The sequence below is a fragment of the Rhizobium sp. 01T417 genome, from assembly GCF_056398905.1.
Genome location: NZ_JBFTQH010000030.1, coordinates 1 through 53,760, shown reverse-complemented (window position 1 = coordinate 53,760; position 53,760 = coordinate 1). Strand labels below are relative to the sequence as shown.

The 53,760-nt window shown below is 61.5% G+C and carries 57 protein-coding genes and 3 pseudogenes (1 of these 60 only partly in view); 34 read left to right on the top strand and 26 right to left on the bottom strand.

What is annotated here, in order from left to right; genetic code table 11:
• Both AC1DPR_RS23920 and AC1DPR_RS23915 read left to right on the top strand, forming a co-directional pair.
• Positions 1-458, top strand: the 3' portion of a protein-coding gene (locus tag AC1DPR_RS23920) for a branched-chain amino acid aminotransferase (RefSeq protein ID WP_113471785.1). The gene continues 430 nt to the left of window position 1, outside the view; only the last 458 of its 888 coding nucleotides appear in the window; its start codon lies beyond the left edge, outside the window; the stop codon is at positions 456-458.
• 110 nt (positions 459-568) lie between these two features.
• Entirely contained in the window at positions 569-1,495 is a 927-nt protein-coding gene (locus AC1DPR_RS23915) for a bestrophin family protein (RefSeq protein WP_113471784.1), read from the top strand.
• Positions 1,496-1,498: 3 nt separating this feature from the next.
• On the opposite strand, the gene AC1DPR_RS23910 is transcribed toward AC1DPR_RS23915, so the two are convergent.
• The 3 genes from AC1DPR_RS23910 to AC1DPR_RS23900 all read right to left on the bottom strand — a co-directional run bounded on the left by AC1DPR_RS23910 (position 1,499) and on the right by AC1DPR_RS23900 (position 4,320).
• Positions 1,499-2,728, bottom strand: coding sequence for a multidrug efflux MFS transporter (locus AC1DPR_RS23910; RefSeq protein WP_113471783.1), 1,230 nt, complete (start codon positions 2,726-2,728; stop codon positions 1,499-1,501).
• Positions 2,725-3,402 (bottom strand): YbhB/YbcL family Raf kinase inhibitor-like protein, encoded by a 678-nt coding sequence (locus AC1DPR_RS23905; RefSeq protein WP_113471782.1) that lies wholly within the window; start codon positions 3,400-3,402, stop codon positions 2,725-2,727. The genes AC1DPR_RS23910 and AC1DPR_RS23905 overlap by 4 nt, the downstream gene beginning before the upstream one ends.
• A gap of 87 nt (positions 3,403-3,489) precedes the next feature.
• Positions 3,490-4,320, bottom strand: coding sequence for a helix-turn-helix domain-containing protein (locus AC1DPR_RS23900; protein ID WP_113471788.1), 831 nt, complete (start codon positions 4,318-4,320; stop codon positions 3,490-3,492).
• 168 nt (positions 4,321-4,488) lie between these two features.
• On the opposite strand from AC1DPR_RS23900, the gene AC1DPR_RS23895 reads away from it, so the two are divergent.
• Positions 4,489-4,833, top strand: a complete 345-nt coding sequence (locus AC1DPR_RS23895) for a nuclear transport factor 2 family protein (protein WP_113471781.1) — start codon at positions 4,489-4,491, stop codon at positions 4,831-4,833.
• Between the two features lie 130 nt (positions 4,834-4,963).
• Here the strand turns inward: AC1DPR_RS23895 and eco are convergent, their stop codons facing one another.
• Positions 4,964-5,467, bottom strand: a complete 504-nt coding sequence (gene eco / locus AC1DPR_RS23890) for a serine protease inhibitor ecotin (RefSeq protein WP_477817248.1) — start codon at positions 5,465-5,467, stop codon at positions 4,964-4,966.
• Positions 5,468-5,635: 168 nt separating this feature from the next.
• Here eco and AC1DPR_RS23885 point away from each other — a divergent pair.
• A pseudogene (locus tag AC1DPR_RS23885) lies at positions 5,636-7,071 on the top strand (metal-dependent hydrolase family protein).
• A 170-nt stretch (positions 7,072-7,241) separates the two neighbouring features.
• Positions 7,242-7,922, top strand: a complete 681-nt coding sequence (locus AC1DPR_RS23880; RefSeq protein ID WP_113471779.1) for a redoxin domain-containing protein — start codon at positions 7,242-7,244, stop codon at positions 7,920-7,922.
• A 51-nt stretch (positions 7,923-7,973) separates the two neighbouring features.
• Here AC1DPR_RS23880 and AC1DPR_RS23875 read toward each other — a convergent pair.
• Positions 7,974-8,910: pseudogene (locus tag AC1DPR_RS23875) on the bottom strand (AraC family transcriptional regulator).
• Between the two features lie 78 nt (positions 8,911-8,988).
• Here AC1DPR_RS23875 and AC1DPR_RS23870 point away from each other — a divergent pair.
• Positions 8,989-9,815, top strand: a pseudogene (locus AC1DPR_RS23870) (oxidoreductase).
• A gap of 183 nt (positions 9,816-9,998) precedes the next feature.
• Here AC1DPR_RS23870 and AC1DPR_RS23865 read toward each other — a convergent pair.
• The 4 genes from AC1DPR_RS23865 to AC1DPR_RS23850 form a co-directional block, all read right to left on the bottom strand.
• The gene (locus tag AC1DPR_RS23865; protein ID WP_113471778.1) at positions 9,999-10,802 is read right to left on the bottom strand and encodes a COG3904 family protein; all 804 of its coding nucleotides are present in this window, start codon (positions 10,800-10,802) and stop codon (positions 9,999-10,001) included.
• Positions 10,799-12,100 (bottom strand): hypothetical protein, encoded by a 1,302-nt coding sequence (locus tag AC1DPR_RS23860; RefSeq protein ID WP_018116222.1) that lies wholly within the window; start codon positions 12,098-12,100, stop codon positions 10,799-10,801. The genes AC1DPR_RS23865 and AC1DPR_RS23860 overlap by 4 nt, the downstream gene beginning before the upstream one ends.
• A 193-nt stretch (positions 12,101-12,293) precedes the next feature.
• On the bottom strand, positions 12,294-13,784 hold the full coding sequence (locus tag AC1DPR_RS23855; RefSeq protein ID WP_113471777.1) for a coiled-coil domain-containing protein: 1,491 nt from the start codon (positions 13,782-13,784) through the stop codon (positions 12,294-12,296).
• 211 nt (positions 13,785-13,995) lie between these two features.
• Complete coding sequence (locus AC1DPR_RS23850) at positions 13,996-14,325, bottom strand: hypothetical protein (RefSeq protein WP_025661062.1); 330 nt, start codon at positions 14,323-14,325, stop codon at positions 13,996-13,998.
• 200 nt (positions 14,326-14,525) lie between these two features.
• Here AC1DPR_RS23850 and AC1DPR_RS23845 point away from each other — a divergent pair, with 200 nt between their 5' ends.
• Both AC1DPR_RS23845 and AC1DPR_RS23840 read left to right on the top strand, forming a co-directional pair.
• Positions 14,526-15,128, top strand: coding sequence for a superoxide dismutase (locus tag AC1DPR_RS23845; protein WP_018116360.1), 603 nt, complete (start codon positions 14,526-14,528; stop codon positions 15,126-15,128).
• A gap of 107 nt (positions 15,129-15,235) precedes the next feature.
• Positions 15,236-16,087, top strand: a complete 852-nt coding sequence (locus AC1DPR_RS23840) for a metallophosphoesterase (protein WP_113471776.1) — start codon at positions 15,236-15,238, stop codon at positions 16,085-16,087.
• Positions 16,088-16,134: 47 nt separating this feature from the next.
• On the opposite strand, the gene AC1DPR_RS23835 is transcribed toward AC1DPR_RS23840, so the two are convergent.
• Together AC1DPR_RS23835 and AC1DPR_RS23830 are read right to left on the bottom strand one after the other, a co-directional pair.
• Positions 16,135-16,371 (bottom strand): hypothetical protein, encoded by a 237-nt coding sequence (locus AC1DPR_RS23835; protein WP_018859485.1) that lies wholly within the window; start codon positions 16,369-16,371, stop codon positions 16,135-16,137.
• Positions 16,372-16,516: 145 nt separating this feature from the next.
• Entirely contained in the window at positions 16,517-17,071 is a 555-nt protein-coding gene (locus AC1DPR_RS23830; RefSeq protein ID WP_113471775.1) for a hypothetical protein, read from the bottom strand.
• 193 nt (positions 17,072-17,264) lie between these two features.
• On the opposite strand from AC1DPR_RS23830, the gene xth reads away from it, so the two are divergent.
• Together xth and AC1DPR_RS23820 are read left to right on the top strand one after the other, a co-directional pair.
• Positions 17,265-18,059: an exodeoxyribonuclease III gene (xth, locus tag AC1DPR_RS23825; RefSeq protein WP_018859483.1), complete on the top strand. Its 795-nt coding sequence runs from the start codon at positions 17,265-17,267 to the stop codon at positions 18,057-18,059.
• 31 nt (positions 18,060-18,090) lie between these two features.
• On the top strand, positions 18,091-18,360 hold the full coding sequence (locus AC1DPR_RS23820; protein ID WP_113471774.1) for a hypothetical protein: 270 nt from the start codon (positions 18,091-18,093) through the stop codon (positions 18,358-18,360).
• Positions 18,361-18,430: 70 nt separating this feature from the next.
• On the opposite strand, the gene AC1DPR_RS23815 is transcribed toward AC1DPR_RS23820, so the two are convergent.
• Positions 18,431-19,132: a helix-turn-helix transcriptional regulator gene (locus tag AC1DPR_RS23815; RefSeq protein ID WP_018859481.1), complete on the bottom strand. Its 702-nt coding sequence runs from the start codon at positions 19,130-19,132 to the stop codon at positions 18,431-18,433.
• Positions 19,133-19,261: 129 nt separating this feature from the next.
• Here AC1DPR_RS23815 and AC1DPR_RS23810 point away from each other — a divergent pair, with 129 nt between their 5' ends.
• From AC1DPR_RS23810 to AC1DPR_RS23795, 4 genes are all read left to right on the top strand, one after another.
• The gene (locus tag AC1DPR_RS23810; RefSeq protein ID WP_018859480.1) at positions 19,262-19,900 is read left to right on the top strand and encodes a LysE family translocator; all 639 of its coding nucleotides are present in this window, start codon (positions 19,262-19,264) and stop codon (positions 19,898-19,900) included.
• 144 nt (positions 19,901-20,044) lie between these two features.
• The gene (locus tag AC1DPR_RS23805; RefSeq protein WP_018116350.1) at positions 20,045-20,494 is read left to right on the top strand and encodes a c-type cytochrome; all 450 of its coding nucleotides are present in this window, start codon (positions 20,045-20,047) and stop codon (positions 20,492-20,494) included.
• A 97-nt stretch (positions 20,495-20,591) separates the two neighbouring features.
• Positions 20,592-21,509: a c-type cytochrome gene (locus AC1DPR_RS23800; protein WP_113471772.1), complete on the top strand. Its 918-nt coding sequence runs from the start codon at positions 20,592-20,594 to the stop codon at positions 21,507-21,509.
• Positions 21,510-21,637: 128 nt separating this feature from the next.
• Positions 21,638-22,603 carry a phytanoyl-CoA dioxygenase family protein gene (locus tag AC1DPR_RS23795; RefSeq protein WP_018859478.1) on the top strand — a complete coding sequence of 322 codons (966 nt, stop codon included), beginning with the start codon at positions 21,638-21,640 and terminating at the stop codon, positions 22,601-22,603.
• 18 nt (positions 22,604-22,621) lie between these two features.
• On the opposite strand, the gene AC1DPR_RS23790 is transcribed toward AC1DPR_RS23795, so the two are convergent.
• The 3 genes from AC1DPR_RS23790 to AC1DPR_RS23780 are packed head-to-tail and all read right to left on the bottom strand — an operon-like array spanning position 22,622 to position 24,093.
• On the bottom strand, positions 22,622-23,200 hold the full coding sequence (locus AC1DPR_RS23790) for a type 1 glutamine amidotransferase family protein (RefSeq protein WP_018859477.1): 579 nt from the start codon (positions 23,198-23,200) through the stop codon (positions 22,622-22,624).
• Between the two features lie 40 nt (positions 23,201-23,240).
• Entirely contained in the window at positions 23,241-23,735 is a 495-nt protein-coding gene (locus AC1DPR_RS23785) for a GNAT family N-acetyltransferase (protein ID WP_018116573.1), read from the bottom strand.
• Positions 23,736-23,766: 31 nt separating this feature from the next.
• Positions 23,767-24,093: a hypothetical protein gene (locus tag AC1DPR_RS23780; protein WP_113471771.1), complete on the bottom strand. Its 327-nt coding sequence runs from the start codon at positions 24,091-24,093 to the stop codon at positions 23,767-23,769.
• A 51-nt stretch (positions 24,094-24,144) separates the two neighbouring features.
• On the opposite strand from AC1DPR_RS23780, the gene dmeR reads away from it, so the two are divergent.
• The 3 genes from dmeR (at position 24,145) to bla (ending at position 26,377) form a co-directional block, all read left to right on the top strand.
• The gene (gene dmeR, locus AC1DPR_RS23775) at positions 24,145-24,417 is read left to right on the top strand and encodes a Ni(II)/Co(II)-sensing transcriptional repressor DmeR (RefSeq protein ID WP_018116571.1); all 273 of its coding nucleotides are present in this window, start codon (positions 24,145-24,147) and stop codon (positions 24,415-24,417) included.
• Between the two features lie 24 nt (positions 24,418-24,441).
• Positions 24,442-25,419: a CDF family Co(II)/Ni(II) efflux transporter DmeF gene (dmeF, locus tag AC1DPR_RS23770; protein ID WP_477817247.1), complete on the top strand. Its 978-nt coding sequence runs from the start codon at positions 24,442-24,444 to the stop codon at positions 25,417-25,419.
• Positions 25,420-25,486: 67 nt separating this feature from the next.
• Complete coding sequence (gene bla, locus AC1DPR_RS23765) at positions 25,487-26,377, top strand: class A beta-lactamase (protein WP_018859474.1); 891 nt, start codon at positions 25,487-25,489, stop codon at positions 26,375-26,377.
• A 197-nt stretch (positions 26,378-26,574) separates the two neighbouring features.
• Here bla and AC1DPR_RS23760 read toward each other — a convergent pair whose 3' ends face one another.
• From AC1DPR_RS23760 to AC1DPR_RS23745, 4 genes are all read right to left on the bottom strand, one after another.
• Positions 26,575-26,985, bottom strand: coding sequence for a PIN domain-containing protein (locus AC1DPR_RS23760; RefSeq protein ID WP_113471769.1), 411 nt, complete (start codon positions 26,983-26,985; stop codon positions 26,575-26,577).
• Between the two features lie 183 nt (positions 26,986-27,168).
• Positions 27,169-27,627, bottom strand: a complete 459-nt coding sequence (locus tag AC1DPR_RS23755; RefSeq protein WP_113471768.1) for a hypothetical protein — start codon at positions 27,625-27,627, stop codon at positions 27,169-27,171.
• Between the two features lie 115 nt (positions 27,628-27,742).
• The gene (locus AC1DPR_RS23750) at positions 27,743-30,082 is read right to left on the bottom strand and encodes a glucose/quinate/shikimate family membrane-bound PQQ-dependent dehydrogenase (RefSeq protein WP_113471767.1); all 2,340 of its coding nucleotides are present in this window, start codon (positions 30,080-30,082) and stop codon (positions 27,743-27,745) included.
• Between the two features lie 128 nt (positions 30,083-30,210).
• On the bottom strand, positions 30,211-31,713 hold the full coding sequence (locus AC1DPR_RS23745; protein ID WP_025661049.1) for a protein adenylyltransferase SelO: 1,503 nt from the start codon (positions 31,711-31,713) through the stop codon (positions 30,211-30,213).
• 247 nt (positions 31,714-31,960) lie between these two features.
• Between AC1DPR_RS23745 and AC1DPR_RS23740 the strand changes: the two genes are divergently transcribed.
• Positions 31,961-33,412, top strand: coding sequence for a DHA2 family efflux MFS transporter permease subunit (locus tag AC1DPR_RS23740; protein WP_113471766.1), 1,452 nt, complete (start codon positions 31,961-31,963; stop codon positions 33,410-33,412).
• 25 nt (positions 33,413-33,437) lie between these two features.
• On the opposite strand, the gene AC1DPR_RS23735 is transcribed toward AC1DPR_RS23740, so the two are convergent.
• A complete protein-coding gene (locus AC1DPR_RS23735; RefSeq protein ID WP_113471765.1) occupies positions 33,438-34,394 on the bottom strand; it encodes a homocysteine S-methyltransferase family protein in 957 nt (318 codons plus the stop codon).
• Between the two features lie 200 nt (positions 34,395-34,594).
• On the opposite strand from AC1DPR_RS23735, the gene AC1DPR_RS23730 reads away from it, so the two are divergent.
• Complete coding sequence (locus AC1DPR_RS23730; protein ID WP_026372089.1) at positions 34,595-35,218, top strand: TetR/AcrR family transcriptional regulator; 624 nt, start codon at positions 34,595-34,597, stop codon at positions 35,216-35,218.
• A 6-nt stretch (positions 35,219-35,224) separates the two neighbouring features.
• Here AC1DPR_RS23730 and AC1DPR_RS23725 read toward each other — a convergent pair whose 3' ends face one another.
• Together AC1DPR_RS23725 and AC1DPR_RS23720 are read right to left on the bottom strand one after the other, a co-directional pair.
• Positions 35,225-35,749: a DUF1697 domain-containing protein gene (locus AC1DPR_RS23725; protein WP_113471764.1), complete on the bottom strand. Its 525-nt coding sequence runs from the start codon at positions 35,747-35,749 to the stop codon at positions 35,225-35,227.
• A gap of 16 nt (positions 35,750-35,765) precedes the next feature.
• Positions 35,766-37,874: a S9 family peptidase gene (locus AC1DPR_RS23720; RefSeq protein WP_018859466.1), complete on the bottom strand. Its 2,109-nt coding sequence runs from the start codon at positions 37,872-37,874 to the stop codon at positions 35,766-35,768.
• 236 nt (positions 37,875-38,110) lie between these two features.
• Between AC1DPR_RS23720 and AC1DPR_RS23715 the strand changes: the two genes are divergently transcribed.
• Both AC1DPR_RS23715 and AC1DPR_RS23710 read left to right on the top strand, forming a co-directional pair.
• Positions 38,111-38,500, top strand: a complete 390-nt coding sequence (locus tag AC1DPR_RS23715; RefSeq protein WP_018116560.1) for a DUF930 domain-containing protein — start codon at positions 38,111-38,113, stop codon at positions 38,498-38,500.
• 172 nt (positions 38,501-38,672) lie between these two features.
• On the top strand, positions 38,673-39,485 hold the full coding sequence (locus AC1DPR_RS23710) for a polysaccharide deacetylase family protein (RefSeq protein ID WP_026372088.1): 813 nt from the start codon (positions 38,673-38,675) through the stop codon (positions 39,483-39,485).
• Position 39,486: 1 nt separating this feature from the next.
• Here the strand turns inward: AC1DPR_RS23710 and AC1DPR_RS23705 are convergent, their stop codons facing one another.
• The 3 genes from AC1DPR_RS23705 to AC1DPR_RS23695 all read right to left on the bottom strand — a co-directional run bounded on the left by AC1DPR_RS23705 (position 39,487) and on the right by AC1DPR_RS23695 (position 42,896).
• Positions 39,487-40,779, bottom strand: a complete 1,293-nt coding sequence (locus AC1DPR_RS23705) for an FAD-dependent oxidoreductase (protein ID WP_113471763.1) — start codon at positions 40,777-40,779, stop codon at positions 39,487-39,489.
• Between the two features lie 19 nt (positions 40,780-40,798).
• On the bottom strand, positions 40,799-41,965 hold the full coding sequence (locus AC1DPR_RS23700; protein ID WP_113471762.1) for an AI-2E family transporter: 1,167 nt from the start codon (positions 41,963-41,965) through the stop codon (positions 40,799-40,801).
• 70 nt (positions 41,966-42,035) lie between these two features.
• Positions 42,036-42,896: a VOC family protein gene (locus AC1DPR_RS23695; RefSeq protein WP_113471761.1), complete on the bottom strand. Its 861-nt coding sequence runs from the start codon at positions 42,894-42,896 to the stop codon at positions 42,036-42,038.
• 292 nt (positions 42,897-43,188) lie between these two features.
• Here AC1DPR_RS23695 and AC1DPR_RS23690 point away from each other — a divergent pair, with 292 nt between their 5' ends.
• From AC1DPR_RS23690 to AC1DPR_RS23670, 5 genes are all read left to right on the top strand, one after another.
• Complete coding sequence (locus tag AC1DPR_RS23690) at positions 43,189-43,605, top strand: universal stress protein (RefSeq protein ID WP_018116555.1); 417 nt, start codon at positions 43,189-43,191, stop codon at positions 43,603-43,605.
• A 36-nt stretch (positions 43,606-43,641) separates the two neighbouring features.
• Positions 43,642-43,959 (top strand): TraR/DksA family transcriptional regulator, encoded by a 318-nt coding sequence (locus AC1DPR_RS23685; RefSeq protein ID WP_018116554.1) that lies wholly within the window; start codon positions 43,642-43,644, stop codon positions 43,957-43,959.
• A gap of 200 nt (positions 43,960-44,159) precedes the next feature.
• Positions 44,160-44,828: a PAQR family membrane homeostasis protein TrhA gene (gene trhA / locus AC1DPR_RS23680; protein ID WP_018859461.1), complete on the top strand. Its 669-nt coding sequence runs from the start codon at positions 44,160-44,162 to the stop codon at positions 44,826-44,828.
• A 138-nt stretch (positions 44,829-44,966) separates the two neighbouring features.
• Positions 44,967-45,473, top strand: a complete 507-nt coding sequence (locus AC1DPR_RS23675; protein ID WP_018116552.1) for a GNAT family N-acetyltransferase — start codon at positions 44,967-44,969, stop codon at positions 45,471-45,473.
• Complete coding sequence (locus AC1DPR_RS23670) at positions 45,470-45,970, top strand: GTPase domain-containing protein (protein ID WP_113471760.1); 501 nt, start codon at positions 45,470-45,472, stop codon at positions 45,968-45,970. Before AC1DPR_RS23675 ends, AC1DPR_RS23670 begins: the two co-directional genes overlap by 4 nt.
• Positions 45,971-45,989: 19 nt before the next feature.
• Here the strand turns inward: AC1DPR_RS23670 and msrB are convergent, their stop codons facing one another.
• Positions 45,990-46,400, bottom strand: a complete 411-nt coding sequence (gene msrB / locus AC1DPR_RS23665; protein ID WP_018116550.1) for a peptide-methionine (R)-S-oxide reductase MsrB — start codon at positions 46,398-46,400, stop codon at positions 45,990-45,992.
• A 386-nt stretch (positions 46,401-46,786) separates the two neighbouring features.
• Here msrB and AC1DPR_RS23660 point away from each other — a divergent pair, with 386 nt between their 5' ends.
• From AC1DPR_RS23660 to AC1DPR_RS23625, 8 genes are all read left to right on the top strand, one after another.
• Positions 46,787-49,165 carry a putative monovalent cation/H+ antiporter subunit A gene (locus tag AC1DPR_RS23660; protein WP_113471759.1) on the top strand — a complete coding sequence of 793 codons (2,379 nt, stop codon included), beginning with the start codon at positions 46,787-46,789 and terminating at the stop codon, positions 49,163-49,165.
• On the top strand, positions 49,162-49,581 hold the full coding sequence (locus tag AC1DPR_RS23655) for a Na(+)/H(+) antiporter subunit B (RefSeq protein WP_018859458.1): 420 nt from the start codon (positions 49,162-49,164) through the stop codon (positions 49,579-49,581). The genes AC1DPR_RS23660 and AC1DPR_RS23655 overlap by 4 nt, the downstream gene beginning before the upstream one ends.
• Positions 49,581-49,958, top strand: coding sequence for a Na+/H+ antiporter subunit C (locus AC1DPR_RS23650; RefSeq protein WP_018859457.1), 378 nt, complete (start codon positions 49,581-49,583; stop codon positions 49,956-49,958). Before AC1DPR_RS23655 ends, AC1DPR_RS23650 begins: the two co-directional genes overlap by 1 nt.
• Complete coding sequence (locus tag AC1DPR_RS23645) at positions 49,959-51,515, top strand: Na+/H+ antiporter subunit D (protein ID WP_113471758.1); 1,557 nt, start codon at positions 49,959-49,961, stop codon at positions 51,513-51,515.
• Positions 51,512-51,985 (top strand): Na+/H+ antiporter subunit E, encoded by a 474-nt coding sequence (locus AC1DPR_RS23640; protein ID WP_025661036.1) that lies wholly within the window; start codon positions 51,512-51,514, stop codon positions 51,983-51,985. The genes AC1DPR_RS23645 and AC1DPR_RS23640 overlap by 4 nt, the downstream gene beginning before the upstream one ends.
• A complete protein-coding gene (locus AC1DPR_RS23635) occupies positions 51,982-52,359 on the top strand; it encodes a cation:proton antiporter (protein ID WP_113471757.1) in 378 nt (125 codons plus the stop codon). The genes AC1DPR_RS23640 and AC1DPR_RS23635 overlap by 4 nt, the downstream gene beginning before the upstream one ends.
• Positions 52,356-52,688, top strand: a complete 333-nt coding sequence (gene mnhG / locus AC1DPR_RS23630) for a monovalent cation/H(+) antiporter subunit G (RefSeq protein ID WP_192304235.1) — start codon at positions 52,356-52,358, stop codon at positions 52,686-52,688. The genes AC1DPR_RS23635 and mnhG overlap by 4 nt, the downstream gene beginning before the upstream one ends.
• Before the next feature lie 441 nt (positions 52,689-53,129).
• Complete coding sequence (locus tag AC1DPR_RS23625; protein WP_018859452.1) at positions 53,130-53,561, top strand: Ros/MucR family transcriptional regulator; 432 nt, start codon at positions 53,130-53,132, stop codon at positions 53,559-53,561.
• Positions 53,562-53,760 lie beyond the last annotated feature (199 nt).

Below are 53,760 nucleotides of genomic sequence, written 5' to 3'. Positions count from 1 at the left end.
ATCGCCGCCCGTCGCCGGAAACGGCGATGACGGATGCCAAGGCCGGCTCGCTCTATCCGAACAGCGGCCGTGCCATTGCCGAGGCCAAAAGCCGTGGTTTCGACAATGCCCTGATGCGCGACATGAACGGCAACGTTGCGGAGACGGCGTCCTCCAACATCTTCATGGTCAAGGACGGCATCGTCGCGACGCCGATCGCCAACCGCACCTTCCTTGCCGGCATCACCCGCGCCCGCGTCATCGGCCTGCTGCGCAAGGCGGGCTTCGAGGTTCGGGAAGTGACGCTCTCGGTCGAGGATTTCATGAACGCCGACGAGATCTTCACGACGGGCAATTACTCCAAGGTCGTTGGCGTCAATCGCCTCGATGGCCGCGACTTCCAGCAAGGGCCGGTCACGCGCAAGGCGCTCGAACTTTATATGGATTGGGCCTTCGGCCGCAGCGAAAGCGACAGCTAAGTCTGTTGCCTCGGATCTGAATACAATGGCCGCGCTTGCCGCGGCCATTCGCTCGGCTGTAGGGAGGAGAGCCGACATCTCTTTGTTCGAACGACCGAGAAGCCCGCGTCATGATCGTGCGCCCCCGTCCCAGCCTGCTTAAACTCTTCTTCATTCTCCGCGGTTCGATCATAAAGCAGGTTTTTCCGCAGATCCTGCTGACCGGTTTCCTGTCCTCGCTCGTGGTTCTCGTCCACAGCGTCTGGCCGGGTGTCCTGCCGATTTTCAGCGGTGCGCCTTTCGCGCTTCTCGGCATCGCGATCTCCATCTTCCTCGGCTTCCGCAACAACGCCTGCTATGACCGCTGGTGGGAGGCGCGCAAGCAGTGGGGACAGATGATCTTTTCGGCGCGTCACTTCGCGCGGCAGACGCTGATCCTCGAAACGGCGCATGGCGAGGCCGGGGCCGAAGCGCGCAGACGCCTGGTCACGCTCGTCATCGCCTTCATCCAGTCGCTGGTGCCGCATCTGCGTGCTGGCAGTGGCCGCGAAAAGGTCGAACGCCGGCTGTCGCCTGAGCTGAAAACCCGCTATCACGCGAGCCGCACGCCGCCGGAGGCGATTTCGCTGGAAATTTCCCGGGAGCTTGCCGATCTGCGTGCCAAGGACATGCTGTCAGACATCTCCTATCAGATACTCGACAAGACGCTCGGAGAGCTGACGCTGGCGCAGGCCTCCTGCGAACGCATCCGCTGGACACCGGTGCCGTTCGGCTACACGCTTCTGCTCCACCGCACGGCGCATCTCTTCTGCCTGCTGCTGCCGTTCGGCTTCGACGACGTTCTCGGCTGGTTCATGCCGTTTGCGACGGCGCTGGTCGCCTACACCTTCTTCGGCCTCGATGCGCTGGGCGACGAGCTGGAAGCGCCCTTCGGCAACCAGCCGAACGCGCTGCCGATCGGCGCCCTTGCCGACACGATCGAGATCAATCTGCGCGAAGCGCTGGGAGATACGGACCTGCCGCCGCTCCCGGTGCCGGTCGACTACCTGCTGATGTAGCGGCTACCTCGCCATCTGTTTTGGCCGCACGAGCCACGCGTAGGCAGCGCCGGCAATCAAAAGCACGCAGGTTCCGAGGAACACCGCCCGCATGCCGATATGGCCGCCGACGAAGCCGCCGAGCACCGGACCGGCGACCTGACCGACATATTGCGAGGAGACCGACAGCCCGAGGATGCTGCCGGCCGCACTGTCCGGGACATTATGGCGGATGACCGCGGAGATGCAGGGCAGAAGCCCGCCGAGCGCGATCCCCATCAGGAAGCGCAGGATGATCAGCTGCCAGGAGCTGGTCACGAATGCCTGCGGGATCAGCAGCAGGCCGGCGAAGGCAAGGGCACCCGCAATGACCGGCCAGTGGCCGATCCGGTCGGCAAGCTTGCCGAGACGCGAGGCCGACAGGATGCTCCCGAGCGCTGCCGCCGACATGACGATGCCTGCTATCATCGTCACCCTGCCGGGATCTTCCGCCAGCTGCGCGACGTAGACGGTGATGATCGGCTCGATCGACATGTTGGCGAGCATCAGCAGCATGCCGGTGGCGAGCATCGCAATGACGGGACCCTTGTCGGGGATCGAGGCCCAGCCGCCGCTTGCCTTCGCGGCCTGCTTGCGGGCAGGGGACTTCTCTTCCTTGATCAGGAAGGTGGTTGCAAGGAACGCCAGGAAAATCATCCCACCGGCGGCGAGGAAGGTGTTGCGGATGCCGATCAACGGCGGCAGCGCGCCGCCGATCAGCGGCCCGACGAGGTTGCCGGCCATGATGCCGGAAGCGAGTACACCGAGCGCCCATGCGGATCGATCCTTCGGCGTCTGCGTCGCAACCAGCACCATCGAGCCGGACGAATAGCCGCCCGCAAGGCCGACGAACAGGCGCAACGCCACCAGCTGCCAGACGTTGTCAGCCATGCCCATCAGCGAGATCGCGACCGTCATCCCGGCGCTGGCGCGCACCAGCATCAACTTGCGCCCGTAGATATCGCCAAGCCGGCCCCAGAGCGGCGCCACGAAGGCGGCGGCCAGAAAGGTCGCGCCATAGGCGATGCCCGACCACTGCACGATCGCCGCGTGGTTACTGACCCCAAGCTCCTCGACATAGAGGGGCAGGAAGGGCAGCAGCAGCGTCATCGCGACAATCGTCGTGAAGGAGCCGAGCAAGGAAATGACCAGATTGCGCTTCCAGTAGATCGAGCCGCTCTCGACAACGGCTGCGTCCCATTTGGTATCGGTCATTTCGTGGCCTTTGCATTGATCGTATACGTCAGTTCAGCCGCGCCGGAGGCAAGGACATGTCCCTTTGCGGCGGCAAGAAAATCGGCGCGGGTGAAGGCGTCGGGAAGCGTGAGCCTTTCGGTGTCGAGCGCATAGACCGTTACGCGGTAGCGATGGATGCGGAGATCGTTCCACGGTGGGCACGCGCCCATATAGCCGCCGTAGGGACCATCCTTCAAGAACCCAGCGAAGCCATTCTGGCCGCGGCGGCCATGATCGGTCATCTCCAGTGGCAATCCGCCCGGCGGCAAGCCGTCGCCATCGGCTCCTTCGGCGAGCTTTGTGACCGTGGCCGGGATGTCAGCAAGGATCCAGTGCGTGAATTCCGTCCGGGGCAGGTCGTGCGCGATCACCGTTCCGTCCTTGTTGAGCAGCGAGAGGTCTTGCGGCACATCCGGATCGGTCATGGCAAGCGCATAGGACCGCGTGCCTGCCGGTTCCTTCGACCAGGACAAGGCTGGGCTCTTGTTCTTGCCAGCCGCCGCCTTGCCGTCGGCCGCGATGCAGGAAGCGTTCTGCTCCGGCAAGGTGCCGCCCTTGCCGCTCTTTTCGAAGGTGACCGTCAAATCCGAGGCGAGGGTCGGCAACGCGCCGAGAGCAAGAATGAGGGTCGCTGCCGTTATCGTTTTACGCATGAGCGTGTCTCCTTTTCGATGAGACAGCTCTAACAATCGTGATGATCGCCTGATGCGCAGAAACGCTCAAAGAATTGTCGGAAAAGCTCAAACATTTGCCACGTGCTGCCTGGCTCGCATGCGCTCGGCGAAGCGTCGCGGCGAACGATAGCCGGCCGCAAGCGCCGCCTCGCGGAGCGAGATCCCTTCCTCCGAGAGCAGCGTTGCCGCAAGGTCCACACGCACCTCCGTCAGCAGGTCGCGCAAGGACGTCGATTCCGCCGTCAGCCGGCGCCGCAACGTCGCGTTGCTGGTGCCGAGCTCGGCGGCGATCGCATGGGCGGTCCAAGACTTGTCCGGCTGCCAGCGGATGAGCGAGCGCACCGCGTCGCTCGTTGTCTTCGGCTTGACCGGCAGGACGCCGCGCATGCCAAGCACCGTCAACACCTCCATCACGCGATGCTCGATCAGCAGGGCAGGCAGCGTCCCGCTCGTCAGGCCCTCGCCGGCATGGTGGATCGCGGCGGCAAGAACCGTGTCGAGCGGCAAATCGATCGGCCGAACCGCCCGCTGCGGCGGGAACGAACGCGCCGCCCGCGCGACAAGTTCGTCGGGGAAGCCGATGAAGATCGCCCGGTAGACGCCGCTGGCAGGATCAGGGTCATTGACGACATCGCCGCGCCAACCGCCGGGCAGGACCAGAACGGTGCCCGCGCCAAAGCGCATCTGCCGTCCCATGGTCACGAGTTCCTTCGAACCCTCGACGATGACCACGATCGAAGCGCGCGGAAAGGCGCAGCCGGCGATGCGTTCGCGCTCTCGGGTCACGAAGGTAAAGAGCGCGGAGAACTGCTCCGCCACCTCAGGCAACGCCCGCGGGCGATTGTCCTTGGCGGCAAGCTTCTGCAGCCGCTCCAACATGGTTTGCGCTTCCGACATGCGATCGTCCGTCATCGATGATGGCGATGATCTTGAACCATCGCCGCAGACTTTCCAAGCCGCCAGTGGTGCCGCAGTTGCCGCAATGGGCTTGAGATGCTATAAATCCGATTGCAAAATGCAATCGGATTTTGGGGCGAGGCCACTGACGCCGAAAGGATTTGTGCCATGGACACCCTGCAAACATCGCGCGAGCAGACCGTTCGCGGGCTCTACGATGCCTATCTTCAGGGCCGCAAGGAGATCGCGGCCGGGATGCTGACGGAGGACTTCACCTTCTCCAGCCCGCGCGACGATCACATTGATCGCGTAGCCTATTTCAGCCGTTGCTGGCCCGAGCCGCCGCCATTTCGCGAGATCGAGATCGAGCACCTTGAGATCGCGGACGACGAGGCCGTGGTACGCTACCGGGCCGAAAAGCATGACGGCGGGGCATTCCGCAACATGGAGGTCATGCGCTTCAGGGGCGACAGGATCGCCTCGGTGGACGTCTATTTCGGTCGCAACGCCTAGAACATGTCCCTCGAAACGGGAGCAGGCCCGAGACATAGGCGAAAGGGAAAACGGAACTCGGTAGCGGGCCCGCGCCAGGCGTCCCGGTCTTGCCGCCGAACACGATATTAGCGATGCGCGACGAGTTTCGTCAGTCTGTCGTTCTCTCTCGGCCCGCTCTCCAAATCCGGTACCGGATTTCCACGTCGACGGGTGCAAACACCACGAGGGGAAGCCTGCTGTTGTATCGCAAGAGCGGCTCGTCCGAGCTCCGCACGAACGTTTTCTTCTTGGTATTGTCCGGGCACGCCATCCGCGTACTCGCGACCGCGCCAACTCCGGTAACGACGTAGTAGTCATATCCCCAGCCATCGACCGTGCGCTTCTCCAGCTGGGAGCCGATGGTATGTCGATTGCAATCCACCAACTCGGTTCGACCGACGATCACGCCAACCCGGCGCTCATCTTCGTCGGAACGCTTCGGCAGGAAGATAACGTGTCGTTGCTGGCCCGCTGGCGCCTCGGGAAATGCCTTCAACTCGTCCCGCGCCTGACGGGACTCCGCCGCAGAAGCCCCACTCACCGCAAGCGACAGAAAAACCAGAACTGAAATTGAGTATTTCGCAGCTTTACCCGCCCAAAATGAAGTTGCCATTTTTCACCCTTTTACCCGCAATGGTGGTCGAGGTTGGGTCGCCGATACAGCTATCGCTTTCACGTGACGCCCGTCCAGCTTGCATGCCCAGACCAAGTGCCCGTAGATTATCCAGAAAGGCCATGTTAGCGTCGGGTTGTATTTCAGCGCCTTGAGATGGAAAAAGCAATGCTTCGTTTAGGCCGGAAGTATAATCGCTTAGCGTCAACGGCGAGCTGCGGATGTGCAAACCCGGAGCTCCACAGGGTCTCAAACCACCTCGCGGATTATTCTCGCAGAAGTTTTCTGAAGACTGTCGGGCCGCGATCGCGGCAGGCCTACCAGGTCTGGCAAGCGCGCAGTCTTCGCCCCCGCAAAAGCTGATGCTGCGACAGGCTCGTCTGTTTGACGGCAAGACAACTACCCTGCGAAACTCGGTCCAGATACTGATCGAAGGCAATGTGGTGTCGTCCATTGACGCGAACGGCAATCCTCCGCCCGCCGACGCGACGGTTATTGACTGCGCTGGCAGGGTCGTGATGCCGGGCCTGATCGATGCCCATTGGCATTCGATCTTTGCCGCGGTGCCATTGAACGTTCTTCTTGCAGGTGATCCCGGCATAATTTACGCCGCGTCGACTGCCGAAGCAGAGCGGACCCTCATGCGCGGGTTCACCACCGTGAGAGACCTGGGCGGGCCCGTCTTCACCTTCAAACAGGCAATCGACACCGGCATCATTCCGGGTCCCCGCATCTTTCCTGCGGGGGCAATGATCACCACGTCCGGGGGGCACGGCGACCTCAGGATGCCGTCGGAAATACCCGCGAAAGATGGCCAACTCAGTGTCGGCGAATTGCTTGGCGCCTCGGCGATCGTCGATGACATCGGCTCACTGAAGCGGCGCGTCCGCGAGCAACTCTTGCAGGGCGCGTCCCATATCAAACTGGTGGGAGGCGGCGGTGTCTCCTCGCCTCGCAGCCCTCTCGACATGACGACGTTCAGTGAAGATGAAATCCGGGCCGCCGTCGAGGTGGCCAGGGATTGGAACACCTATGTCACGATCCACGCTTACGCTCCCCATACCGTGCAGCGCGCTATCGCGGGGGGCGTCGCCTGCGTCGAGCATGCCCATTTGATGGATGAGGACACGGCAAGAATGTTCGCGGACAAGAACGTCTGGCTGAGCACCCAGCCGTTTCTGAGCATGGAAGACGCCGCGTCGCAAACGGGTCCGGGTGTCGAGCGCGTCAAGCAGCTGTTTGCCGGCACGCCGAAGGTGTACGACTACGCCAAGAAGTACGGCATCAAGCTTGCCTGGGGATCGGATGTCCTCTTCTCGCCGCAGCTGACGCCCCGTCAAAACATCATGCTGACCCATTTGTCCAACTGGTTCAGCAATGCCGACGCGCTGAAGATGGCAACCTCGGTTAATGCCGAGCTGCTCGCTCTTTCAAATTTGCGAACACCCTATACGGGGAAACTCGGGGTTATCGAAGAAGGGGCACTCGCGGATGTGCTGGTATGGAACGGAAATCCGCTTGACGATATTCGATTGATCGAAGCACCGGAAAAGAATTTGTTCGTCATCATCAAGGATGGCCGCGTCCACAAGAACGTGCTGTAGTCACGCCACGTCGGCGGCGGAAAGCTTGCGCGTTTCGCTGCCCTCTTATCCCAAGCCTCGCACTCCACCCGATTGCACCGTGAACATAGCGAGTGGTGCAGTGGCGTGATAGGTGTTGGACTTGGATCAAGCCCAGCATTCACCTGAACTCCTAGCAAAGGACAAATGCCATGGGAGACCAGAAGCGCCCGCTCCAACCAGGGGAATACGCTCCCGCCTTCGCACTTCCCTCGGCAAATCAAAAAGGAACGGTCTCACTCGCGAGCCTCCACGGTCAACCTTTTCTGATCGCCTTCTTCCGCGGGTTGCACTGCCCGTTCTGCCGGCGTCAGGTGGGGCAACTCGGTAGTCTACAGCCTGCCCTGCGCGCCGCGGGGGTGGAAACAGTTGCCGTGATCAACACGCCGGTAGAGCGCGCCCGCATTTATTTCGAGCACCGGCCGACGCCGGCCGTGCTCCTGTGTGACGAGGCTTGCTCCACGCACCGGGCCTTCGGCGTGCCGCACGGTGAGTTCCTGCCCGAGGACAGCGGCGAGAAACCAGTATGGCCCTATCGGGCAAGCATGGAGCAATTCGAGGCCGCTCGCATTAACCCGACGGGTGAATTGCCGGAAGCGTTACACCCGATGGCGGCCAACGCCTTACTCAACGCCAAAGACGACTTCGAGCTTACTGACGTCGATCATGCCATCTTCGCAAGCCACCCCACACAGCTTGTCGGGCACTTCCTCATCGACGGCGATGGCATCGTTCGCTGGGTGCAGATTGAAGCGCGCGACGGGCCTGACAGCCTCTGCATCTTTCCAAACGCGGCGGAAATGCTTGCCGCTGCCAGCAGCCTCCGACGCTGAAGGCGTTGCATCTCCGACATTCGTCACGCATTTGCGCCGCTACCGGACACCTCATGGTCGCAAGGCAAGCTCGCCGAGGTGACTGCGGACCCATTTCACCTCCTCTGAGGCGGTGCGGCGGAAGTGCCTTTTGAAGTCGCGGCTGAATTGGGCTGGGCTGAGGTAACCAACCGACAGCGCGGCCTCTGCGATCGTTTTTTCCTGGCGCGCCATGGTCAGCGTTGCTTCGTGAAGCCGCATCGCTTTGACGTATTGCATCGGGCTGCTGCCTGTCAGCGCCTTGAAATGTGCGTGATAGGAGGGGACGCTCATGCCCGCTTCCTGCGCGAGCGCAGTCACTGAAATTTCCGAGCTGTAGGTTTCGCGCAATCGGGCGAGGCTTTGGACGATCTTGCCGGAGGTGCCTTTCTGCTGTAGCGCCGCAATCATCTGTGCGCCCTGCGGGCCGACGAGGATGCGATAGTGCAACTCGCGCAAGATGCCTGCGCCCAGAACCACCATCTCCATGGGATCGTCGCAACAGGCGTAGCACGACATCCTCGATGTAGGGTTCCATTCTGCTGGACATAAGACTTCTCGCCGCGGTGCCCGCCGGTCCGGAACGCCGTGCCTCAACGTCCGAGGCGATCTCGGCCGCGAGCTGCATGTCGAATTCGAGATAGACCGCGAGCAGGGGGCACTCTGCGCTGGCGACGGATTCCATCCGGAACGGAACCGGGACCGAGACCGCCAGATAATGCTCCTCGTCGTAGAGATAGACCTCGCCTTCAAGCATTCCCTGCTTGCGACCCTGCAGCACGAAAACCGCACCAGGCTTGTAGAGGACGGGTATGTCGTGGAGGACCTCTTCGGTCCTGAGGATGCCGACGCCGTGAAGCCCCGTCGGATTGTAGCCGTGACGCGGGGCGAGGCGTCCGGCCAGTTCCACAAGCTCCCGGTGCCTTGATGGCGCGCCCTTCGCATTTATAGGATTTGGCAAGACACTCATAGTTTCCGCAATCGATGAACCTGTAGGGAAAGATTATCAGTCAAATAGTTATCACCAATCAAGAAGAGATTGTCCACCATGTCACAGAAGACTTTCTTCATCACAGGCGCGAATTCCGGGTTCGGCCTGGCTGTCGCGACGGCAGCCAGCGAACAGGGACATACCGTCATTGGCACCGTCCGCTCCGAAGCCTCGCAAGCAAGGCTTGCGGAACGCTTGCCGGCGGTCCGTTCCGTCCTTTGCGACGTGACCGAATTCGACAGGATACCGGACGTCGTCGAGCAGGCTGAGAAAGACCACGGCCCGGTCGACGTCCTGATCAACACTGCCGGTTACGGTCACGAAGGGCTCCTCGAGGAGTCGCCGCTCGACGAAATGCGTCGTCAGTTCGACGTGAACGTCTTCGGCGCCGTTGCGGTTGCCAAGGCTTTCCTGCCGCGTTTCGCGAGAGGCGCCGCGGGTTCATCGTCAATGTCACGTCGATGGGCGGCATGATCACCATGCCCGGCATCGCCTATTACTGCGGCAGCAAGTTCGCGCTTCAGGGGATATCGGAGGTGATGCGTGCGGAAATGGCGCCGTTCGGTGTCCACATCACCGCACTCTGCCCCGGCTCGTTCCGGACCGACTGGGCCGGCCGCTCGATGGCAAGGACTGAGCGGTCCATCGACGACTACGACGCGCTGTTCGATCCGATCCGAGAAGCGCGGCAAGCAAAAAGCGGCAAGCAGCTTGGCGATCCCAACAAACTCGCGGCAGCCGTGCTTAGCCTCATCGAGTCTGCCAATCCTCCACCGCAACTCCTGCTTGGAAGCGATGCGCTCAAACTCGTGTCGGACAGGATCGAGCGCCTGCAGCAGGAGATTGAGGCTTGGAAATCCGTCACGGTCTCGACCGACGGGTAATAGCGCAATGACAAAGGTGGCCGCGGTTCGGATTTCCGATCACGCGGTCTGCCGCTCTCCTCATACTGAGGAGCGTTTCGAGCCGTAAGCAGTCGTTGTTGGCACTCGTTGCGTGTTGCCGAGAACAAGGCGCGGCAAGAGAATCGGAAGATCGCCACGTGCTTTAGGGCATTGGCAGGCTGCCTATTTCGTCTTCCTGGACACCACCCCCACAGCCGGCGCTACCAGCGCGAATTCCTTCATCTCGTCGGGAGACAGGTAGTAGAGCCTGTCGGGGGGCGTTTCCATGGCGTGGATCCAGAGGTCCGGCTTGATTCCCATGTCGTCGAGATGTCGGGTGATATCGGCGGTGGTGCGTTGGGCTTCGGACATGGCGAGATCAGGCGACAGCTTCTCCCTGGTGGCGTTGAAGACCTGATGTACGCCGATGACAGCATCCTTGTCGGCCGTACGGACGACGCCGCCGGCCATGACGATCGGGCAGGAGGAAACACAAAGCGCGCCGCTGGCGACGCTGGTCGCGATCTTGCGTTCGCGGATAACCGTGGAGATGGCGATCGCGTCGCCAATCGATCCGCCTGGCGAATCGAGCGCGACTGTTTTGACGTACTCGCCACGGGCCCGGATTTCGGCGTCAAAGCGTGCGGCCGCGCCGGGTTCGATCGTGCCCTGCGCAAGGAGCACGCCGTCCGCCCGCAGTTCGAAGCGGATCGGCCTCATCAGGACCTCGGGGTCCGCGGTGATCTCGGCAGGTGCGTTTTGGGGTTTGCCCTGCGTGAGAGCCGGCGGAAGCATGGGTAGGGCACCCGGCGTAAGTGGATCGGAGGCCGGACTGTTGGGACTGGCGGAGCTGATCTCATGCCAGTCTATCACCACGAAGACGGCGGCTGCGGCGAGGAGAGCGTGGAAGGCATGCCGCATCAGCGTGCCGTCATCGGCGGAGAGCACGTAGTCCTTCAACCTTTGCCCCGCCGTTTCCAGTCTCATGCCGGCGGTCCTTTGCGTGGTCCTTTGCCTGACAGGTCGAAGCTTGCGACATTCGACTGGTCCGCCGCTTCACTGCGCTCTGCAGCATCCATGGCGGCCTCGACGTCGGCACCCTGCTGCTGGATCTCACGCCTCACTTCCAGCGCCTGCAACAGTTCGGCTGCGGTAATCCGTTCGGCGAAGGGCAGGCGCTGCTCCTGCTGGCGCAGCGTCGAGTGGACGATCGACAGCATGAAGATCAGCACCGCCGGCAAGATATCGATCGAGATGGCGCCGGCCCAGCTGGGGATGAAGTCGCCGGCGTAGCGCAGCACCGCTTCGGCCGAGGAGAGTGGAACGAACCGCCGTTCGGACACCGGCTTGCGCTCGAGGATCTGGTCGGCTGCCTGTGAGAGCACCTTCGATTGCGCCGCGACGGAGGATCGGATCGTTTCCATCACCTGGTCTTGCCGGGTGACAAGATCCGCCTCGCGTCCATCCGCCACCGGAGCGATGAAGCCGAGCGACAGGTCTTCCGCCGCGCGCTTGACCGACGGCGCGATCGAGGTCTGCTCCAGCGAGGTGATGACGCCGGAAAGCCCGACGACTTCGGCAGCGAACTGATCGGCGCGCGGATTGATCGCGCCCGGCGCCGACACCAGCGTCCGCATCGTCTCGAGATGCTTGCGGCCCGCGTCGAAGAGCGTCGTCACCCGTTCGCGCGAGGCGTTGATGCCGTTTTCGAGCTCGGTCAGCTGCGAGGCCATCTGCGACAGGAGCTGCACGACGCTGCCGGCCCCGGTCGTACCGGTCAGCGCGCCGGTCTCGCGTTCCTGGTCGGCGAGGCGCTGGAACCGTTCCTGCGTGCGCTGGATGTCGGGCAGCAGGCTCTGGGCAGCGAGGGCGTTCTGATGCGCCTGGTCGAGATCGGCCGTGTAGTCTTCCAGCGTTTCGGCCAGATGCTGTTCGAGCGCCGCGGAACCCGCCAGCGCGGCCGCGTTGAGCCAGCTCGACATGGCGATGATCATCGCGCAGCCGAGCGCCATGACACCAAGCATGGCCGTCCGCCCGCCTGTACTGGTCACGTGCGGATAAAAACGGGCCATGTAGGTCCAGAAGGCGTAGATCGCCACCGAGACGGCGCTGGAATAGATGAGCGCCGCGAAGAACACGGCGGTTGCCGATCCGTCGAGGATGCTCCGCACGCCGAGATAGGTGTAGACGCCGGAGGCGAGCGCCAGGATCGCGAACGCGAACCGGGTCATGGTCTCGACGGATTCGATGCCTTCCTGCAAGCGATGCGACGTGCCGAGCGCCATGGTCTCCTCCGGGCCAATGCATGCCTTCCGAAAGCGCGCAGCCGTTCGAGGCAAGGACATGCACATGAACAAAGACCTAAGGCAGGTCGCGTAAGTCTTTGTTCACGCGATCGGCCTTAGCTCCTTAAGAAACCAATATAATACCGGCAAAAGCAAGGCTTGGCATCAGGCCGAAGCCTGACGCCGTCAAGCCTTATTCGGCGGGCGTGCTGTCGGCCGATGGCGCACGCAACGACTTTTCGGAGATGTCGATCATCGGTGTGAAGCCTGCCGCCGGCATGCGGACTTCGTCGCGTTCCTCGAGGGCGGCGGTGGGGACCACGACGCCCGGCCGTTCGCTGCGTGCGACTTCGAGCTGGCCAGTCAGGATGGCGCGCTCGGCGCGCAACTGCCGGATCTCCGACTTGGCAATCTCCAGGCTGGTGCGCAGCTGGCCGATTTCGTAGCGATCGGAATCCATGCGCGTATCGATGTCGCGGCGCAGCGCATCGGCATCCCGGTCGCGGCGCACGCGCAGGCTCTCCGCCTCACGCAGCTTCAGCGTCAGCTCGTTGGTCTGCGTGGCGAGTTCGCGGCGGGCGGACTCGCTCTCGGCGCCGGTCGTGCGTGCGCGCTGCAGTTCCTCGGCAAGGCGCTCCGAGCGGGAGAGGGCGGTGACGAGTTCCGATTTGACGCGCTTGAGATCGGCGCGGGCTGCCTGCAGTTCCTCATCCGTCATCTTGTTGCGGCCGTTTGCCGTGACGAGCAGCTTCTCCACGAGTTCGGCCTTGGAGCCGATCGCCTCGTGCTTCGTCGTCAGGTGGGCGATCTCGAGCGCCGAGGAGGCCTGCAGGGTCTCGTGCTCGACTTCGAGCCGCTTGTGGCGCTCCTCGAAGAGGGCGAGGTCCTGCTTCAGGCTCGCAACGGCCATCTGCAGGTTGCGCACCTGGGCTTCCTGTTCGATGAGGCTGGATTTCAGATGGCTGCGTTCCTCGTTGAGACGGGCCATTTCGCGCGCCTGGGTGCCGTTTTCGCGGCGCGAGGTTTCGATGAGCAGCTGGTGCGCCATCGTCTCGTTGTCGAGCTTTTCGCGGGTGGCCGAGAGTTCGCGGCTGCGCTGGTCGAGCTCCGTCTGGGCGCGCTTTAGGAGTGTCGAGGCTTCATCGAACTGGATGGCGCGATCCGTCAGTTCACGTTCGGCATCGAGCAGCCGGTTTTCGATGATCGTGAATTCTTCGCGCGTGACCTGATGCACGCTCTGAAGCTTTGTCAGCTCGTCGCGGAAGGCGTCGATCCCGGAGCGAAGCTGCGCGTTGTCGGCGTAAAAAGCCTTGTTCTCGGCAGTCAGGCGAAGATTGTCCTGGTCCGCCTTTTGACGCGCATGGCTTTCGTAGTCGAGAAGCGAGCTGATGCGCGCGCATTCGGCGCGGAGCGCACCGGTCTCGTTCAGCGACTGGCTGTGAGTGCCGAGCAGCGAGGAAACGCGCTCCTGTAGCGATGTGAGGCTCGACAGCAGGTCTTCCGACGTCCGCTGGTTTTCCTCCAGTGCCGAACCGAAAGCAGCGAAATCGTTGACGTCAGGGATAGCATAGCGCAGCGGCTCTTCGGCGGCCGGGCGTTGATCCGTTATCGAAGCGGGTCGGTATCCTGTTGTCGACAGCGACTTGCCGCCGTCTTCTGCGCGACGAAAAAAACTCATGACCATGACTTATGCCCCAAAAGTACCTGTCAAAACGCCGGCGAAATATGGATTTCAGCTAATTAAGCGACCTATCGAAAATTGCCTTGATTCCGTACACGCATGCTGTGCGTGCATCTAGAAACGGCGGCGCGGTCGCTGTCAAAATACGCAAGATGACAATCAACAGGTTTGAGGGGCTGACCTGTGACATTCGCGCAACAGCCGCCTGGCGACCTTATTCCTCAGGGAGAATCCGCATGCCGTCCGTCTCAAGCTCGCTACCGAGTTCGACACTTTTCGTCTGCTTGTCGTAGACGCAAAAGTAGCTAACGAAGCCGTTCGCGCCCTTCGGTTTGCCGGTTACAAGGGCGATGCCGTAGTGCTCGCTGCCGAACGGATCGACGACTGCATGTGGAAACTCGATCGAGGCGCGCGCCGCCTGTTTGCACTTGGCTTCAACCTCGGACGCGAACTCCTGCCAGGCGTCGCCTGAGGAGGCGCGGGCGGTTCCCGCCGCAGCGATTGCCATGGCAAGTATGCAAAAGCGGATTTTATTCCTCTGCATCTGAAAAGCCCGTCTTCCAGCTGTTGTAAAACTCGCCCATGATCAGCGATTTAGGGCTGCAAAGCCAAGTGCTTGGCGAAGGCAATTTTTCCTCTCTGCCCGTCTTTTTTGATATTTCGCAGGTTGCCTCTCCATGCTTGCGCTCCTATGTTCCGCCTCACCTGCCGATTACGCAAACTATTGCCAAGAGGAGACCCACAATGGCTTTCGAATTGCCCGAACTTCCCTATGACTACGAAGCGCTTCAGCCCTTCATGTCGAAGGAGACCCTGGAATTCCATCACGACAAGCACCACAAGGCTTACGTCGACAACGGCAACAAGCTCGCGGCAGAGGCAGGCCTTTCCGATCTCTCCCTCGAAGACGTCGTGAAGAAGTCGTTCGGCACCAATGCCGGCCTCTTCAACAATGCTGCCCAGCACTATAACCACGTCCACTTCTGGAAGTGGATGAAGAAGGGCGGCGGCGGCAACAAGCTGCCGAGCAAGCTCGAAGCTGCCATCAATTCCGACCTCGGCGGCTACGACAAGTTCAAGGCTGATTTCATCGCTGCCGGCACGACCCAGTTCGGCTCGGGCTGGGCATGGGTTTCCGTCAAGAATGGCAAGCTCGAAATCTCCAAGACCCCGAACGGCGAAAACCCGCTCGTTCACGGCGCGACCCCGATCCTCGGCGTCGACGTATGGGAACACTCCTATTACATCGACTACCGCAACGCGCGTCCGAAGTACCTGGAAGCTTTCGTCGATAGCCTGATCAACTGGGACTACGTCCTGGAGCGCTACGAAGCCGCAGCGAAGTAATCGGCTCGCACAAAAAAGATGTCAGCACCCGGCGCCTCGAAACGCCGGGTGTTTTTGTTTTCGATGACTGTCACAAGCTTGTCATGCCGCGCGCCTAAAGCGCTGACATGACATCCTTTTCCGATCTTCCCATTCTCCGTTTCGGCGTCGTCGCAGATCCGCAATATGCGGCGAGGGAGCCGCATGTCGGAATGAACCGCCACTATGCCAGAAGCCTTGCCAAGCTCTCCGCGGCGGTCGAGGTTTTCAATGGCGAGGAACTGAGCTTCGTCATCACGCTCGGCGACATCATCGATCGGGACTTCGAGAGCTTCGACGACATCCTCCCCGTCTACGACCGCCTGAGACACGAAAATTTCTTCCTGCTCGGCAATCATGATTTTTCCGTCGCAGCCGATCGGTTGGCCGATGTCGCCGCCCGCGTCGGTCTGGCATCGACTTACTACAGCTTCGCCAGGCAGGGGTGGCGGTTCATCGTTCTCGATGGCAACGAGGTCAGCACCTTTGCGCCGCCGGAAGGGCATCCCTATCGGGACATAGCCGCCCGTCGGCTCGCCGAGCTTAGGGCAGCCGGCGCCATCAACGCGCAGGAGTGGAACGCCATGCCGAGCGACGAGCAGGTCGCCTGGCTTTCCGACCAGATTGACAAAGCCCGTGCTGCAGGCGAGCGGGTTATCGTCATGAACCATTACCCCGTCTATCCGCCGAACGCGCACGACAGCTGGGACCGCGAGCGCATCATCACTCTTCTGACGGCGCACGAACATGTCGCGGCCTACTTCAGCGGCCACAACCACGCCGGCAATTTCGGCACGCTCGAGGGATGCCATTTCCTCAATTTCAAGGGAATGGTCGATACCGAGACCGAGAATACCTTGGCTATCGTGGAAATCTGGGCCGATCGCATCGAAGTTCACGGTTTCGGCCGTGAGGACAGCCGGACGCTGAAGCTCCGCTAGGCTGCCGCCAATCGTTGCCTGGATAGGGCCGGCAAAGGGTGCCGCCTTCAACCCATCGGTAGGGCTTGCTGCACCTGCTGTGCTATCTCGCTTCGATCCATCGCGCCCAAAAGGCCGTCCTTTGTGTCGCAGCCATCTTGGAAAAGATCGAAGAGCGTTGAGGCTGCTCGGCAGCCTTCGAGGCTATTCGGGTCTTTCTTGTGCAGGTAGCACCACTCCGAAAGAGCCTCGAACACGACATTGATGTCATCTGTAAAGGAGATCACGTTTGATAGGTCTGTCATTTCATTCGATGCTCCGCTCAGGCAGAAGCACGAAACTCCCAAGCGGCCGTTGCCAACAGATGCCGACCGATCATGGATAATACTGCCTGCGACGCAGCATGGCTATTAATTAAGACATAGCGGGCCTCCACCAAACGCGCTGGCCTCAGAAGTCCGGGGGAATTGATCTGATCTCTCGCAGATAATGTGCGATTGTCGCCAGTTCGACGACGCTAGGCATGCTTTGGACGATGTCCTCCGGTTGGCACCACGGATAGGGGAGCGATGTGATCCAATCCATGACCGCTCCCAAATGATCCGCCGAAATGATCTCCATCCGATCGATGCTAATGACTAGCCTTTGGACAAGACCTTGGATGTCGGAAAAGTACCAATCGTAGCGGCCGCAGCCAATTCGGATGTCTCCGTTATTCTTCGCCGACATGCCGACGAGCCAATGGCATGGAAAATGGCGTCGATTGGCGTCTGTGGGGCGAGCCAGGCAGAAAGTATAGACATTTTCGAAGTCGTTCGCGAAACGCCGGCAGAGAATCTGTTCGATCTCAGGCAGGCCCTTGGCTGAACTTGGAAAGGAGATGGCGTCGGTCTTGACCACCATCTCCAGCGCAATATCCTCGGCGAAGGCGTGGCGCATCAGGAACGGCCGGTTCCCGTCTTTCGCATGGAAGTACGCACTGACGGCTTCGAACGGACTTGGCATGGCGTAACCTCCGCAATAGACCCGCATCACCCTATCCTATTTTGCTGTTACGGTGGGCGACGGAGGCGCGGTCGTGGTCGTGATAACAATCCCGTCGCCCATTCAATCCGAAGCGGACTTTTTGGAGGCTGGACTTTAGCGTCTGGCTTTCCATTTCCCTTCGATCGAAACCCATCGAAACGTGCCTCGGCCATTGAAGATTGCGACCTACAACGTCAACGGCGTGAACGGACGCCTCGAGATCCTTCTTCGCTGGCTGAAGGAGGACAAGCCCGACGTCGTATGCCTGCAGGAACTGAAGACGGAAGACGCCCGGTTTCCACGCGGTGCGCTCGAGCGGGCCGGCTACGGCGCAATCTGGCACGGACAAAAGAGCTGGAACGGCGTCGCGGTCCTATCCAGGGGCTCGACGCCGATACTGACGCGGCGCGGTCTTCGGAGCGATCCTGATGACACGCACAGCCGCTACATTGAGGCAGCCATCGACGGCATCCTTGTCGGGTGCCTCTATCTTCCGAATGGAAATCCGGCCCCTGGCCCGAAGTTCGATTACAAGCTCCGTTGGTTCCGACGGCTGCACGAATATGCAGCCGAATTGCGCGACCTCGAAATTCCGGCCGTTTTGGCTGGTGACTTCAACGTCATGCCGACGGAAATCGACGTCTACAAGCCGGAGCGCTGGCTGGATGACGCCTTGTTCCGGCCGGAGGTTCGCAAGGCCTATGCCGATCTGGTCGCACAAGGCTGGACCGACGCCGTAAGGCACCTGCATCCGAACGAGCGCATCTATACCTTCTGGAAGTACTGGCGAAACTCCTTCGAACGCGACGCTGGTCTCCGGATCGACCATTTCCTGCTCAGCCCGATGATCGCCCCATGGCTCAAGTCTGCGAGCGTGCGCAGGAAGCCCAGGAGCTGGGAACATACGAGCGACCATGCGCCAGTGATGATCGAGCTTGAGGTTCCCAAGCGCGAAGACGACGCGTGAACACGAGCGATGAAACTGGAAGGAACGCAAGATGGATGCCGACCTCGATACGATGTCGCGGAACGAATTGATCACGGAGGCGAAGCGCCTCCGCGACGCGATCAGAAAACACCGCGACGCCACAGGTCACGACCTCTGTTGGCATCATCCTCAGCTCTGGGAAATGCTGCCGGAAAAGCTCAATCCCGACATCGCGGTGCCTCCCTGGCCGAAGTTCCTCCGAGGTTGCGTCCGCTATCGTGAGAGTTTGGATCGGCAGAAGCCCGACGCACCGGTCCTGGACGAAGAGTTCAAAACCTGATTCGCGCCAACTTCACCGACGGTGAAACTCGGGCGGAAGCGGAGAGCACTGGCGTGCACCTTTCATCCACTCAGGTGGTTGCAGTGGCTGGCGTGTTCATCCACTCGCTCGTCCAGAGCTGCCGCAACCGGTCGCCTTCGCCTCGGAAATAGGCGTCTGCCGCTTCGCAATGCTCCACACGATCGCTGCGAAAATTGCGGATTGCCTGACGCAGCTCACACCAGGCGACAATGTTGGCGGTCTGCGAGTAATAGATGAGGGCGATCGGCTGGATCCTGCGCTCCGTCGTGCGGCCGAGTTCGTCGCGGTAGTAAAGTTGCAGTTTCTGTTCGTCGCGGATGGCGCGACGAACCAGACCAAGATCGAGCCCGACAGGAGATTGGGCAACCGATCCCCAGGCGTAGAGCGCTTTTCGTTCCATCGCCTGGCGCAGCGGCGCAGGTACGGCGCCTGTTATCTTCTGGTTGACGCCCTTGGCCGCCTGCTTGAGTTCCTCGTCGCCGGTTCGATCGAGCAAAGCCAGCGACAAGACGATGGCCTCCATTTCCTCGACCGAGAACATCAGCGGCGGCAGGTCGAAGCCCGGCCGCATGATGTAGCCGATGCCCCGGCCGCCCTCGATCGGAACCCGCATCGCCTGCAAGGCGGCGATGTCGCGATAGATCGAGCGCACGGTCACCTCAAGCGTCTCCGCCATGGCCGCCGCCGTCATCGGTCTGGTCGCCAATCGCAGGATCTGGATGATCTCGAAAAGCCGTGAGGCCTTGCGCATTTTTCGCCTCCGTTGGTCCAGGCTCCTGACAATACACTGTCAGTTGGGCAGTCGTATAGCTTTCCCTATCGAATTGAAAATCAACACGGTCTTGGAAATCGACCTTGAATTGGATAGCGGGTAACTGACATGACTTACAGCGAAAATCTCTGGCTCTACTTCACCCTTCTCTTCGGCATCATCATTGTCCCGGGGATGGACATGCTGTTCGTGCTGGCCAACTCCCTGAGCGGCGGCAGGCGCACGGGCATTGCTGCGACCGCCGGCATCGTGGCGGGCGGGGCGGTGCATTCGCTCTATGGCGCTATCGGTGTCGGTGTGCTCGCCGTCCTCCTGCCGACCCTGTTCAACCCGCTGCTCTTTGCCGGCGCCGCTTACATGGCCTGGATCGGCTTCACGCTGATTCGCAGTTCGATCACCGTGGAGACCGTCGGGGCGGGCGGTCTGGGCTCGGGCTGGCGGGCATTCCGCCAGGGCGCGGCGACCTGCCTGATGAATCCCAAGGCCTATCTCTTCATGATCGCCGTCTACCCGCAATTCCTGAAGCCGATCTATGGACCGATCTGGGCGCAGGGCCTGGTCATGGGCTTTATGACGATGGCGACCCAAGCGGCTGTCTATGGCACTCTAGCGCTGACAGCGGCGCGAAGCCGCACTTTGCTGGTGTCCAATCCCAAGGCGACGATCCTCGTCGGACGGGTCGCAGGCGCCCTTCTGATCGCCGTCTCAATACTGACGGCATGGCATGGCTGGCGCGTGTCCGTATGAGGAGGGCGCCGCCACCTGACGGTCCATCTTTCCTGATGTCTCACCCACTTGTTACTTTTTTGGTCTGAAAAATTTGCAATGATGCCGCCCGTCCAGCGAAGCCGGGGCTTTGAGGACCTTTGGTAATCAAACAGGAGTGCAGACATGAGACTGAAAGCTATAACCGCGGCAGTGCTCATCGCCGGTCTGGGGGTGATAGGCGTTGCGATTGCAGCGGAGGACGGCACGCACGAAGCACGTTCTGCGCTGATGAAGAAGGTCGGGGGCGCGGCAGGGGCAATGACAGCGATCGCCAAGGGCGAGAAGCCTTATGATGCGGAAGCGGTGAAGGCTGCCCTGATGACGATCTCGGAAACGGCAAAGGTTTTCCCGGATCAATTCAAGCCAGGCACCGAAACCGGGGATAAGGCAGCAAGTCCGAAGATCTGGGAAGATCACGAGGATTTCAAGGCTCGTGCGGCGAAGCTTTCAGCGGATGCCGACAAGGTTCTCGCCCAGCTTCCGACCGACGCAGCCGGAGTCGGCGGCGCTCTGAAGACGCTTGGCGGCAACTGCGGCGGCTGTCATGAGAAATTCCGCATAAAGACCGAATAGCGATCCAGGCATTTTGCTCGAACGATCCGTGCCAGCCTTGCCGCCGGTGCGGATCGTTTTATGTTTTCCGCAAAGCGGTTGGCAACAGGAGCGGTGAATGATCCGCAGGTTCGTCCGGTATTTGCTCTGTCTCGTCGGTGTATTCGTCATTGGCGGGGCGGTCTTCTATTTCATCACCGCGCCCAACGCGCTCCCCGAAAGCCACTGGGCCAACCTCGGCGACCCCGACCTGAAGAACGGCGAGATGGTCTTCTGGACGGGTGGCTGCGTCAGTTGCCACGCCGCGCCGGGATCGGAGGGCGATGCCAAGCTCACCTTGTCGGGCGGCCTGGCGTTGAAGAGCCCCTTTGGCACATTCCACGTGCCCAACATCTCGCCCGATGAGAAGGCGGGTATCGGGACATGGACGCTGGCGCAGTTCGGCAATGCGATGAAGCGTGGCGTCTCGCCGAACGGACAGCATCTCTATCCGGCCTTTCCCTACAATTCCTATGCCCGGATCAGCGACAAGGACATCAACGATCTCTTCGGCTATCTGAAGACGCTGCCGAAGAGCGGGAACGTCGCCCCGCCGCACGACTTGCCTTTCCCTTATAACATCCGGCTGGCATTGGGCGGCTGGAAGTTCCTCTATTTCAACGACGAGCCGCGCGTCGTGCTCGCGGCCAATGTCGACGACAAGGTCAAGCGCGGCCAGTATCTGGTCGAAGGCGCCGGCCACTGCGGCGAATGCCACACGCCGCGCGATCGGCTTGGCGGCTTCGTGGCAAACACCTGGCTGTCGGGAGCACCGAATCCGGAAGGCCGGGGCCGCATCCCTAACATTACGCCAGGCTCGAAGACCGTCGGCTCATGGAGCCAGGACGATATCGCCAACTATCTGGAAACCGGCTTCACGCCCGACTTCGATACGGCAGGCGGCTCGATGGCGGAGGTGCAGCGCAACCTCGCTCGTCTGCCGAAGCCGGAGCTCGAGGCGATCGCAGCTTACCTGAAGGCGGTTCCGAGCCATTAATATTAGCGATATCTCAAAAATGCCGCATTGCAGCACTCCACTCGGCTCCACGCACTGGAATGCCCTGTGGCGAACCCCGGTTCGCTTTCCGAACGACGCCCAAGAACGTCTTCCGAAAGGACAGCCGCATGCATGTTACGTCGGTCAACTCTGCGGATGATCTCGAAACTGTTGCCCGCAAGGGCGGCAAATTGCGGCGCATGGTCGCCCGGTTGCCGACCTACATGGCCGACATCCGCGAAAATCCTGCCTGGCTGCCGATGTTCCTGCTGGCGCGCACCGTCCCGGCGCGCAAGGTGCATTGGCTGACCGCGCGGCGCAGCAATGGTGCGATCGAGAATCTGCCGACGCTCTTCAAGGGCGTGAATCATGCAGATGCCGTCGCGGCGCTGCGGCGCGACGGGATATTTCCGAACCTGAGCCTACCCGAGGCGATCACCCGTGAAATCGCCAGCTTTGCAGGCGCGACCCCATGCTTTGGAAATTTCGATCGCAAGATCGAGTTCCTGGCGTCCGATCGCCGAGCCGTGGAGCAGCAATGGGGGCGACCGATCCTGAGCGGCCACCATTTCGAGCGAGCGCTTGATTGCCCAGCCGTTCGTGCTGTCCAGCGCGATCCGGTTCTGTCGGAGATTGCGCGCTGCTATCTCGGTGCGCAGGCCCGGCTGATCACCACCCGCACCTGGTGGAGTTTTCCGACGAGAGCAAGCGAAGCCGACCGCAGCCTGGCATCGCTCGACAAGTATCACTTCGATCTCGATGACTGGCGGATGCTGAAGTTCTTTTTCTATCTCGTCGATGTCGACGAGGGCACCGGTCCGCATGTCTATGTCAGGGGCAGCCACAACAAGCGGCGCCTCAAGCACCAGTTGACCCTTCTGGTCGGCCACCCCGCGCACGAGATCCTCGAATTCTACGGCAAGGAGAGCGTGATGACGCTGACCGGCGCGGCCGGCTTCGGCTTCGCCGAGGATCCCTTCGGTTTTCATATGGGCACGGTTGCCAAGACGAAGCCGCGTCTGATGATGGAGGTGGGCTTCGGTGTTTCCAAGCCCTCACGCCGCCGCTTCCACGGTGAGCCGGTCCTTCGATAAGACAAGCGGCGCGTCGGCCTAGGCCGCCTTCGGCTGATGCTCGGCGCCGAACATCAGGACATATTGGTCGAGGTCGTCGCCTGCGTGCCCGAGGGCGCGGTAGATTTCAGCAGCAAAGGTCATCGGTGCCGATCCCGGCGCCGTCACCAGCTTTCCGGCGCGCACTGCCTGCGGGCTGTCCTTGTAGTGCGCCTGGCCGGCATAGCCCGGCGCGCTGGCGATGAAGTCGGCGGCGTTGCTGGTATGGTCGGTCGCATTCAATGCTCCGGCGCGCGCAAGCGCCAGAGTCGCGCCGCAGATTCCCGCCACGAGCTTGCCATGCGTAGTGAAGTCGTCGATCACAGGCTTCAGATCGGGTGCCTTTTCCGTTTCCCAGATCGTGCCCCCACACAGCACCAGCCCGTCGAAGGCATTGGCATGCAGGTTTTCCGCGACGGTGTCGGACGCAACGCGCATGCCGCCCATCGAGCGCACCTCAGCGCCGTCGGGCGTTGCGATCACCACGTCGAAGCCGAAATAGGAGCGCGCGGAGGCCGTCAGTTGGGCGACCTCCCAGTCGGCGAATCCATCGGTGAGGACGATTGCAAGTCGGGTCATCCGTTTCTCCTTGCAGGCTGTCCGGGGCGGTCAATGCCGCTCATGCCAAAGCTTGCATATAGCGCATGCCGGTGACCGGGCGAGGCACGAAGTCCATATTCTCGTAGAAGCGATGGGCCTGTACATTGCCGGTGGCGGCGCTGACTGAGAGGTAGCCGCAGCCTGCACTGCGGGCCGTGTCGCGGGCGCGGTTGACGAGATGCTGACCGACGCCATGGCCGCGATGGCCGTCCCGCACGAAGAGATGATGCAGATCCATGCCGCGAGCACCGTCCTGCGCCCTGTAGAGCGGCACAAGAATGGCGTAGCCGATCAGGCCTTCATCGCTTTCGGCAACCAGGGCGCTGATCCATGGCACCGGACCGAACAGGTCACGCTCGAGCTGCTCCGGGCTCGAGGCGGCCGGATCGCCGTGGTGCTTGGCGAGCAGGCCGATCATTTCGTTGAGTTCGGGCAGGTCACGCGGCTTGGCGGCGCGGATATTGATCACCGGCGGGCGGATCAATGAGATTTCGGTGTCTTCGATTTCAAGCATGGTCTTCGCGTCCCTGTGTGGTGTTCTGCCGTCAGGACGCTGCCGATACAACAAAGCCGCCTGACGGCGGCTTGTTGACAATATGATCTGTCCGGCCGCCCCTTACAGGTACAGCCAAAAATACGAGCTGGTGATGTGCGCGTTCTTGATCATGTGTTGATAGATCATCCAGAACGCGGTGTTTGTCAATGGGTTTTGTGAGCTCGCGCTTGGAAGCGAACAGCGTCGCCTGACGCAGCCGTCCGATCGCTCGGTCACCGACATCGAGAGCCAGATCGGCAAGTGTCATGCCGATCTGTACGCCGCCGCTGATCGCTCTTGGCGCCGAAATCGCGAGGCCGTTGATGTCGCTTTTCATCTCAGGGATATTTGTATATAGGGTACCCCCCTATGCTAAATGGATAAGCTTATGTCCCACACCACGCACCAGAAGAAGAAGCTGCTGGCTCGCGTCAGCCGTCTGAAAGGCCAACTGGAAGCCGTCGAGCGCGCGCTGGAGGCGGAGCGACCCTGCGGAGAGATCTTGCAGCTGCTTGCCTCGATCCGCGGCGCCCTGAACGGCCTGACCGGTGAAGTGCTGGACGACCACCTTCACGAGCATGTCCTGCATGCCGCCGATGAGAAGGCCCGGATGGAGGCCGTCGAGGAAATATCCGAAGTTCTGCGAACCTACATTCGCTGAGACAACCGACATGAGGAGCGTGCGATGGCCGCACAGACCCAAACACTTGAGCACGACCACGTTTTCCTGGGTGCCGACCACGACCGCAACGCCCGGCGCGTTTGGTTCGTCATTGCGCTCACCGCCGTCATGATGGTGGTCGAGATCGGCGCCGGAACCTACTACGGCTCCATGGCGCTGGTCGCCGATGGCTGGCACATGTCGACCCACGCGAGTGCGCTGCTGATCTCGGCGGTTGCCTATCTCTATGCCCGCCGTCAGGCGCACAATCCGCGCTTCACCTTCGGCACCGGCAAGCTCGGCGATCTCGCGGGCTTTGCCAGCGCCATCATTTTGATGCTGATTGCGCTCCTGATGGCCTGGGAGAGCTTCCTGCGCATCACCCATCCCGTGCAGATCAGTTTCGCCCAGGCGATCGGCGTCGCTGTCGTCGGTCTGCTGGTCAATCTGGCGAGCGCCTGGCTCCTGAAGGACGACCATCATGGCCACAGCCATGGCCATTCCCACCATCACGAGCATCACCATCACGGCGATCATGCCCACCATGGCGACCATGCACATTCCGCACATGCCTCGGACAACAACATGCGCGCCGCCTACGTCCATGTCATCGCGGATGCGCTGACCTCGGTACTTGCCATCACCGCACTGCTGTTCGGCAGCCTCTACGGTTGGCTCTGGCTTGATCCGCTGATGGGCATCGTCGGGGGCCTTATCATCGCCCAGTGGTCGTGGGGCCTGATGCGGTCGTCCGGCCGCGTGCTGCTCGATGTCGTGCCGCAGGAGGCAGATCTACAGGACGAGATCCGTTCGGCGCTGGAAACGGGCGGCGAGCGGATCACCGATCTCCATGTCTGGCAGGTCGGTCCCGGCCACCACGCCGCGATCGTCGCTCTGGTGACCCCACAGGCGGAAAGTCCTGCCTTCTACAAGGCAAAGCTCGGACCCGTTGCCGGCCTCTCGCATGTCACCGTCGAGGTCACGCAGTCCGCAGCCGCTTGACGCGACTCATCTGGGCCACAATCAGTCTCTAACCAAGTGTTCGTTGATTTGAGGCAGAGGAATTTTCATGCGTGGCTTTTCGATCCGTCGCCGGACCCTTCTCGGTTCGGCATTGCTTTCACCTGCCTTGCTCCTGCCGCGCGTTGCGTGGTCGGAAAACAGCGACGATGAAATCAACCGGCGGATGGACGCGCTCGAAAAGGCGATCGGCGGTCGCATCGGCGTGTCGGCGATCGACACGGAGACCAACATCTCCTTCGGTTACCGCGAGACCGAGCGCTTCCCCCTCTGCAGCACCTTCAAGGTCCTGGCTGCGGGGTTGGTGCTGGCGCGTGTCGACAAGGGACAGGAAAATCTCGAGCGGCGCGTCGTCTACGAGCAGGACAAGCTCGTCACCTATTCGCCGGAAACGGAAAAGCACGTCGGCGGCGAGGGCATGAGCATCGGCGAACTCTGCGAGGCGGCGATCACTCTGAGCGATAACACGGCAGGCAACCTGCTGCTGGAGAGCTTCGGCGGACCGGCCGAGTTGACCAAATGGCTGCGCACGCTCGGCGATCGATCGACGCGGCTCGACCGCTGGGAAACGGCGCTCAACGAAGCCAAGGACGGCGACCCGCAGGATACGACCACGCCGGACGCGATGGTCGACACACTCGGTAACCTGACGCTGGGCTCGGCCCTGTCGGAACCGTCGCGTGACAAGCTGGTGGCGTGGATGGTGGCGAACACGACAGGCGGCGCGCGGCTGCGCGCCGGCCTGCCGGACACGTGGAAGATCGGCGACAAGACGGGCACCGGAAACAACGGCAGCGCTGCCGATATCGCCGTCGTCTGGCCGCCCGGTCACGGTGCGATCCTGGTCGCGGCTTACCTGACGCAGGCCAAGGCGCCGGTCTCCGAGATCAACCCTGTCTTCGCCGAGGTCGGAAAGATCGTGGCCGATATGGTCGGATAGCGCTTTCCTCTCAAAGAGATGCTACGGAACGTGAATCTCCGTCGCATCGATCTGAGTCAGTTTGTGAAGGCTTCATCGCCGAACTGAAGCGTTGTGCCAGGCAGGTTTCGTGAAATGTGGCGCCATTGGTCCTTTGGCAACTCAACATGACCGCTTTGCGCCGAAAGCAGCCGCCCTGTTGTCGCCTATCGCCATACTCACGCGATCGTTGCGAGCAGATCCTCCACCGAGGCAACGCGGACGAAGGACTGCGCCGCCGGGGCAAGATCAGGGTCCAGAGTAACCAATGCGTCCGCCTGGAGCTGCGCGACGGCGATGTATTCGGCACAATAGGTATTCGTCCATTCGAGTTTGCTGGCGATGTTCCACGCGTACCGCTGCAACACGCGGTCGCCGAGCAGTCGAATTCTCAGACCGCGAAGATAGTCCAGCTGATCGTCAGCTTCCCTCTTGTCCAGATCGCCATTACGAACCGCCGAGTAGAGGCGGGCCAATACCTGGGTTCGCAAGAGCGTCGGGGCAACCAAGGCGTGGCTGTCAGGGACCTCTGCGGCGTTCTTCGCGAGCAGGAGCGCAGCGTCTGCCGCGATCGCAAACCGCTTCTTCATCACGATCTTCCCTCCCTGGACATTGATGCGGATCCAGCTTGTGCGGTTAGATCATCCTCCCTCCAGTGCCGACAGCAAAAAATGCCCCAATCCGTCATCGAGCCCGCTCTGCCGCCTTCCGGTCGTCAGAAACGGTCCGCCGGATCGACCCGCTGGCAAAGCACGACTACGCCAGCTCCGCATCTAGGCACCGATGATCGTGTCGGTGCTCGGCTGGTCCTTGCTGTCGCCGTCGCCGGTCAGCTGCCGCTTCAGCTCGTCGGCAATCTGCTTTTCGATGGCCTCGCGCTGTTCTGGCGGCATCGCCTTGAGATCGTCCTCGGTCAGGCCGAGCCGCTGAAGGACCTGGTCGCGGATCCGCTCCGCCGGAGTCTGTTCGGCGAGATCAGTAAACTCGGAGACAACAGCGTCATGGCGTGCTTTCGCGGGATCTTCGGTGCCGTCCATGGTCACGGTGCCGCTGCTCTGCAGCGCCCACATCGTGCTGGAGATCGACGTCGGCGTGCTGCTTGGCTGCAGTGCCGCGCCGCTCTGGCGAACGCTGAGTTCGATATCACCCGTCTGTTGCTTGTTGCGTTGGCCGGATTGGCTGAAGAGGTTGCTCAGTCCATAGGTGCTGGAAATGCTGCTGCCGATCTTCATGAAAATTCTCCTTTGAGCAATGCGCGGAGAATGGCGCGGCAGTCCTGCCCGGAGCTTGTGTCGGCGGGCTTGGATGGCCGGGACAAGTGGCGGCCATCCAATGGGTCTCGAGGCGTCAGGGCAGGGCGTAGCCGATCACATAGTCACCGGCCTTGGTGCCGACCGAGCCATGTCCGCCGGCGACGATGACGACGAACTGCTTGTTGTCGCTGGTCGTATAGGTCATCGGCGTCGCCTGGCCGCCGGCCGGCAGACGGGCCTGCCATAGTTGTTGGCCGTTGGTGACATCGTAGGCTCGCAGGTAGTTGTCGACGGCAGCCCCGAGGAAGGCGACCCCGCCCTTGGTTAGCATCGGGCCACCGATGCCGGGTACGCCGACCTTGAACGGCAGCGGCAGCGGCGTCATGTCGTGCACGGTGCCGTTCTTCAGCTTGTAGGCGATCTTGCCGGTGAGAAGATCGACGCCGGCGACGTAGCCCCATGGCGGCGCCTGGCAGGGGACCTTGAGCGGTCCGAGGAACGGTCCCATGAATACCCCGTAGGGTGCGCCGTCGTTGCGGTTGAGGCCCTGTTCGCTCCCTTTCTCATCCTGCCCCTTCGGCGGGATGTCGGAGGCGGGAACCAGCCGCGAGGTGAAGGCAAGATAGGTCGGCATGCCGAACATGATCTGCCGCTCCGGGTCGACAGCAACGCTGCCCCAATTGAAGGTGCCGAAATTGCCGGGGTAGATGATCGAGCCCACGAGCGAAGGCGGCGTATATCGCCCTTCATATTTGTATCGGTGGAAATCGATGCGGCAGGCGAGCTGGTCGAGCAGAGTCACCCCCCACATGTCGTTCTCCTGCAGCGGCGGCGGCGAGAAGGTGAGGTCGGAGATCGGCTGCATCGGCGACGTATGATCCTCAGGGATGGCACCTGATGGCGCGGGGATTTCCTTGAAGGGAATGATCGGCTCACCGGTACGACGGTCAAGCACGTAGATGTCGCCCTGCTTGGTCGGGCCTACCAGCGCCGGCACGACGGTCCCATCGGGCTTCTTCATGTCGAAGAGCACCGGCTGGGCCGGCACGTCCATGTCCCAGAGATCGTGATGGACGAACTGTTGAACCCATTTCAGCTGCCCGGTGTTGATGTCGAGCGCGACGATCGAGGAGGAGAATTTCTCGACGTTCTCGCTTCTGTTCATACCGAGCTGGTCCGGCACCTGGTTGCCGAGCGGGATGTAGACCATGCCGAGCCCGTCATCGACGCTGAACACCGACCAGCTGTTCGGAGAGTTGGTCGTATAGGTCCGGCCTTGGGGCAGGGGGGTTGTCACATCGGGATTGCCGGAGTCCCAGTTCCAGATCAGAGCACCTGAATTGATGTCGAATGCGCGGATGACGCCGGACTGCTCGTGCGTCGAATAGTTGTCGTTGACGGCCCCGCCGATGATCAGCTTGCCGGCGACCGCGACCGGCGGCGAGGTCGAATAGTAGTAGCCGGCCGGATTGTACTTCATGCCCTGCTCAAGATGCAGCACACCCTGATCCGCAAAGCTCGTGCAGACCTTTCCGTCGAGCGCATCGAGAGCGATCAGCCGCGCATCCGAGGTCGGCAGGTAGACCCGATCGAAGCAGGGCTGGCCGGCGGCCGTCGCCGTATCGTGGTAATAGGTGACGCCGCGGCAGGTCTGGTGCTGCCTGTCAGGGTTCATGCCGGAATTGGCGTCGTATTTCCATTTTTCCTTGCCGGTCGTCGCGTCGAGCGCGATCGCCCAGTTATGCGGCGTGCAGAGGTAGAGCGTGTCGCCCACTTTGAGAGGTGTCACCTGGTAGGTCGTTTCGCCGACATCATCGGGTCGCTTCACGTCACCGGTCTGATAACGCCAGACCTCCTTGAGATCCTTGACGTTGCTAACATTGATCTGGTCGAGCGGCGAGTAGCGCTGGCCGAATGGGGTGCGGCCATACTGGTGCCATTCGCCGTCCTGAACGGTGCCGCCGAATGTCGTCGTGCCGGAAGCCTCGGTCGGCAGGTTGCCGTGCAGGTCATGCCGGTCCGTCGTCATCGAGAAGCTCGCAACGGCGATGGCGATCAGCACCGGAATGGTAAGCGGCCAGTGGCTGGCCCCGTAGGACGTCCCGGTCGGACTCTGGAAGCCGAGGGGCCGACGGATCCAGGGCGTCAGCAGCCACAGTCCGAGCAGGATGATCAGACCGCCGCGCGGACCGAGTTGCCACCAATCGAAACCGACCTCCCAGATCGCCCAGACAAGCGCAACGATGATCAGAGCCGCGTGGACCCACAGGGCGGCTGCACGACGCAGCAGAAGCAGGACGGCGGTGATGAGAAACATCGCACCGGCGAAGAGGTAAAAGAAGCTGCCGCCAAGGATGATGAGCCAAAGCCCGCCGCCGACCAGGGCAAGGCCGAGGAGCATAAAAAGAACGGAGGTAATGACGATTACTACCATTATGGGGAACTCCCGCTGAGGCCGGGTGCGGTCAGGCGCGAAAAATGCCTTCTAATCAGCGAGATAGAGCGGTCGCAATGGGCGTCAACTGCGACCATAGGTGTCAGAGGGGATAGGTTTGCATCCGATCACGTGCCGCAGAAGGTCTGCAGCACACGTTCTTCCGGCTTCGGCGGCTCCATGTAGGCCGCAAAGTCCGGTTGGTCGTCATACGGCTTGGCGAGAACGGCAAGCAACGCCTCGAACAGCGAAAAGTCGGCATCCTCGACGGCGGCGTTGATCGCCTGCTCGATGCGGTGGTTGCGCGGAATGAAGGCGGGATTGACAGAGCGCATGGCCGCCCTGCGCTCGGCCTCGGTCCGGCCCTCGTCACGGGTCAGGCGGTCGCGCCAGCGGGCAAGCCATTCGCGCGCCCCATCCGGTTCCCGGAAAGCCGAGAGGAACAGTGCCTCGCCATCTCCTGGACCGACGGCGTCGGAAAGGCGGCGGAAGGCGAGGGTAAGGTCGGCCTGGCTTGCCTGCATCGCGGCAAGCAGCGATTGAATAAGGTCCAGATCGCCGTCTTCGACGGTCGATAGGCCGATCTTCTCGCGCATGCCGCGCAGCCAGTGGATCTGGAAGCGCTCGCCATATTGCTGGATCACGCTGTTGGCGAGCTCGACGGCCTTTTCCGCATCCGCATCAAAGAGCGGCAACAGGGTTTCGCCAAGCCGTGCCAGGTTCCATTGGCCGATGCCGGGTTGATTGGCATAGGCATAGCGGCCGCCCTGGTCGATCGAGGAAAAGACCGTGCCGGGATGGTATTCGTCCATGAAGGCGCAGGGGCCGAAATCGATCGTCTCGCCCGAAATGGTCATGTTGTCGGTATTCATGACGCCGTGGATGAAGCCGATATGCAGCCACCTGGCGATCAAGGCCGCCTGCCGCTCGCAGACGGTCTCGTAGAGCGCGAGGTAGGGATTGTCCCTGTCCTTGAGTTCCGGATAGTGCCGGTCGATCACATAATCGGCCAGCGCCCGAACGCCGTCGGTATCGCCCCGCGCGGTGAAGAACTGGAACGTGCCGACGCGAATGTGGCTTGCGGCAACACGGGTAAACACTGCACCTGGCAGAATGTTCTCGCGATAAACGGGCTGCCCGGTCGAAACGGCGGCCAGCGCGCGGGTTGCCGGGACGCCGAGCGCATACATCGCTTCGCTGACGATATATTCCCGAAGCACCGGGCCGAGCGCGGCACGGCCATCGCCGCGGCGGGAATAGGCGGTCTGGCCCGCACCCTTCAGCTGGATGTCCCAGCGCTGGCCGTTTCGGTCGATCACCTCGCCAAGCAGGATCGCCCGCCCGTCGCCGAGCAATGGCACGAAGGAGCCGAACTGGTGCCCTGCATAGGCCATCGCCAGCGGATCGGCGCCTTCAGGCACGAGGTTGCCCGAAAAGATCGCCGCGCCGTCGCGCTTCAGCGCCTCGACATCGAGGCCGAGTTCTTCCGCAAGCGGTTCGTTCAGCTTGATCAGCCACGGCTCGGCGGCCTGCGAGGGCGCCTGGCGCGTAAAGAATTGCTGTGGCAACCGCGCATAGCTGTTGTCGAAGGCGAAGGGCCGCGAAGGGGATGCATTCTGAGCAAGGGTCATATGCTTTAGGTAGGGCTCCGGCGCGCATGACGCAAGCCGGGAGCCCTTGCTCCGAGCTTGCGGCTGGTCGTGCGGCGCTTCAGTAGCCAGCCATTCCCGGATGGCACGGCTGCCTTTCCATATAAGCATAACGACGCCACATTTGCGGGCGTATACAAGGATCTCTAATCCCCTTTTGGCATCACGCCATACCATACCGCGGCCATCGCTTCCGCGCCGGCCACGCCATTGCGAGTGATCCCTGACGATGTCGGATCAGATCTATCAGGCGGCTGCCGTCGGGCGCGCCAAGCCCAATTTCCGCGTGATAGCGATGATCGTGGCGAGCGCCATGTTTATGGAGCAGCTCGACGCCACCGTTCTGGCGACGGCGCTGCCGACCATGGCACGCGATTTCGGCGTCAGCGCCCCGTCGATGAGCATCGCGCTGACTTCCTACCTTCTCAGCCTGGCGATTTTCATTCCGGCAAGCGGCCTGATTGCCGATCGCTTCGGCTCGCGCACCGTTTTCCGCTCGGCGATCGCCGTTTTCGTGACAGGCTCCATCTTCTGCGCGCTGTCGCCCAATCTCCTCTGTCTCGTGCTGGCGCGACTGCTGCAGGGCCTTGGCGGCGCGATGATGCTGCCGGTCGGGCGCCTCGTGCTGCTCCGCAGCGTCTCCCGCAAGGACATGGTCAACGCCATGTCGTGGCTGCTGGTGCCGGCGCTGATCGGCCCGATCCTCGGCCCTCCGGTTGGCGGCCTGATCGTCACCTATCTCGACTGGCGCTGGATCTTCTACATCAACGTGCCGATCGGCATCATCGGCTTCACCCTGGTCTCGATCTTCATCGAGGACTTCAAGGGCGAGGCGAAGCGCCCGTTCGATACGGTTGGTTTCATTCTCTCCGGTATTGCGCTCGGCTCGCTGTTGTTCGGTTTTGAAAGCTCGAGCCGTCCGGGCGAGGGTGCGTTCTCGCTGTTCCTCATCGCGGTCGGTCTGCTCTTCGGCGTAGCCTATCTCAAGCATGCCCGCCGCCACCCGGCGCCGATCATGGATTTTTCGCTGATGAAGGTGTCGAGCTTCGGCACGTCGGTCATTGCCGGTTCGCTGACCCGTATCACGCAGGGCGCGCAGCCCTTCCTGCTGCCGCTCTATTTCCAGCTCGGTTTCGGACTGTCGGCGGCCAAGGCCGGCCAGCTCGTAACCGCAGCGGCCCTCGGCTCGATGGCGATGAAGGCCGTCGCACCCAGCGTACTGCGCCGTTTCGGCTTCCGCAACAGCCTGGTCGCGAACGGCATCATTGCCACCTGCGGCTATGCCCTCTGCGCCGCCTTCCGGCCCGACTGGCCGCTGGGGCTGATCTTCGCGATCCTCGTCATGTGCGGCTTCTTCATGTCGTTCCAGTTCACGGCCTACAACACGGTGGCCTACGATGAGATCGACCGCGATCGCATGAGCTCGGCCACCAGCTTCTACACGACGTTCCAGCAGCTGATGCTGTCGCTCGGCATCTGCGTCGGCGCGCTGGCGCTCCACACGTCGATGACGGTCAACGGCAGCGAGACGCCGGAGCTCCACGATTTCTCCGCCGCCTTCCTTTTCGTCACCGCGATCTCGATCACGGCGACCTTCTGGAACCTGCGCTTTTCGCGCAGCGCCGGCGCCGACATCAGCGGTCATAACGCCGGCAAGGCTGCGCACACCGCAGAACACTGACCGCGACGCGGCAGAGAACTGACCGTCACGCGGCACTCGGAAGCGCCGGCAGGCAAGCCTCGCAGATCGCGGCAACATGCCGGTGATCGGTGCCGCAGCAGCCGCCGACGATCCTGATTTGCGGCATTCTCTGCATCAGCTCCCTGTACCGCTGCCCGAGATCGACCGGATCGCCGGCATCCAGCGTTTCGCTGTCGTCCAGTTCGGCATGGCTCATGCGCGAGGCATTTGCCCGCAGCCCATGAATGCGTTTTGTCCATCCCGCGCGATGATCCAGCGCCTCGGCAAAATGCGTCGGATGCGCGCAATTGATCATGTAATAGGCCACCGAACCGCCCGTCGCCGCATCCGTCGTCTCGATTACCTCCTGCATGCTGCGCCCGGTCACCAGCTTGCCGTCGGTCTCGACCGTGAAGGAGATAACGCAGGGCATATCCCGGGCCGAGGCCGCCCGGGCGATACCGATTGCCTCGTCGATGTTGTTCAGCGTGACGGCGGAGATCATGTCCGCATCGCTCTCGGCAAAGCTGCCGATCTGGACGCTGTGATAATCCTCGGCTTCGGCCGCGTTCATCCGGCCGGCCTTGTACCCATCGCCGCGTGGCCCCATCGCGCCGCTGAGCACGATCGGCCGCCCCGGCTCCTCGTGCCGCTCGCGCAATCCCGCAAGCAGGGCAATGCTTTGAACGTTTGCGTCATGCAGCGCCTCCGACGTGTAACCCAGCTTTTCCGCCCAATCGGGGCTCGCCCTCCATGTCGGGCTGTCGAGAATGAAGCCGGCGCCATGCTTGCGGGCGATGTCGAGGTAACGGCGATAGTAGGCGCGCAACCGGTCGCGGCCTTCTTCTGAAGCCATCATCACGAAGGATGCGAAGTGCGGCAGCTGCAGCCCGTCATGAAAGATGAAGGTCGTTTCCATGCCGCCGTCGGTGACGAATGCGCCGCCCTTGAGTTGCGGCAGGCTGTGTCTGTACTTGGCCATGACAATCCCTCTATGTGCAAGCAATTCTCACGAACAAGTTCTCCGCTTCCGGGCTGCGAAACTAGACGACTTGCGGTATAGTTGGGCATCGCATGATGTTTGCCTTTGATTTCAGCCGCTTCCGCGGGGCGGATGACAAAAGGCCTCCATATAGACCAGAGCTGGCGGGCAAAAACCGTACCGGCGGTACAGGGAATTTGATGCGCAAGGGCGAGGAGACCAGAACCCGCATCCTGGATGTGGCCGAAACTGCCGTCCTGCAGAAGGGCTTCGGCGGCACCTCGATCGAAGAGCTGATCGCCGAGACCGGCATCACCAAGAGCGGCTTCTTCTACCACTTCCGGGACAAGAACGCGCTCGCCAAGGCGCTGCTCGAGCGGTACATCGAAAACGACGAACGAATCTACGACGAGATATTCACCCGCGCCCGCGAGCTGACCGAAGATCCGCTGCAATCCTTCATGCTCGGTCTAAAGCTGCTTGCCGAACTGCTGTCCGACCTGCCGAACGGCCATCCGGGCTGCCTCGTGGCCACGGTCTGCTACTATGAACGCCTGTTCGACCGCGACATCCAGGAAACCAACAAACAGGCGGTGCTCGCCTGGCGACGGCGGTTCCGCGGCATGTTCGAGGAGATCATGGTAGTCTACACGCCGCGCGAACCGATCGAGATCGACCAACTGGCCGACATGGTTTCGACGGTGCTCGAGGGCGGCATCGTCCTGTCGAAGGCCTTGAAGGAACCGCAGGGGCTCGCCGACCAGGTTCTCGTGCTGCGCAGCTTCGTGAAGCTGCTGTTTCAGCCGCAGATCGTTCGCCAGTGATCCGGCCTAGCGGTCGTCTTCCATGGCAGCCGCCATCTCGGCGAGCTTGCGCACGGTATTGAGATTGCGCGCCGTTCCTGGTTTCAAGGCCGGCAGCTTGAGCTTCGATTTGCCGGAGCCAACAGGGAAGTGGACATAGATTTCGCGCCCGGCGAGAACGGCCTCGTCGCCATCGGGGGCCACCATCTTGTCCAGCGCATCATCAGGCGCCGCTTCCGGTAGGAAGCTTACCAGGAGATAGTTGGGCTTGGCATCGGGGAAGGGCGCGTTGGCGGCAATCGCTTCCAACTCCTTGCGGCTGCGCAGCATCACGCCGGGCTTCCTGCCGAGCAGCTTTCCCAGCGCGTCGTCCAGCTTCTGCTCGACCTCGACCTCTGCTGCATCGGCGCGAAACAGCACGTTGCCGCTCTGGATGTAGGTCTTCACGTCGCTGAAGCCGAGCTCTTCGCAGACCGCCTTCAGCTCCGCCATGGGCAGCTTGCCCGTGCCGCCGACATTGATCGCCCTCAGGAGCGCCACATAGACCGTCACGGGCTCCTCCAGCCGATTATATCTTGCCCGCGACCTTGATCGCGAAAGCATATTCGAAGGCGATCTCCTCGAGGCGCTGGAAGCGTCCCGAAGCGCCACCATGGCCGGCATCCATGTTGGTCTTCAACAGGATCGGTGCCGAGCCGGTGGTCTTTTCGCGCAGCCGCGCCGCCCACTTTGCCGGCTCCCAATAGGTGACGCGCGGGTCGGTGAGGCCGCCGAGCGCCAGGATCGGCGGATAGGCCTTGGCGCCGACATTGTCGTAGGGCGAATAGGCGGCGATCTGCTCGTAGTCTTCCTTGCTCTCGATCGGGTTGCCCCATTCCGGCCATTCCGGCGGGGTCAGCGGTAGCGTGTCGTCGAGCATGGTGTTCAGCACGTCGACGAAGGGAACGGCGGCGATCAGGCCGGCGAACTTTTCCGGCGCCATGTTGGCAACGGCGCCCATCAGCATGCCACCGGCCGAGCCGCCCTCGGCGATGATGTTGGCATAGGAGGTGAACTTCTCCTGATTCAGATAGTCAGCGGCGGCAATGAAGTCCTTGAAGGTGTTGGTCTTCTTTTCCATCTTGCCGTCTTCGTACCAGGCAAAGCCCTTGTCCTTGCCGCCGCGGATATGGGCGATGGCATAGACGAAGCCGCGATCGGCGAGCGACAGGCAGTTGGTGTTGAAGCCGGCCGGAATGGTGATGCCGTAGGCGCCGTAGCCGTAGAGCAGGCAGGGTGCCGAACCGTCGAGCGGCGTGTCCTTGCGATAGAGCAGGGTGACGGGCACCTGTTCGCCATCCCAGGCGGGCGCGAACACGCGGCGGGTGACGTAATCGTCCGGATTGTGGCCCGAGGGCACCTCCTGGGTCTTCAACAGCGTGCGCTCGCGCGTCACCATGTTGTAGTCGTATAGCTGCGACGGCGTCGTCATCGAGGAATAGGAGAAGCGGATGACGTCGGTGTCGTATTCCGCGGCCCCCTGCAGCCCGAGCGAATAGGCCTCTTCGGCAAAGGCGATCGCGTGTTCCTCGCCGGTGCGACGGTCACGGATGATTATCTGCGGCAGGCCATCCTTGCGCTCCAGCCAGAGCAGGTGGCGGGCATAGGCCATGTGGCTGATGATCAAGGTTCCGGGCTTGTGCGGCACGACCTCGCGCCAGTTCGCCTTGCCCGGGTTTTCAACCGGCGCTTCCATGATCTTGAAATCCTTGGCGTCGCCGTCATTGGTCAGGATGTAGAAGACGTCGCCGCCTTCCGTCATCGAATATTCGATGCCTTCCTCGCGCTCGGCGACCAGCTTCGGCTCGGCCGTCAGGTCCTTGGTGGACAGCAGGCGGTATTCCGAGGTCTCGTGATCGTGGATGTCGATGTAGATGAAGTCGTCGAGCAGCGAACCGCCGACGCCCATGAAAAAACCCGCATCCTTTTCCTCATAAACCAGCCGGTCTTCAGATTGAGGCGTGCCAAGAATGTGGTGAAACACCTTCGACGGGCGGTGGTTCTCATCGAGCGCAGAATAGAAGAAGCTCTTGCCATCGGGCACCCAGACGCCGCCGCCGCCGGTGTTCCCGATCACGTCGGCCAGGTCCTCGCCAGTCGCAAGGTCACGCACGCGCAGCGTATAGAACTCAGAACCCTTGTCGTCGTAACCCCAGATGCCGCGGCTGTGGTCGGTCGAGTGATCGAGGCCGGCGAGCCTGAAATAGGCCTTGCCCGCGGCCTCCTTGTCGCCGTCGAGCAGAACGGTGCGGATAGCCTCGTCCTTGACGGCGCCGTTACGCGGAATCCGGAAATAGCGAGGCTGTTCGCCGCCGGTCACGAAGAAGGTACCGTAGGCGTAGTCGCCGTCCTTCATCGGCACGGAGCTGTCGTCTTCCTTGATGCGGCCGCGCATCTCCGAAAACAGCGTCTTCTGCAGCACCTTTGTGTCTTCCATGGCCGCGTTCATGTAGACGTTTTCGGCTTCCAGATGTTGGCGGATCGCGGGATCGAGGATCGCGGGATCCTTGAACATCGCCTGCCAGTTGTCGGCGCGCAGCCAGGCATAGTCGTCGGTGCGGGTGATGCCGTGGCGCGTATCGGAGATCGGCTTCTTGGCGGCGACGGGTGGGTTCGGCAGGTTCTTGAAGACGGTCAAGGAAAGCTCCGGAAACGTGATGTCAGGTGGGCAAGAGATAGAGAGGCGGATGCCTGGGATCAAGCGCCCAAGACGGACCTGTGGCAAAACCGAAGGAATGCTCACGTTGCCTTGATGTCACCACATTGTTTAAGAAAGTCCGCTATGCCACCCGGAATTCGCCCCTCGTACGACCGTCAAAACCACGGTTCTCCACAGGCGATTCCGGAATGAGAATGCAAAGGAATCCCACCGTAATGCCAAAACGTCTCGTGTTGCTTCTGTCCGCATTTAGCCTTGCTTTTCCAGCCTTCGCAGTCGATCCCGCCATCAAGAAGCAACTCGAAAAGCTCGATCCCGCGACCCGCCTCGAACAGAGCTGTGACACGGAGGCGATGAGCCGAATCAACAAGGACGAGACCGGCTACAAGCCCGACAAGGTCATCGCCTACACGTTCAAGGATCCCGTTCCGAGCGACGACAGGCTGGAGGCGCCAGGCGCGGTCTTCCGCAGCAAGGGCGACTGGTATCATCTCTCCTACACCTGCATCACCGGCCCGCAGCACATCAATGTCCGCGATCTGCAATACAAGATTGGCGAAAAGGTCCCGCGCGAGAAGTGGGAAAAATATTACCTCTATGATTGATCGCGGCGCGCGCCGTGAGTTGCCTTTCTGAAGCCTTAGTCCTCAGGCATCAGAATTGCCGCTGAAGCCGGCGGCGAATCGCAGCAGCGACTGCAGGCGGCATCAAACCACATGGCGCCTGACCGCGATGTGCATTATGCAGCGCTTGAACCACGAACGGCTTCTCTTTGGCATGAATCGTATTCTTCTCGTTTCGGCGTTGCTGATCGCATCCGCCTCGATTGTGTCCGCTGCCGCTCCTCCGCCGGAGGAAGCGCCGGTCGTCACCGCGCCCTCGAAGGTCGTGCAGGCCCCCAAGATGGCAGCAGGGCCGAAGCTGGTTGAGCCGCATCTGCGCATTGCCCGGTCGGGCATCAAGGGTCACGCGCGGGTGGCGCTGACCTTTGACGCTTGCATGGGTCAGGCCGACGACCGCATCCTCTCGGTGCTGGTCCAGGAGCGCATTCCCGCGACCATTTTCGTCACTGCGCGCTGGCTGAAGCACAATCCGCAGGCGCTGCAGGTCTTCCTTGAGAATCCCGATCTGTTCGAACTCGAGAACCACGGTCAGAATCACGTTCCAGCCGTCGACAAGCCGGTCTCGATCTATGGCATCGCGTCCGCGGGCTCGCCCGAGGCCGTGCGGCAGGAAGTGCAGGGCGGTGCCGATGCGATGCTCGCAGCCGGTATTGCCCCGCCGCACTGGTTCCGCGGCTCGACCGCCAAATACGACCTCTCCGCCATCGCCCAGATTCGCGACATGGGGTACCGCATCGCCGGTTACTCGGTGAATGGAGACGGCGGCTCGCTGCTCGGCGCCGTTGTCACGGAAAAGCGCATTGCATCGGCCAAAGACGGCGACGTCGTGATCTCCCACATCAACCAGCCGACCCACGCCGCCGGCGAGGGCGTCGCCAAGGCGATCGTCGATCTCATGGCCAAGGGTGTCGAATTCGTCCGGCTGCAGGATGTCGAGGACACCGGCGACGACCGGACGACGCAGTGAGCTAGCCAAGGGCGCTCTGTAGCGTTTCCTCACTCACGTTCGAGGGTCGGGGCACGTCGGGCGCGTCGCGATCCAGCGCGAAATCATCAAACCAGTCGCGGTACCCTCCGCCGATCAGTGCGCCGATAACCTGTGTCGCAAGATAGGAGAAGGTGATGCCGTTGCCGCCATAGCCATGGGCGGCATAGACTTGTGGCATCGAGGGAACCGGACCGATCAGCGGTAGCCCGTCCGACGTCGCCCCGAACGTGCCGCACCATGCCGTCGCGACGCGGGTGTCGGCGCTGGACCAGAGCCGCTTCATCTTCTCCCGGATCGTCATGATCTTTTCGGCCAGCTTGGCGTCGCGGGCCGCGGGATCGACGGTGTCGTCATCCTCGCCGCCAGCGATGATCCGCCCATCAGGCGTCGTGCGCATGTAGAGATAGGGGTGGCTGTTTTCCCAGATCAGCACCTGATCGCGCCAGAGCGCTGCTGGATCCTGCGGTATCGTCGCCAGCGCCCAGCTCGATGTCATCCGGTGCTGTTTCGGCATATCGATGCCCGGCATGGCGTAGCCGGTGGCGAGCACCGCCGTTTTCGCCTCGATGACGAACGCACCGTCTGTTTCGGCGCTGACCCGCCCGCCTTCGCTATGTAGCTTGGTGACCGAGGCGCTGATCAGGCGCGCGCCTTGCTTCACGGCAATGTCCAGCAGGCCCCAGGTCATGAGCAGCGGATCGGCCTCCGCCGAGCCGCGCGACAGGATGCCCCCATCGCGGTCGATTTCGAACTCGGTAAAGAGATCGCAATGTTCCAGATACCGGCTTGGCAGTCCGGCACGACGACGCAGCTCGACCTCCCTGCGAAGATCGCCCGCGCCCTCCTGGTTATTGGCGAGGAACAGCGATTGCCGGGGAAGCAGGTTGCAGGCGATCCGGTGGGCGACGATCAGCTTGGAGAGACCGGCGACCGAGGCTGCGCCCCGCCTGTAGATGCCGGCGGCGCGTTCGAAGCCATGGAAACGCTCGAGTTCGCTCAGCGTTCGGTCTATCTCCCACTGCAGCATGGCGGTGCTCACTGCCGTGCTGCCGAGACCCGGCGTCTCGCGGTCGACGATGACCACGGAAAGACCTCGTTCCGCGAGGTGCTGGCCCATCAGCGCGCCGGTAATCCCGCCGCCGATCACCATGGCGTCGACTTTGAGATTGTCCTGAAGTGGCTGGTAATTGGGCTTTGTTCCTGCGTGGCTCCAAGGGGAGGTGCCGCTCTTCAGCCGGTTCTGGCTGGAATCTGCAAGATCGATTTCTGCCATCTGACGCTTCTTACCTCAATTATTTCGGCAATTGCGGTTGCAGTCTCTCTTCGATGAAAAGTTCATCGACGATGGTCATGACAATCAGCGATAGTGGTAGTGCCAGCATAGCACCAACTGCGCCCCACATCCAAGTCCAGAACAAGATCGCCAGAAACACCACGAAGGGATTGATTTCCAGGCGCTTTCCCATGACCGCCGGGAAGATCAGGTTTTCCATGACGAGGTGGACGATGAAGAATGCCGCCGCTGGCATAAGGCCCACCACGATGCCGTCATGCGTGATGATCCCCGCGATGGCGACCGCCAGCGTCATCATCGTAATGCCGAGATAGGGGATGAAGCTCGACAGGAACGCGAAGAAGCCCCAGAGCACCGGCGCCGACAGGCCGCCTACATAGGCGATCACCATCATCACGAGGCCAAGGCAGACGTAGATCAGCGACGCCGTCGCAAAATAAAATCCGAGAACCTGTTCCACGCCGTTGATCACGCGGATGGCGGCAAGGCGCTGCGAGCGCGACCGGAACACCATAATGATGGATTTGCGCAACGTCACCCGTCCGGCAAGGAAAAGCAGCAACGCGGCGAAGAAGATCAACGCCTGCACGAGGGCAGGGGTGAGGTTGGTGCTGACGAGATGCACGACGTTGCCAGTGTTCTCCAGAAGCTTCTCACTCGACATTGGCCCGGTCTGGAAAGTCTCCGGCGTAATGTGCAGCCACTTGATGCGCTCGAGATAGGGCATGAGGCGGTTGAAGGTCTTCTCGACGAAGGCCGGGCCCTCGTTGACGAGCCTTGTCACCGGTCCGGCAAGCGAATTGGCGAGAAGCGCGATCACAAGCGCAACCGCAGTAGACAGGATGACCGCATTGGTGATGCGCGGCACGCCGAGCTTGCTGAGCTTTTCCGCCAGCAGCCCAAGGATCATGCCGACGACGACGGCGAGCGTCACCGGAATGAGGATCAACGACATCATGTAGATGGCCGATAGTGCAAGCACTCCAAAGATACCGATGACGGCCCAGGCCATGCTGACATCAAGCCCGTCCTTCTCCAGGCGACGCATCGGCGCTTGTGGCATCTCCTCCGTGTCCTGGGTCAGTTTTTCTGCCCAGGCGCTGACGGGAGTCGTGCCCACTGTCATTTTGCTGGCCTGCTTGCGGAAGCCGTTGGCAATTCCCATCGATAGACGATCCCCGGAAGCCCAGTTGCTTCGCGACGGAAACGCGCGGAACCCCTTCAGGTTCCTAAGGTCAGGCAGACAGGGTCAGGCCGATGCCCCAGGGATCATGCAGGAAGACACCGCCATTGCGCGTTTCACTCTTGATCTCCAGTTCGTCGAGCTTGGTGACAGCTTTTTTGAGCGCTTCCTTGTCGTTGAAGCGTAGCGTGTAGTCGGAAAGGCCCGTCATGCCCTCGGCGCGGGTGCCGGCGCCGCGGCTGTTCCAGATGTTGGCGGCGACATGGTGATGGTAGTCGCCGGTCGCAAAGAAGCTGGCGCCGGGATAGCGCGCCATCAGCTTCAGGCCAAGAATATCGCGGTAGAAGGTGTCTGCTTCCGGAATGTTGCCGACCTGCAGGTGGATGTGGCCGATTGCCGTTCCGTCGGCCATTCCGTTCCAGGCATCGTTGGGTGCGCTGTTGTAGAGCGGTTGCAGATCGAGGCGAAGCGTCGCCATTTCCACCTGACCGTCCGGCTGGAATTTCCATTGGTCGTGGGAACGGTCGGCATAGATCTCGATGCCGTTGCCTTCCGGATCGGAGAGATAGATGGCCTCGCTGACGAGGTGATCGGATGCGCCGTCCAGGACGACATTGTTGTGCGCCGCGTGGCGCAGCCAGCGGGCGAGCTCGGTGCGGCTGGGCATCAGGAAGGCCGTATGGAAAAGGCCGGCTGCGTTGCGCGGTGCGACACGCACATCCTTGCCTGTCGTCAGCGTCAGAAGTGGCGTGCCGTCGACACCGAGGATTTCGCCGCTCGCGCTTTTCTCGATGACACTAAGGCCAAGCATCGATTGATAGAAATTGGAAACCAGCGGCAGGTCGGTGACGACGAGATGCGACTGATCGACATAGGCAGGACGCGTCAGGGCGTAGGACGTTTCAGTGGTCATGGGTGTATCTCCTGCCTTGGATGGGGGAGGCATACCGGCGGTAGCGGCGAAAGCGCCGCCCGTAGCAATACCAAGGAATTTGCGCCGGTTCATGTGCCTCAGAGGTTCCCTTGGTCGCTGTACTTGATCACTATATGGCGCATTCTGATTGTTCACAGAAGATCCGATTTTGACGATTCAGCGTTCGATGCTTGTTGACAAGAATCCATCCTGATCTTGATCTTGATCAAAGCGCCTTATTTATCTCTTGAGAGGATGTGGCCGTAAGAAACGGCAGCGCTGGAGGGCCTGAATGTACAAGAGAATCATCGTTCCGATAGAAATAGGCGGGTTGGACAGGGGCGAAAAGGCGCTCCGCAAGGCATCCACGCTCCTTGAAAAAGGTGGCGAGATCATTTTGCTCAACGTTGTCGAGGACGTTCCCACCTATGTCGCGATCGATCTGCCGCCCGAGCTGCGGCAAAACGCGATCGACGATGCCGAACAGAAGCTCGGCATGCTGATCCGCACGAGCGGCATACCGGCAATGATCGAAATCGGTCACGGCCGCCCCGCCCACAGTATCCTCGCTGCCGCCGAAGCGCATGATGCGGATCTGATCATCGTCGCCTCGCACATTCCCGACTTCAGCAACTACTTCATCGGTGCCACCGCCGACCGCGTCGTCAGGCATGCCAAATGCTCGGTGCTGGTCGATAGGCAGCGCTGAGAAGAACAACGGCAAAAGACCGATGGAGGAATATCCATGACCGACACGCAGACCTACGAGCAGATCCTACGCAACCGCCAGCGCGAGCTTCTATCGCGGCTGAGTCGCATCGACGTTGATCTCGGGCGCACCAAGGAGCAGGACAGCGACGACCGCGCGATCGAGAGCGAGAACGACGAAGTGCTGGAGGGGCTTGGCCAGGCCGGCCAGGAAGAGCTGCGCGCCATCGACGCAGCCCTCGATCGGATCACGAAAGGCACGTATGGCACCTGCGTCCGCTGCGGCGAGCCGATTTCGAAGAAGCGTCTCGGCGCCGTACCCTATGCCCCGCTCTGCGAAGACTGCATGAGCTGAAAGGCTCTAAGTCATTAAGGTGGCATGTCATCAAGGGTGGCCCATTTTCAGGCTACCCTTCTGCCTTCCACCTGTGTATCTCCACGCCGAAGCCACAGCGTCCAAGGCTCACGAAGATGTAACGGCGTGCCATCGCTGTTGTGTTGCCTGCACACCGTTTCGGTGCGACGATCGGTTGGAAAGGTGAGGGGTTTCCCGGCATGACAGAGTTCAACGGCATCCGCTGGGCTTACGACAAATATGAGCTGATCGCCGATGGGGTCGTCCATGGCATTGGGCTTGCTTTCGCGCTCATCGGCGCGACCGTTCTGATCTTTTACGCCACTCTCTGGAGTTCCAATGGCGAACTCGCGGCGGCATGGATCTACAGCGTCGGCCTCGTGCTGACGATCGGCATCTCCTTCTCCTATAACGCCTGGCCGGTTTCGCGGACGAAGTGGTTCCTTCGCCGGCTCGATCATTCCTCGATTTTCATCCTGATCGCCGCCACCTACACACCCTTCCTGGAGCGTGGCGCCGACAGTCCGCTGCTGTTCGGGATGCTCATCGGCATCTGGGCGATCGCGGGGCTCGGCATCTTCCTGAAGTGCGCCCTTCCAGGCCGCTTCGACAAGGTTGCCATCCTTCTCTACCTCGGCATGGGGTGGAGCGGCATCTTCGTGGCCGGGCCGGTGGCGGAGCGCATCCCCTTTGTATCGATGCTCCTGATCCTCATCGGCGGGATCATCTATTCCCTCGGTGTCATCTTCCACGTCTGGGAGAAGCTGCGCTTCCAGAACGCCATCTGGCACGGCTTCGTGGTCGCCGCGGCGGCCGTGCACTACTCGGCGGTGCTCACCTGCTTCAGCATGGCAGGCTCCGGGGTCTGATCAGCCGGCCTGCGTGTCCATTTCGATCAATTCTCTGCTATCGCGAATGATCGCTTTCGTCCCGTCATTTCGTTGGTTTACAACGCTGAATGCCGGGCGTATGCCGCTTGCCGGAACCGAACTGAAATTGGACTTGATATGAACCACGCCGTTCTCGTGCGCGATGCCACCGAAGCCGACCTCCCGGCAATCCGCGATATTTATAATCACGCTGTCGAGCATACGACCGCCATCTGGAACGAAACGCTGGTTGATCTCGACAACCGCATCGAGTGGTTCAAGGCCCGCAAGGCAAAGGGCTTCCCGGTCATTGTTGCGGAGAAGGATGGCAAGGTCACAGGCTATGCCTCCTATGGTGACTGGCGAGCCTTCGACGGCTACCGCCACACGGTCGAACACTCAGTCTATGTCGACAAGGATTGCCGCGGCGCGGGGATCGGCGAATTGCTGATGCGGGCGCTGATCGAGCGTGCGGCCGAGGCCAACATCCACGTGATGATCGCCGGCATCGAGGCGGCAAACGCTGCGTCCATCAAACTGCACGAAAAGCTTGGTTTCCGCGTTGCCGGCACCTTCTCGGAGGTCGGCACGAAGTTCGGCCGCTGGCTCGATCTGACTTGCATGGAGCTTAGGGTCACGAAGTGAGCCTCATCGTTCTCACTGGCGCTTCCGGATCGGGCAAGACGGCGATTTCCAAGGCGATCGCCGCTCGGTTCGCTGGTGAAATCGACGTCTACCATTTCGATGACATCGGCGTTCCCCCGCTTTCGCGGATGGCGGCGGACTACGGCTCGCCAGCCGGATGGCAGCGGGCCATGACCTTCAAGTGGTTGGAGAGCCTCGCGGAGGCACAGCACTCCGGCCGAAATCAGTTGCTCGAAGGCCAGATGCGCCTTGCATTTCTAGAAGAAGCGGCAACAGCAACAGGCATTGCCTATTTGCCGCTGCTGGCCGACTGCGATGACGAAACACGAACGCATCGCCTGGCGGTCGAACGCCGGCAGCCAGAGCTTGCCAATACCGAAATGATGATCTGGGCATCCTTCCTCCGCCGCGAGGCCGTGGCAAAGAAATGCGCGATATTGGATACGTCCCGCTTGTCGCTGGATGAAAGCGTCCAGGCGGTAGTCGAACGCTTCTAAGCAGCTCGGACGCGAGCTTTTATTTCTCCGGCTCGAACACCATCGCGTGGCCGTTGATGCAGTAGCGCAGGCCGGTCGGCGGCGGACCATCGGGGAAGACATGCCCCAGATGGGCATCGCAAGTGCCGCAGCGGATCTCCGTGCGGACCATGCCGTAGGTCGTATCGCGGAGTTCGGTCACCGCGTCGGGTGAGACAGCTTCGAAATAGCTCGGCCATCCGCAACCGGCATCAAACTTCGTGTCTGAGCGGAACAGCGGTGCATTGCAGCCGACGCAACGATAGAGCCCGGTTTCGAACGAATCCCAATAGGGGCCGGTAAAGGCACGCTCGGTGCCATGCTGGCGGGTGATCCGGTATTGCTCGGGAGTCAGCTGTTCCTTCCACTCCGCGTCGGTCTTGTGAACTTTGGCGATTGTCGTATCGGCCATGGCTTGTTCCTTTCGCGCCGGGGGGCGGCTTTGATTTTCGACAGCAATGTGGTGCGAAAGGTCGCATGGATCAAGGGATGCCGAGCTCGTCAAAGCGTCATCCCGTTCCGGCGAAAACGGCGATGCCGTTGATATTTCGTCGATAAACCGATCGCCCCGGAGGTTTGAGGCGCCCTGGACAGAGTCTGTGACTATCGCTTCAATAGACGCTTCGAAGATACTGCAAGGGGCTGACCGACCCGAGATGATCCGTTCCCTGTGAGTATCCTGCCGCTGCCGGTTGCTCCCGGTCGAACAAGACTTGTGACCGCGCTCCAGTTCTCGTAAACCTGACGGACTTCCGGCTTTCGCCGGCTCCACGAAGCACTGCCAGCAGAGGAGGGCACATGGCCGGTGTCACGGCTTTGACATTTGCGGCCTTGTGTCTGCCACTTCTCGGCGCAGTTCTCGCTCCCTTTCTCGTTCGCGTCCTTGGGGCGAACGCCGCTTGGCTCTTGGCGCTTGCGCCGCTTTTGGCCTTTGCGCACTTCGCCAGCCTGCTGCCGGTCATAGCGGGCGGCGAGGTGATAACAGGCGGCTATGCCTGGGTGCCGAGCTTCGACCTCCGCTTTTCCTGGCTGCTCGACGGTCTTTCGCTGACCTTCGCGCTGCTGATTACCGGGATCGGCACGCTGATCGTCCTCTATTCGGGCGGATACCTGAAGGGGCATCTGGATCAGGGGCGCTTCTTCTCCTTTATTTTCCTGTTCATGGGCGCCATGCTCGGCCTCGTCGTCTCGGACAGCCTGCTGATGCTCTTCATCTTCTGGGAACTGACGTCGATTACCTCCTTCCTCTTGATCGGGTTCGACCACGAGCGCGAGGCAGCGCGTCGCGCCGCCCTGCAGGCGCTCGTCGTTACCGGCGGTGGCGGCCTGCTGCTGCTGGCGGGCCTGCTCCTGATCTGGAGCACGACAAACGCGACTGATTTGTCGACGCTGCTGCAATCCGGCGATCTGCTGCGTGGCAATCCATATTATCTGGCGATCCTGATCCTCATCCTCTGTGGCGCCTTTACCAAATCGGCGCAGTTTCCGTTTCACTTCTGGCTGCCGAACGCGATGGAGGCGCCGACGCCGGTCTCGGCCTACCTGCATTCGGCAACGATGGTGAAGGCGGGCGTCTATCTCCTGATGCGCCTCAATCCCGTCATGGGCGGGACACCGGCCTGGGAGACGTTGCTGCCGCTCTTCGGTGGCGTGACGCTGATCGTCGGCACGCTGCTTGCGATCCGCCAGACCGATCTCAAGCTGCAACTCGCCTATACGACCGTTTCCTCGCTTGGCCTTCTCGTGCTGTTGACCGGCTTCGGCGCGCCCTATGCCACCGAGGCCGCGGCGCTCTACCTCATGGCGCATTCGCTCTTCAAGGGTGCGCTGTTCATGGTTGCGGGCATCATCGACCATGAGACCGGCACGCGCGACATCACCAGTCTGCGCGGCTTGAAAGCGGCGATGCCGCTGACCTTTGCGGCAGCACTCGCCGCGGCTATTTCCATGGGCGGTCTGCCGCCGTTCTTCGGATTCCTCGCCAAGGAAGAGATTTACGCCGCGCTGGCACATGCGGACCCACGATCGATCGTCTTCACAATGGTTGCGGTCGCGGGCAACGCGTTGATGTTCGCGATTGGCTTCGCCGTGGCGCTGAAGCCGTTTCTCGGGCCGGTCCGTGCAACGCCCAAGCACCCACACGAGGCACCGCCATTGCTTTGGGTCGGTCCTGTCTTGCTGGCGCTATTGGGCCTGATGACTGCGGTTTTCTCCGCAACGGCGCACCATTACATCTCGTCTCCAACGGCATCCGCCATCCGTGGATCGGCGAGCGTGATCGAGATTTCCCTTATCCCGCATGTCGGCGTGCCGCTGCTTCTGTCTGGTCTTACGATCGCGCTCGGCACGCTCGTTTATTGGCGGATAGACCAGGCGCGTCTGGCCATGGCGACGGTACTGTGCAAGCTAGGACCCGGACCGGATCGTGGCTTCGATTACTTCATCGTAGGTCTGATTAGATTATCGATGCGCGTAACGCGGTTCGTCCAGCCGGGGCGACTTGAACTCTACATCACCTGCACCTTCCTCTGCCTTGCCGCAATCCTGCTCGTCCCCCTCTGGCTCTATGGCGAAATGCCGATGCTGCCTGTCTGGCCACGGCAGGTCCAGGTCCACGAATGGGCGATCTTCCTGCTCGCCGTTCTTGGTCTGTTGAGCGTTGTCATCGCGCGCGACCGGCTGACGGCGATCGTCTCGCTCGGCATCCAGGGCTTCTCCGTCGCCATCATATTCCTGCTGTTCGGCGCGCCCGACCTGTCCTTCACGCAGTTCATGGTGGAGACCCTGTCGGTCGTCATCCTGGCGCTTGTCATGACCCGCCTTCAATTGTCGCCGACCGATCGGCGGCCGCTCAGCCAGAAGATATTCGACGGCTGCATCGCGATCGCCTGCGGCTCTGGTTTCGCGCTGCTTCTGATGAAGGCCACGCAGGGGCCGTTCAACAATGCGCTGACGGAGTTCTTCAACACTTACTCAAAGACCATCGCGCACGGCGCCAACGTCGTGAACGTCATCATCGTCGATTTCCGCGGCACCGACACGCTGGGTGAGATCGCGGTCGTCGCCATCACCGGCCTTGCGATCCTCGCCCTCATTCGAATCCGCGCGCAGACCGAGCGCAAGCTTGCCGAAAACGATCCTGACGCGCCTGAGGATCTGGGGATCGAGCGCCCATGAACACACTGATCTTCCGCACGATCACGCCGGTGTTGACGGCTCTGATGCTGCTCTTTTCCGTCTTTGTGCTCCTGCGCGGCCACAACGAGCCGGGCGGCGGCTTCATCGGCGGGTTGATTGCCGCCTCGGCGCTGGCGATCTTCGGCATTGCCCGCGGCGTCGGCGCCGTGCGCCGCGCCATCGTCTTCCATCCCCTGGCGATATCAGGGGCCGGACTGTTGATGTCCTGCTCCGCCGGTCTGCTGTCGGTCGTCTTTGCCGTGCCGTTCATGACCGGGCTGTGGATCTATCCTGAGATAGCCAGTGTCGAGGTGCCGCTCTCGACCGTCATGCTCTTCGATATCGGGGTCTACCTGGTGGTCGTCGGTGCCATCACCTCGATCGCGCTGGCGCTTGAGGAAAGGGAGATCGAGTGATGGAGCCGCTGTTTGCGATCCTCGTCGGCCTGTTCTTCGCCGCCGCGATCTATCTGATGCTGTCGAAATTCTCGATCCGGATCATGCTCGGGATCGCCGTCCTCGGCAACGCGGTGAACCTGTTGCTGTTTACCGCAGGACGTTTGACGCGCGAGGTGCCGCCGATCATCGCGGCAAACCTCGATACGCTCCCTAACGGCGCCGCCAATCCGCTGCCGCAGGCGCTGATCCTGACGGCGATCGTCATCTCCTTTTCCTTCCTCGCCTTCCTGCTGGTGCTGACCTATCGCGCCTATCAGGACATCGGCACCGACAACACCGACGAAATGCGTGTCGCCGAGCCCGTCGATCCACCGCTGCCGCCGATGGGGTACTAGATGGCGGCTCCGGTAAGCACGATCACCGATCTCTCGGCTGCGATGGTCACGGCGCCTGTGCCGCTCGCCAACTGGCTCGTCATCGCACCCGTGGCGCTCTGCATCACGCTCGGCGCCGTGCTCTTGATGATGCGCGGCTCGCTGCGACTGCAGGCGCAGGTCGCCATTCCGGGCCTTGCCGGTCTGGTCCTGCTGGATGCCGCGCTGTTGGCGAAGGTGGTGGCGCATGGCCCGCTGACCATGGTCATGGGGCGCTGGCTTCCGCCGTTCGGCATCGCCTTCACCGTCGATCTCTTCGGCGCGCTGATGGCCCTGACCGCTGCCATCGCAGCGCTCGCCGGCGGCCTTTATGCGTTGAAGGACGTCACCGAAAGCGGCCGCCGATACGGTTTCTTTCCCTTCCTTTTGCTTCTGATGGCAGGCGTTTCCGGCGCGTTCCTGACAGGCGACGTCTTCAACCTCTATGTCTGGTTCGAGGTGCTTCTCATTTCGTCCTTCGGGATGTTGATCCTCGGCTCCGAGCGCGGGCAGATCGACGGGGCCATGAAATATGCGGTGCTGAACCTGATCGGCACGACGCTGTTCCTGATCTCGGTCGGCATCGTCTACGCTGTCTTCGGCACGCTCAACATGGCCGATATCGCTGGCAAGGTGGAGAGTGTGCGCGACACCGCGCCGCTGATGACCCTTTCCGCCCTCTTGCTGCTGGCCTTTGCCATGAAGGCCGCTGCCTTTCCTGTCAATTTCTGGCTGCCGGCCTCCTATCATACGCCGCGCATCGTCGTGTCGGCACTGTTTGCCGGTCTGCTGACCAAGGTCGGCGTCTACGCCCTCATTCGCGTCATGGTCATGCTGCTGCCGATCGAGCGCGAACAATTGAGCCTTCTGATTGCGGCGGTGGGGGCAGCGACCATCGTCGTCGGCGCGCTTGGGGCGCTGGCGCAGGACGATATCCGCAAGCTCCTCGGCTATGTCGTGATCTCGGGCATCGGCAACATGCTGGTCGGCATAGCGCTAGGCACGCCCGGCGGCCTGTCCGGCGCGATCTTCTACGCGCTGCATTCGATGGTGCTGATGACGGCGCTCTATCTTCTCGCCGGGCAGGCTGCCGCCCTTGCCGGCGGTTTCTCGCTGACCGCGCTCGGCGGCCTCTATCGCAAGAGCGGCGGTTTTGCCGCGTTCTCTTTCATCCTCTTCGTCGCCGCGTGTGGGTTGCCGCCCTTTTCCGGCTTCTGGCCGAAGGTGATTTTGGTCAGAGCATCGATCGACATCGGCGCCTGGTGGCTGGCCGCCGCGATCCTGATCGGCGGCTTCCTGCTGACCGTCGTATTCGGACGCGTCTTCCTGCTCGCCTACTGGCGACCGGCAACGGCACCGCAGGCGGCAGTGTCAATCAGCTGGCAGGCGGGGCTGCCGCTTTTCATCCTGACAGCTCTTGTCGTTGCTTTCGGCATCCTGCCCGAACAGCTGCTGGACATGGCGCAAGCTGCGGCGACCGGCCTCATCGATCCGACAGCTTATCTGCAGTCGGTCTTCCCGGATGGAGGGATGCCATGATCGCCCTGCTGCTGAACGTGCTGCTCGCCATTGCCTGGGCGACCGTTACCGGCAGCGCGTCGCCGCACAACCTCCTCTTCGGCTTTGCGATCGGCGCCCTGTGCTTGTCCATCATCCGCGAACCCTATGGAAGCCGGGGATATCTTCGCCGGTCCTTCGCGATCGTGCGGCTTGCCCTTCTGTTTCTCAAGGAGTTGGCGATCTCGGCCTGGAAGGTCGCCGTCACGGTGCTGACGCCCAACATGCGGCTGCAACCCGGCATCTTCGCCTTTCCGCTGACCGTCGACCGCGATTTCGAGATCACGCTTCTAGCCAACATGATCACCCTGACGCCGGGCACACTGTCGGTCGATGTCTCCGACGATCGCAAGACGCTTTACGTGCATGCGCTGGATTGCGCCGATCCCGAGGCGACCAAGCGCGATATCGCCAACGGTTTCGAGCGCCGGATCATGGAGGCATTTCGATGATCTCCCCGCTTGCCATCATGTCCACGGCCGCCGCGGTTGCCCTGGTCATCCTTGGGATTGCCTTTCTCCTGGCGGGATGGCGGGTCCTCGTCGGGCCGACGCTGCCCGACAGGATCCTGGCGCTCGATACACTGTCAGGCACGGCAATCGGCTTCATCGCCGTATTGGCGGTCAAGACGGGCTTCAGCCTCTATATCGACATCGCCATTTCGCTGGGACTCGTCGCCTTTCTGGCAACGGTCGCCTTCGCGCGTTTCGTGATGTCGCGCGCTCCTGTCGCGGAACGGCACAGCGAAAAAAAGGCGCGTGCCCCGAAAAAGCCCAAAGTCGCGGCCAAACGCAGCGACAAGAATGGCAGGAAGGGCAAGAAATGATGGACTATGCGACAGCGCTCGTCGTCGCTTTCCTTTTGCTGGCCGGTTCGTTGTTTGCGCTCGTTGCCGCACTCGGCGTCGTGCGGTTGCCGGATCTCTACACGCGCATGCACGCCGCTTCCAAGGCTGGAACGGTCGGTTCCGGCATGCTGCTTTTTGCCGCCGGTGTCGCCGCGGGCGAGGTTTCGGTCTTTGCACGGGCGCTCGCCGGTTTCGTCTTCTTCCTGCTGACGGCGCCGGTCGCGGCGCACCTCCTTGCCAAGGCCGCGCACCAGTCTGGATATCGCCTCGGCCCCCAATCGGTGCGCGATGACCTCGCCAAAAGATGAGAGCGCTTCCGATTCAGTATTTTAAGTTGATTTTTGCACCCTTTTGCAGATTTCTTAATGGTTAATGTTTGGGTTTATGGCAGGCAATTCTTGCGAAATAGACATTTTTCGGTAGATATATATGAAATAATAATTGGCGTTTTCGTAAAACGGTGATAATTGGTGATCAAGTAGAGTTCTGATATTGAATTAGAATCACGTTGCTTATTTCCTCGTTGGCTTTGGATTTCAGTGTTTAATTGAGGAAGTAAGCTGCGTGGTAGCGTACTAATTCGAAATCGGGCAGTATAAGAACGGGTTTCGGCCTCAGGAATCTAGGGGTGGATTTCAGTTTTTCGAAACAGGTTGCCGTAGCCTGGGTTTTTTGCTGTTGGCTCTACGATGACGGTCTTGGCTGACGAGGCTTAGACCTTTGGAGCATTGAAACAGGAGAAACGTATTATGACGGATACTGCAGCCGGTAGCGGGCCGGAGTTGCTGGTCGAGCTCACCGCAGATATTGTTGCCGCCTATGTCAGCAACCACGTGGTCCCGGTTGGCGATCTCGCTAACCTGATTTCTGACGTGCATTCGGCACTTAGCAATACGTCGACGCCGCAAGCTGCAACGGCGGTTGTCGAGAAGCAGAAGCCGGCTGTATCGGTGCGTAAATCCGTTCAGGATGAACAGATCACATGCCTGGAGTGCGGCGGCAACTTCAAGTCGCTCAAGCGTCACCTGATGACCCACCACAATCTCTCGCCGGAAGAATACCGCGAGAAATGGGAGCTCCCCGTCGACTACCCGATGGTAGCGCCGGCCTATGCCGAAGCGCGCTCGCGCCTCGCAAAGGAAATGGGGCTCGGCCAGCGTCGCAAGCGCGGACGCGGCTGATCGTTGCCAAAGATTTGATCCTGTAGAGCCGGGCGGAAGCCCGGCTTTTGTGTTTGTGCGCCCAGCATGGGCGCATTCTTGTGGGTGGAAGTCCCACCGTAAGCTGGTCACGGCGAACGAAGAGAAGCGCAACTGCGGAAGGGCGACCGACCGTGGGGAGGAAGCGTGGATCGAAACTGCGGGCCGATGAACAAGAACC

Bases quoted from the DNA above. Each gene is read 5' to 3' on its own strand.
- AC1DPR_RS23820 (WP_113471774.1), top strand. From the start codon at position 18,091: ATGGATGCCGACCTCGATACGATGTCGCGGAACGAATTGATCACGGAG.
- AC1DPR_RS23700 (WP_113471762.1), bottom strand. From the start codon at position 41,965: ATGGGAATTGCCAACGGCTTCCGCAAGCAGGCCAGCAAAATGACAGTG.
- AC1DPR_RS23740 (WP_113471766.1), top strand. From the start codon at position 31,961: ATGTCGGATCAGATCTATCAGGCGGCTGCCGTCGGGCGCGCCAAGCCC.
- AC1DPR_RS23910 (WP_113471783.1), bottom strand. From the start codon at position 2,728: ATGACCGATACCAAATGGGACGCAGCCGTTGTCGAGAGCGGCTCGATC.
- AC1DPR_RS23900 (WP_113471788.1), bottom strand. From the start codon at position 4,320: ATGTCGGAAGCGCAAACCATGTTGGAGCGGCTGCAGAAGCTTGCCGCC.
- AC1DPR_RS23795 (WP_018859478.1), top strand. From the start codon at position 21,638: ATGCATGTTACGTCGGTCAACTCTGCGGATGATCTCGAAACTGTTGCC.
- AC1DPR_RS23755 (WP_113471768.1), bottom strand. From the start codon at position 27,627: ATGAAGATCGGCAGCAGCATTTCCAGCACCTATGGACTGAGCAACCTC.
- AC1DPR_RS23835 (WP_018859485.1), bottom strand. From the start codon at position 16,371: ATGACAGACCTATCAAACGTGATCTCCTTTACAGATGACATCAATGTC.
- AC1DPR_RS23905 (WP_113471782.1), bottom strand. From the start codon at position 3,402: ATGCGTAAAACGATAACGGCAGCGACCCTCATTCTTGCTCTCGGCGCG.
- AC1DPR_RS23695 (WP_113471761.1), bottom strand. From the start codon at position 42,896: ATGACCACTGAAACGTCCTACGCCCTGACGCGTCCTGCCTATGTCGAT.
- AC1DPR_RS23735 (WP_113471765.1), bottom strand. From the start codon at position 34,394: ATGGCCAAGTACAGACACAGCCTGCCGCAACTCAAGGGCGGCGCATTC.
- AC1DPR_RS23705 (WP_113471763.1), bottom strand. From the start codon at position 40,779: ATGGCAGAAATCGATCTTGCAGATTCCAGCCAGAACCGGCTGAAGAGC.
- AC1DPR_RS23745 (WP_025661049.1), bottom strand. From the start codon at position 31,713: ATGACCCTTGCTCAGAATGCATCCCCTTCGCGGCCCTTCGCCTTCGAC.
- AC1DPR_RS23675 (WP_018116552.1), top strand. From the start codon at position 44,967: ATGAACCACGCCGTTCTCGTGCGCGATGCCACCGAAGCCGACCTCCCG.
- AC1DPR_RS23710 (WP_026372088.1), top strand. From the start codon at position 38,673: ATGAATCGTATTCTTCTCGTTTCGGCGTTGCTGATCGCATCCGCCTCG.
- AC1DPR_RS23635 (WP_113471757.1), top strand. From the start codon at position 51,982: ATGATCTCCCCGCTTGCCATCATGTCCACGGCCGCCGCGGTTGCCCTG.
- AC1DPR_RS23730 (WP_026372089.1), top strand. From the start codon at position 34,595: ATGCGCAAGGGCGAGGAGACCAGAACCCGCATCCTGGATGTGGCCGAA.
- AC1DPR_RS23880 (WP_113471779.1), top strand. From the start codon at position 7,242: ATGGGAGACCAGAAGCGCCCGCTCCAACCAGGGGAATACGCTCCCGCC.
- AC1DPR_RS23800 (WP_113471772.1), top strand. From the start codon at position 20,592: ATGATCCGCAGGTTCGTCCGGTATTTGCTCTGTCTCGTCGGTGTATTC.
- AC1DPR_RS23810 (WP_018859480.1), top strand. From the start codon at position 19,262: ATGACTTACAGCGAAAATCTCTGGCTCTACTTCACCCTTCTCTTCGGC.
- AC1DPR_RS23830 (WP_113471775.1), bottom strand. From the start codon at position 17,071: ATGCCAAGTCCGTTCGAAGCCGTCAGTGCGTACTTCCATGCGAAAGAC.
- msrB (WP_018116550.1), bottom strand. From the start codon at position 46,400: ATGGCCGATACGACAATCGCCAAAGTTCACAAGACCGACGCGGAGTGG.
- AC1DPR_RS23750 (WP_113471767.1), bottom strand. From the start codon at position 30,082: ATGGTAGTAATCGTCATTACCTCCGTTCTTTTTATGCTCCTCGGCCTT.
- AC1DPR_RS23850 (WP_025661062.1), bottom strand. From the start codon at position 14,325: ATGCAGAGGAATAAAATCCGCTTTTGCATACTTGCCATGGCAATCGCT.
- eco (WP_477817248.1), bottom strand. From the start codon at position 5,467: ATGGCAACTTCATTTTGGGCGGGTAAAGCTGCGAAATACTCAATTTCA.
- AC1DPR_RS23790 (WP_018859477.1), bottom strand. From the start codon at position 23,200: ATGACCCGACTTGCAATCGTCCTCACCGATGGATTCGCCGACTGGGAG.
- AC1DPR_RS23760 (WP_113471769.1), bottom strand. From the start codon at position 26,985: ATGAAGAAGCGGTTTGCGATCGCGGCAGACGCTGCGCTCCTGCTCGCG.
- AC1DPR_RS23625 (WP_018859452.1), top strand. From the start codon at position 53,130: ATGACGGATACTGCAGCCGGTAGCGGGCCGGAGTTGCTGGTCGAGCTC.
- AC1DPR_RS23805 (WP_018116350.1), top strand. From the start codon at position 20,045: ATGAGACTGAAAGCTATAACCGCGGCAGTGCTCATCGCCGGTCTGGGG.
- AC1DPR_RS23785 (WP_018116573.1), bottom strand. From the start codon at position 23,735: ATGCTTGAAATCGAAGACACCGAAATCTCATTGATCCGCCCGCCGGTG.
- AC1DPR_RS23895 (WP_113471781.1), top strand. From the start codon at position 4,489: ATGGACACCCTGCAAACATCGCGCGAGCAGACCGTTCGCGGGCTCTAC.
- mnhG (WP_192304235.1), top strand. From the start codon at position 52,356: ATGATGGACTATGCGACAGCGCTCGTCGTCGCTTTCCTTTTGCTGGCC.
- AC1DPR_RS23645 (WP_113471758.1), top strand. From the start codon at position 49,959: ATGGCGGCTCCGGTAAGCACGATCACCGATCTCTCGGCTGCGATGGTC.
- AC1DPR_RS23845 (WP_018116360.1), top strand. From the start codon at position 14,526: ATGGCTTTCGAATTGCCCGAACTTCCCTATGACTACGAAGCGCTTCAG.
- bla (WP_018859474.1), top strand. From the start codon at position 25,487: ATGCGTGGCTTTTCGATCCGTCGCCGGACCCTTCTCGGTTCGGCATTG.
- AC1DPR_RS23650 (WP_018859457.1), top strand. From the start codon at position 49,581: ATGGAGCCGCTGTTTGCGATCCTCGTCGGCCTGTTCTTCGCCGCCGCG.
- AC1DPR_RS23815 (WP_018859481.1), bottom strand. From the start codon at position 19,132: ATGCGCAAGGCCTCACGGCTTTTCGAGATCATCCAGATCCTGCGATTG.
- AC1DPR_RS23840 (WP_113471776.1), top strand. From the start codon at position 15,236: ATGACATCCTTTTCCGATCTTCCCATTCTCCGTTTCGGCGTCGTCGCA.
- dmeF (WP_477817247.1), top strand. From the start codon at position 24,442: ATGGCCGCACAGACCCAAACACTTGAGCACGACCACGTTTTCCTGGGT.
- AC1DPR_RS23855 (WP_113471777.1), bottom strand. From the start codon at position 13,784: ATGGTCATGAGTTTTTTTCGTCGCGCAGAAGACGGCGGCAAGTCGCTG.
- dmeR (WP_018116571.1), top strand. From the start codon at position 24,145: ATGTCCCACACCACGCACCAGAAGAAGAAGCTGCTGGCTCGCGTCAGC.
- AC1DPR_RS23780 (WP_113471771.1), bottom strand. From the start codon at position 24,093: ATGAAAAGCGACATCAACGGCCTCGCGATTTCGGCGCCAAGAGCGATC.
- trhA (WP_018859461.1), top strand. From the start codon at position 44,160: ATGACAGAGTTCAACGGCATCCGCTGGGCTTACGACAAATATGAGCTG.
- AC1DPR_RS23860 (WP_018116222.1), bottom strand. From the start codon at position 12,100: ATGGCGCTCGGCACGTCGCATCGCTTGCAGGAAGGCATCGAATCCGTC.
- AC1DPR_RS23915 (WP_113471784.1), top strand. From the start codon at position 569: ATGATCGTGCGCCCCCGTCCCAGCCTGCTTAAACTCTTCTTCATTCTC.
- AC1DPR_RS23660 (WP_113471759.1), top strand. From the start codon at position 46,787: ATGGCCGGTGTCACGGCTTTGACATTTGCGGCCTTGTGTCTGCCACTT.
- AC1DPR_RS23715 (WP_018116560.1), top strand. From the start codon at position 38,111: ATGCCAAAACGTCTCGTGTTGCTTCTGTCCGCATTTAGCCTTGCTTTT.
- AC1DPR_RS23655 (WP_018859458.1), top strand. From the start codon at position 49,162: ATGAACACACTGATCTTCCGCACGATCACGCCGGTGTTGACGGCTCTG.
- AC1DPR_RS23640 (WP_025661036.1), top strand. From the start codon at position 51,512: ATGATCGCCCTGCTGCTGAACGTGCTGCTCGCCATTGCCTGGGCGACC.
- AC1DPR_RS23865 (WP_113471778.1), bottom strand. From the start codon at position 10,802: ATGAGACTGGAAACGGCGGGGCAAAGGTTGAAGGACTACGTGCTCTCC.
- AC1DPR_RS23690 (WP_018116555.1), top strand. From the start codon at position 43,189: ATGTACAAGAGAATCATCGTTCCGATAGAAATAGGCGGGTTGGACAGG.
- AC1DPR_RS23685 (WP_018116554.1), top strand. From the start codon at position 43,642: ATGACCGACACGCAGACCTACGAGCAGATCCTACGCAACCGCCAGCGC.